This window comes from Paenibacillus sp. JT31N11 (genome assembly GCF_056269285.1).
Window position 1 is genome coordinate 1 of sequence record NZ_JBWDNQ010000020.1, and the last position, 57,671, is coordinate 57,671.

Annotated in this window: 49 protein-coding genes, 1 pseudogene and 1 other annotated feature (1 of these 51 running past the window's edge); of the genes and pseudogenes, 25 read left to right on the plus strand and 25 right to left on the minus strand. The window is 51.5% G+C overall.

Annotated features, from left to right (window positions below; all coding sequences use genetic code 11):
- Positions 1–73: pseudogene (locus AC0YNV_RS35680) on the minus strand (PadR family transcriptional regulator); the annotation flags it as partial.
- Positions 74–322: 249 nt separating this feature from the next.
- Here AC0YNV_RS35680 and AC0YNV_RS35685 point away from each other — a divergent pair.
- The 3 genes from AC0YNV_RS35685 to metG all read left to right on the plus strand — a co-directional run bounded on the left by AC0YNV_RS35685 (position 323) and on the right by metG (position 3,938).
- A complete protein-coding gene (locus tag AC0YNV_RS35685) occupies positions 323–1,018 on the plus strand; it encodes a response regulator transcription factor (protein WP_475772379.1) in 696 nt (231 codons plus the stop codon).
- A 140-nt stretch (positions 1,019–1,158) separates the two neighbouring features.
- Complete coding sequence (locus AC0YNV_RS35690) at positions 1,159–1,869, plus strand: hypothetical protein (RefSeq protein WP_475772297.1); 711 nt, start codon at positions 1,159–1,161, stop codon at positions 1,867–1,869.
- Positions 1,870–1,995: 126 nt separating this feature from the next.
- Positions 1,996–2,256 (plus strand) — a binding site (T-box leader).
- A gap of 41 nt (positions 2,257–2,297) precedes the next feature.
- Entirely contained in the window at positions 2,298–3,938 is a 1,641-nt protein-coding gene (metG, locus tag AC0YNV_RS35695) for a methionine--tRNA ligase (RefSeq protein ID WP_475772298.1), read from the plus strand.
- A 149-nt stretch (positions 3,939–4,087) separates the two neighbouring features.
- On the opposite strand, the gene AC0YNV_RS35700 is transcribed toward metG, so the two are convergent.
- Together AC0YNV_RS35700 and AC0YNV_RS35705 are read right to left on the minus strand one after the other, a co-directional pair.
- On the minus strand, positions 4,088–4,795 hold the full coding sequence (locus tag AC0YNV_RS35700; protein ID WP_475772299.1) for a FadR/GntR family transcriptional regulator: 708 nt from the start codon (positions 4,793–4,795) through the stop codon (positions 4,088–4,090).
- A 13-nt stretch (positions 4,796–4,808) separates the two neighbouring features.
- Entirely contained in the window at positions 4,809–5,582 is a 774-nt protein-coding gene (locus AC0YNV_RS35705) for a DUF1836 domain-containing protein (protein ID WP_210045753.1), read from the minus strand.
- A gap of 235 nt (positions 5,583–5,817) precedes the next feature.
- Between AC0YNV_RS35705 and AC0YNV_RS35710 the strand changes: the two genes are divergently transcribed.
- A complete protein-coding gene (locus AC0YNV_RS35710; protein WP_475772300.1) occupies positions 5,818–7,140 on the plus strand; it encodes a hemolysin family protein in 1,323 nt (440 codons plus the stop codon).
- Between the two features lie 143 nt (positions 7,141–7,283).
- Here the strand turns inward: AC0YNV_RS35710 and AC0YNV_RS35715 are convergent, their stop codons facing one another.
- Both AC0YNV_RS35715 and AC0YNV_RS35720 read right to left on the minus strand, forming a co-directional pair.
- Positions 7,284–7,928: an HAD-IA family hydrolase gene (locus AC0YNV_RS35715; RefSeq protein WP_475772301.1), complete on the minus strand. Its 645-nt coding sequence runs from the start codon at positions 7,926–7,928 to the stop codon at positions 7,284–7,286.
- Positions 7,900–8,808, minus strand: a complete 909-nt coding sequence (locus tag AC0YNV_RS35720; RefSeq protein ID WP_475772302.1) for a LysR family transcriptional regulator — start codon at positions 8,806–8,808, stop codon at positions 7,900–7,902. Before AC0YNV_RS35720 ends, AC0YNV_RS35715 begins: the two co-directional genes overlap by 29 nt.
- Positions 8,809–8,922: 114 nt before the next feature.
- Between AC0YNV_RS35720 and AC0YNV_RS35725 the strand changes: the two genes are divergently transcribed.
- The gene (locus tag AC0YNV_RS35725) at positions 8,923–10,320 is read left to right on the plus strand and encodes an MFS transporter (RefSeq protein ID WP_475772303.1); all 1,398 of its coding nucleotides are present in this window, start codon (positions 8,923–8,925) and stop codon (positions 10,318–10,320) included.
- A 41-nt stretch (positions 10,321–10,361) separates the two neighbouring features.
- On the opposite strand, the gene AC0YNV_RS35730 is transcribed toward AC0YNV_RS35725, so the two are convergent.
- Positions 10,362–10,691, minus strand: coding sequence for an antibiotic biosynthesis monooxygenase family protein (locus AC0YNV_RS35730; protein ID WP_475772304.1), 330 nt, complete (start codon positions 10,689–10,691; stop codon positions 10,362–10,364).
- Between the two features lie 490 nt (positions 10,692–11,181).
- Here AC0YNV_RS35730 and AC0YNV_RS35735 point away from each other — a divergent pair, with 490 nt between their 5' ends.
- Positions 11,182–12,387: an epoxide hydrolase family protein gene (locus AC0YNV_RS35735; protein ID WP_475772305.1), complete on the plus strand. Its 1,206-nt coding sequence runs from the start codon at positions 11,182–11,184 to the stop codon at positions 12,385–12,387.
- 195 nt (positions 12,388–12,582) lie between these two features.
- Here AC0YNV_RS35735 and AC0YNV_RS35740 read toward each other — a convergent pair whose 3' ends face one another.
- The 3 genes from AC0YNV_RS35740 to AC0YNV_RS35750 form a co-directional block, all read right to left on the minus strand.
- Positions 12,583–13,299: a sensor domain-containing protein gene (locus tag AC0YNV_RS35740; RefSeq protein ID WP_475772306.1), complete on the minus strand. Its 717-nt coding sequence runs from the start codon at positions 13,297–13,299 to the stop codon at positions 12,583–12,585.
- A 297-nt stretch (positions 13,300–13,596) separates the two neighbouring features.
- Positions 13,597–13,959 (minus strand): VOC family protein, encoded by a 363-nt coding sequence (locus AC0YNV_RS35745; RefSeq protein ID WP_475772307.1) that lies wholly within the window; start codon positions 13,957–13,959, stop codon positions 13,597–13,599.
- Positions 13,960–14,005: 46 nt separating this feature from the next.
- Entirely contained in the window at positions 14,006–15,982 is a 1,977-nt protein-coding gene (locus AC0YNV_RS35750; protein ID WP_475772308.1) for a stalk domain-containing protein, read from the minus strand.
- Positions 15,983–16,943: 961 nt separating this feature from the next.
- On the opposite strand from AC0YNV_RS35750, the gene AC0YNV_RS35755 reads away from it, so the two are divergent.
- Positions 16,944–17,375 (plus strand): hypothetical protein, encoded by a 432-nt coding sequence (locus AC0YNV_RS35755; RefSeq protein ID WP_475772309.1) that lies wholly within the window; start codon positions 16,944–16,946, stop codon positions 17,373–17,375.
- A gap of 151 nt (positions 17,376–17,526) precedes the next feature.
- On the plus strand, positions 17,527–18,564 hold the full coding sequence (locus tag AC0YNV_RS35760) for a stalk domain-containing protein (RefSeq protein WP_475772310.1): 1,038 nt from the start codon (positions 17,527–17,529) through the stop codon (positions 18,562–18,564).
- Positions 18,565–18,790: 226 nt separating this feature from the next.
- Here the strand turns inward: AC0YNV_RS35760 and AC0YNV_RS35765 are convergent, their stop codons facing one another.
- The 6 genes from AC0YNV_RS35765 to AC0YNV_RS35790 form a co-directional block, all read right to left on the minus strand.
- Positions 18,791–19,213 carry a helix-turn-helix transcriptional regulator gene (locus AC0YNV_RS35765; protein WP_475772311.1) on the minus strand — a complete coding sequence of 141 codons (423 nt, stop codon included), beginning with the start codon at positions 19,211–19,213 and terminating at the stop codon, positions 18,791–18,793.
- Between the two features lie 14 nt (positions 19,214–19,227).
- On the minus strand, positions 19,228–21,072 hold the full coding sequence (locus AC0YNV_RS35770; RefSeq protein ID WP_475772312.1) for a hypothetical protein: 1,845 nt from the start codon (positions 21,070–21,072) through the stop codon (positions 19,228–19,230).
- A gap of 150 nt (positions 21,073–21,222) precedes the next feature.
- Positions 21,223–22,764 carry an extracellular solute-binding protein gene (locus AC0YNV_RS35775; protein ID WP_475772313.1) on the minus strand — a complete coding sequence of 514 codons (1,542 nt, stop codon included), beginning with the start codon at positions 22,762–22,764 and terminating at the stop codon, positions 21,223–21,225.
- 222 nt (positions 22,765–22,986) lie between these two features.
- Positions 22,987–23,865, minus strand: coding sequence for a carbohydrate ABC transporter permease (locus AC0YNV_RS35780; RefSeq protein ID WP_475772380.1), 879 nt, complete (start codon positions 23,863–23,865; stop codon positions 22,987–22,989).
- On the minus strand, positions 23,861–24,847 hold the full coding sequence (locus AC0YNV_RS35785; RefSeq protein WP_475772314.1) for an ABC transporter permease: 987 nt from the start codon (positions 24,845–24,847) through the stop codon (positions 23,861–23,863). The genes AC0YNV_RS35780 and AC0YNV_RS35785 overlap by 5 nt, the downstream gene beginning before the upstream one ends.
- A gap of 158 nt (positions 24,848–25,005) precedes the next feature.
- A complete protein-coding gene (locus AC0YNV_RS35790; RefSeq protein ID WP_475772315.1) occupies positions 25,006–27,132 on the minus strand; it encodes an MGH1-like glycoside hydrolase domain-containing protein in 2,127 nt (708 codons plus the stop codon).
- Between the two features lie 545 nt (positions 27,133–27,677).
- Here AC0YNV_RS35790 and AC0YNV_RS35795 point away from each other — a divergent pair.
- The 10 genes from AC0YNV_RS35795 to AC0YNV_RS35840 all read left to right on the plus strand — a co-directional run bounded on the left by AC0YNV_RS35795 (position 27,678) and on the right by AC0YNV_RS35840 (position 38,000).
- Complete coding sequence (locus tag AC0YNV_RS35795; RefSeq protein WP_475772316.1) at positions 27,678–28,385, plus strand: GntR family transcriptional regulator; 708 nt, start codon at positions 27,678–27,680, stop codon at positions 28,383–28,385.
- 70 nt (positions 28,386–28,455) lie between these two features.
- Complete coding sequence (locus AC0YNV_RS35800) at positions 28,456–29,922, plus strand: ABC transporter substrate-binding protein (protein ID WP_475772317.1); 1,467 nt, start codon at positions 28,456–28,458, stop codon at positions 29,920–29,922.
- A gap of 10 nt (positions 29,923–29,932) precedes the next feature.
- The gene (locus AC0YNV_RS35805; protein ID WP_475772318.1) at positions 29,933–30,883 is read left to right on the plus strand and encodes a carbohydrate ABC transporter permease; all 951 of its coding nucleotides are present in this window, start codon (positions 29,933–29,935) and stop codon (positions 30,881–30,883) included.
- A 28-nt stretch (positions 30,884–30,911) separates the two neighbouring features.
- Positions 30,912–31,817 (plus strand): carbohydrate ABC transporter permease, encoded by a 906-nt coding sequence (locus tag AC0YNV_RS35810; RefSeq protein WP_475772319.1) that lies wholly within the window; start codon positions 30,912–30,914, stop codon positions 31,815–31,817.
- A 13-nt stretch (positions 31,818–31,830) separates the two neighbouring features.
- Positions 31,831–32,997 (plus strand): ABC transporter ATP-binding protein, encoded by a 1,167-nt coding sequence (locus AC0YNV_RS35815; protein WP_475772320.1) that lies wholly within the window; start codon positions 31,831–31,833, stop codon positions 32,995–32,997.
- The gene (locus tag AC0YNV_RS35820; protein ID WP_475772321.1) at positions 32,969–33,853 is read left to right on the plus strand and encodes an HAD family hydrolase; all 885 of its coding nucleotides are present in this window, start codon (positions 32,969–32,971) and stop codon (positions 33,851–33,853) included. The genes AC0YNV_RS35815 and AC0YNV_RS35820 overlap by 29 nt, the downstream gene beginning before the upstream one ends.
- A gap of 29 nt (positions 33,854–33,882) precedes the next feature.
- The gene (locus AC0YNV_RS35825; RefSeq protein WP_475772322.1) at positions 33,883–34,578 is read left to right on the plus strand and encodes a hypothetical protein; all 696 of its coding nucleotides are present in this window, start codon (positions 33,883–33,885) and stop codon (positions 34,576–34,578) included.
- Positions 34,579–34,608: 30 nt separating this feature from the next.
- Positions 34,609–35,766: a Gfo/Idh/MocA family protein gene (locus AC0YNV_RS35830; protein WP_475772323.1), complete on the plus strand. Its 1,158-nt coding sequence runs from the start codon at positions 34,609–34,611 to the stop codon at positions 35,764–35,766.
- Between the two features lie 88 nt (positions 35,767–35,854).
- Complete coding sequence (locus AC0YNV_RS35835; RefSeq protein ID WP_475772324.1) at positions 35,855–36,619, plus strand: sugar phosphate isomerase/epimerase family protein; 765 nt, start codon at positions 35,855–35,857, stop codon at positions 36,617–36,619.
- 139 nt (positions 36,620–36,758) lie between these two features.
- Entirely contained in the window at positions 36,759–38,000 is a 1,242-nt protein-coding gene (locus tag AC0YNV_RS35840; RefSeq protein ID WP_475772325.1) for an MFS transporter, read from the plus strand.
- 21 nt (positions 38,001–38,021) lie between these two features.
- On the opposite strand, the gene AC0YNV_RS35845 is transcribed toward AC0YNV_RS35840, so the two are convergent.
- The 3 genes from AC0YNV_RS35845 to AC0YNV_RS35855 all read right to left on the minus strand — a co-directional run bounded on the left by AC0YNV_RS35845 (position 38,022) and on the right by AC0YNV_RS35855 (position 42,061).
- On the minus strand, positions 38,022–39,479 hold the full coding sequence (locus tag AC0YNV_RS35845) for a sensor histidine kinase (protein ID WP_475772326.1): 1,458 nt from the start codon (positions 39,477–39,479) through the stop codon (positions 38,022–38,024).
- A 124-nt stretch (positions 39,480–39,603) separates the two neighbouring features.
- Complete coding sequence (locus AC0YNV_RS35850; protein WP_475772327.1) at positions 39,604–40,881, minus strand: MFS transporter; 1,278 nt, start codon at positions 40,879–40,881, stop codon at positions 39,604–39,606.
- Between the two features lie 181 nt (positions 40,882–41,062).
- Positions 41,063–42,061: a phosphotransferase enzyme family protein gene (locus AC0YNV_RS35855; protein WP_475772328.1), complete on the minus strand. Its 999-nt coding sequence runs from the start codon at positions 42,059–42,061 to the stop codon at positions 41,063–41,065.
- A 353-nt stretch (positions 42,062–42,414) separates the two neighbouring features.
- On the opposite strand from AC0YNV_RS35855, the gene AC0YNV_RS35860 reads away from it, so the two are divergent.
- Positions 42,415–42,966, plus strand: a complete 552-nt coding sequence (locus tag AC0YNV_RS35860; protein ID WP_475772329.1) for a GNAT family N-acetyltransferase — start codon at positions 42,415–42,417, stop codon at positions 42,964–42,966.
- A 136-nt stretch (positions 42,967–43,102) separates the two neighbouring features.
- On the opposite strand, the gene AC0YNV_RS35865 is transcribed toward AC0YNV_RS35860, so the two are convergent.
- From AC0YNV_RS35865 to AC0YNV_RS35875, 3 genes are all read right to left on the minus strand, one after another.
- On the minus strand, positions 43,103–43,399 hold the full coding sequence (locus AC0YNV_RS35865; RefSeq protein WP_475772330.1) for a hypothetical protein: 297 nt from the start codon (positions 43,397–43,399) through the stop codon (positions 43,103–43,105).
- Positions 43,396–43,629, minus strand: a complete 234-nt coding sequence (locus tag AC0YNV_RS35870; RefSeq protein WP_475772331.1) for a helix-turn-helix transcriptional regulator — start codon at positions 43,627–43,629, stop codon at positions 43,396–43,398. The genes AC0YNV_RS35865 and AC0YNV_RS35870 overlap by 4 nt, the downstream gene beginning before the upstream one ends.
- Before the next feature lie 187 nt (positions 43,630–43,816).
- Positions 43,817–45,967 carry a right-handed parallel beta-helix repeat-containing protein gene (locus AC0YNV_RS35875; protein ID WP_475772332.1) on the minus strand — a complete coding sequence of 717 codons (2,151 nt, stop codon included), beginning with the start codon at positions 45,965–45,967 and terminating at the stop codon, positions 43,817–43,819.
- Between the two features lie 242 nt (positions 45,968–46,209).
- Between AC0YNV_RS35875 and AC0YNV_RS35880 the strand changes: the two genes are divergently transcribed.
- From AC0YNV_RS35880 to AC0YNV_RS35890, 3 genes are all read left to right on the plus strand, one after another.
- Entirely contained in the window at positions 46,210–48,546 is a 2,337-nt protein-coding gene (locus AC0YNV_RS35880; protein ID WP_475772333.1) for a helix-turn-helix domain-containing protein, read from the plus strand.
- A gap of 231 nt (positions 48,547–48,777) precedes the next feature.
- Positions 48,778–49,761, plus strand: a complete 984-nt coding sequence (locus AC0YNV_RS35885; RefSeq protein ID WP_475772334.1) for an ABC transporter permease subunit — start codon at positions 48,778–48,780, stop codon at positions 49,759–49,761.
- 17 nt (positions 49,762–49,778) lie between these two features.
- A complete protein-coding gene (locus AC0YNV_RS35890) occupies positions 49,779–50,669 on the plus strand; it encodes a carbohydrate ABC transporter permease (RefSeq protein WP_475772335.1) in 891 nt (296 codons plus the stop codon).
- On the opposite strand, the gene AC0YNV_RS35895 is transcribed toward AC0YNV_RS35890, so the two are convergent.
- The gene (locus AC0YNV_RS35895) at positions 50,666–50,839 is read right to left on the minus strand and encodes a hypothetical protein (RefSeq protein WP_475772336.1); all 174 of its coding nucleotides are present in this window, start codon (positions 50,837–50,839) and stop codon (positions 50,666–50,668) included. The two genes, AC0YNV_RS35890 and AC0YNV_RS35895, sit on opposite strands and share 4 nt — an antisense overlap.
- A gap of 111 nt (positions 50,840–50,950) precedes the next feature.
- On the opposite strand from AC0YNV_RS35895, the gene AC0YNV_RS35900 reads away from it, so the two are divergent.
- Positions 50,951–52,543: an ABC transporter substrate-binding protein gene (locus AC0YNV_RS35900; RefSeq protein WP_475772337.1), complete on the plus strand. Its 1,593-nt coding sequence runs from the start codon at positions 50,951–50,953 to the stop codon at positions 52,541–52,543.
- A 240-nt stretch (positions 52,544–52,783) separates the two neighbouring features.
- Here the strand turns inward: AC0YNV_RS35900 and AC0YNV_RS35905 are convergent, their stop codons facing one another.
- Complete coding sequence (locus AC0YNV_RS35905; protein WP_475772338.1) at positions 52,784–53,533, minus strand: SDR family NAD(P)-dependent oxidoreductase; 750 nt, start codon at positions 53,531–53,533, stop codon at positions 52,784–52,786.
- 333 nt (positions 53,534–53,866) lie between these two features.
- Here AC0YNV_RS35905 and AC0YNV_RS35910 point away from each other — a divergent pair, with 333 nt between their 5' ends.
- Positions 53,867–54,361, plus strand: coding sequence for a TetR/AcrR family transcriptional regulator (locus AC0YNV_RS35910; protein ID WP_475772339.1), 495 nt, complete (start codon positions 53,867–53,869; stop codon positions 54,359–54,361).
- A 284-nt stretch (positions 54,362–54,645) separates the two neighbouring features.
- Positions 54,646–55,302, plus strand: a complete 657-nt coding sequence (locus AC0YNV_RS35915; RefSeq protein ID WP_475772340.1) for a nitroreductase family protein — start codon at positions 54,646–54,648, stop codon at positions 55,300–55,302.
- Between the two features lie 97 nt (positions 55,303–55,399).
- On the opposite strand, the gene AC0YNV_RS35920 is transcribed toward AC0YNV_RS35915, so the two are convergent.
- Positions 55,400–56,290 carry a glycoside hydrolase family 43 protein gene (locus AC0YNV_RS35920; protein ID WP_475772341.1) on the minus strand — a complete coding sequence of 297 codons (891 nt, stop codon included), beginning with the start codon at positions 56,288–56,290 and terminating at the stop codon, positions 55,400–55,402.
- A 26-nt stretch (positions 56,291–56,316) separates the two neighbouring features.
- On the minus strand, positions 56,317–57,671 hold the 3' portion of the coding sequence (locus AC0YNV_RS35925) for an MGH1-like glycoside hydrolase domain-containing protein (protein ID WP_475772342.1). It continues 301 nt past the right edge of the window; 1,355 of the gene's 1,656 nt are visible here — the last part of the coding sequence; the start codon falls outside the window, past its right edge; the stop codon is at positions 56,317–56,319.

Below are 57,671 nucleotides of genomic sequence, written 5' to 3' on the forward strand. Positions count from 1 at the left end.
CGGATAAGAGCCGTAAAATCATCGTATCGGTATGCCCGCGCAGCAGGTCGGATGTGATTTTGTTCTCGCTCATGCGATCACCTCCATACCTGTATAATACGACATACTACTTTGTCTGTCAAGGTAATATTTTAAATTAGGTACTTTGCTTGAAAAGTAAGGGTTCCACATATTAGTCATGCATAATAGGTAAAACCCTTTATTTTATTTTAGGTCTTGATAATTCTCAGTCTAATGTTTATTACTTTAACAGTAAGGCAAAAAATTAACCGTAATTTAACCAGGCTTGAGCTATCATGATCAAATTGAAATGCGGGAGATGATGGAACTGAAAGTATTGGTTGTCGAGGATGACTTATCGATGCAAAAAGCAATCGGCACGGGGCTGAGAAAATTCGGATACGCGGTGGATGCCGCACCGGACGGAGAAAAAGCCTTACAGCTCGCCCAGGTCAATGAGTACGATGCGATAGTGCTTGATTTGAATCTGCCGAAAATAGATGGTATTGATGTTCTGACGGAAATTCGCAAGAACAACCAGGAAATCAAGGTGCTCATCCTGTCCGCGCGTTCCGAGGTGGAGGACAAGATCGCGGGGCTCGACACCGGCGCCAACGATTATATGGCGAAGCCGTTTCACTTCAAGGAGCTTGAAGCGAGGCTTCGCGCGCTGCTTCGCCGAAAATTCATCCTGACGGATACGCGAATCGCACATGGAGATCTACAAATCGATACCGCGATAAAGCAGGTATACGTTCGAAATCAGTTGATTGACTTAACCAAGAAAGAATACGGCATTCTCGAGTATCTGATGATGCATAAGGATAAAATCGTAGGCGCGGAAGAGATAATCGAGCACGTGTGGGACAGTCAAACCGACTTATTTTCCAACTCCTTTAAGGTACACATCAATTCGCTCAAGAAGAAGCTTGCCCTCCACCTTGGGAAACAGGAAATCGTCAAAAACGCAAGAGGGCTCGGCTATTTCATCGCGGAGGTGCAGTATGGCCCGGTTTAACCATCTTCCGCTGCGGCTGCGGCTGACCCTATTAATGGCGCTAATATTGATCATTGCTTCGATCGTGCTGATGATGACTTCGATCTATGCCGCACGAAAGATCTATAAGACTGACGTCCCAATGCTTAAAACGGCAGCGATTGAAAGGAATAAACAGATTTACATTGCTGACCGGCAATCTCATGGTCATGAGCGACATTGCTGCCTATATCCTGTCGGTATGTGCAGCGTTGGCTTCATTAGCTTGGCTGATTATTCAGATTCGGCGTGGCAAGGTTACGCTTCGCCAAATCGCCGGCGGCTCGGGCTGGCTGCTCGGTACGATGGTCGTGATGGGCTTGCTGAGCTGGGGGATCGTCTCATTATGTACCCAAACGATGGGGCTCGGCGAATCAACAAACAATGATGCGGTTTATCTTTGCATAGCCTTGGCGCATGGCTTGGGCGCTCTCGCAATATGGTTCTTCCGGATGCAAAAACGATCGCTTGCCGAAGGGATAGCAAGTGTGCTGCCGATTCAAGTGCTGCTGATCGTCGGAACCACGGTCTTGTTCTATGAAATCAGTTACCTGTTTACGTTACCGACGCTGGTGATGATGATTGTCGCAGTATTGGATCGCTATCCGATTGGCCGGATGATTGCATCGACTGTGCTCGGCGCAGGAATATTGCTGCTGTATGTACCGGTATGCTGGCTGGTCTATGTGATGTTTATGCTGCCTGCTGCACCGGTGGTTGTCGCTTTGAGTGTCGTTCCGGTTTCTATTGTAGCCGTAATTTTTGCAGCGAAGTACAGATTATCCGCTGTGTTGTTGTCACAAGAGAGAAAGGAAACTGTCCCCCGTTTATGAATATGATGATTTTGGGCATGATAACTCAGTAGTGATGCACTAAAACACCTGCAGCGGCAAGCCGTATAGTAACCTTGACTTTGAAAATTATAAAAAGTATTATTACAAATAACTTGAATATTCTGAAAAAAAGCTAAGATGAGAAAGAGTACCCTGGTGATGTCTTTTGCAGAGAGCCCCGGTTGCTGAAAAGGGGTAAAGAATAACCTTGGGAATATGGTCTCGGAGCTGCGCATCGAAGCCTCATGTGGTTGTAGGTTGCGCCGGAACCCGCACCCGTTACCGTGCTAGGGTATAAACGCAAACGCGTCGTACTTGAAGAGGTTAATGCCGCAAGGCATTGATAAAATTGGGTGGAACCACGTGAGCACAACTCTCGTCCCTTCGGGATGAGGGTTTTTTTGTTTGTCAAAAAAGGAGGAGTCTTAATGACAAATATTTTTATTGGCGGAGCATGGCCGTATGCGAACGGTTCATTGCATCTGGGACGGTTGGCAAGCTTACTCCCAGGAGATGTACTGGCACGTTATTTTCGTTCGAAGGGAGAAAACGTGTTGTACGTTTCGGGCAGCGACTGCCATGGCACACCGGTCGCCGTTCAGGCCCTTCAAGAGGGTGTCTCCCCAGGGGATATTGCGGATCGATATCACCTGGAGTTTGCCGAGTGCTTTAAGCAGCTGGGGTTTACTTATGATTTGTACACGCGTACTGACCAGGTTTTTCACCATCAAGTGGTTCAAGAAATGTTCTTGCAACTATTGAAAAATGGATATTTATACAAAAAGACAATACAGCAGACTTATTGTGAAACCGATCAACGCTTCTTGCCGGATCGATACGTTGAGGGTACTTGCCCTGTTTGCGGGAACCGTGCCAGAGGTGATCAATGTGATTATTGTTCGACTTTGTTAGATCCTGCAGACCTGTCAGACAAGACTTGCAAGATTTGTGGGAACCCCCCTATTGAGCGTCCAACAGAGCATTATTACTTTGCGCTCTCACGATTCCAGGCTGAATTGAGCGAGTATGCAAAACAAGCCCAAGGATGGAAAGAAAATGCTGTACAGTTAACTGGACGATACTTAAAAGAAGGTCTTCAAGATCGTGCTGTAACCCGGGACTTGACTTGGGGTGTTGATGTTCCGGTTGACGGGTTCGAAGAAAAAAAAATCTACGTTTGGATCGAGGCGGTCAGCGGCTACTTATCGGCAAGCAAGCAGTGGGCTGCTGAGACAGGCGGCAGCTGGGAATCATTCTGGAAGGAAGGGAAGGAGAATATAACCGCTTATTATGTACATGGGAAAGATAATATTCCTTTCCATACAGTGGTCTGGCCGGCACTGCTCCTGGGAGTAGGGGGTCTCCATTTGCCGGATCGGATTATTTCATGTGAGTACATGACCCTGGAAGGGAAAAAGTTTTCGACAAGCAGTAATTGGGCGGTATGGGTACCGGATATTATGCGTCGCTATCAACCAGATTCCATTCGTTATTTTTTGATCGCAAACGGTCCTGAGAACCGGGATACTGATTTTTCCTGGAGGGAGTTCATCTACAGCCATAATGGGGAATTGCTTGGCGCATTTGGAAACTTTGTTAATCGTACATTGGCTTTTATCGACAAGTCCTTTGAAGGATGCGTTCCAGAAGGTAATCTTAGTGAAGAATGGAAGAAAGTAATGGAGGAGTTGTATCTTGAGTCCGGGGCCTTAATCGAAGAAGGTCGTCTAAAGGAAGCCATTGATCTGATTTTTACTTGCGTTCGCCAAGCAAACAAATTCTTTGATGAACAAAAGCCATGGGCACAGATTAAGGAAAACCGGGAAGCGTGTGGTTATACACTGAATATATGCGTGCAAATTATAGTGAATCTGTCCAATCTGCTGCACCCGTTCATCCCCTTCTCTTGTGAAGAAATAAGAAAGTTCCTGACACTGAAACAACCGGTTTGGAGATTGACAACAGTTCCAGCCAACCGAAAAATCCAAAACCTGAAGTTATTGTTCCAGCGTATTGACATTAGTCAGATTGAAGAAGAAACAAGTTTATTGGAAAAACAAAAATTGTAGTTGTCATCCACCCGAATAGAAGAGCTTTGCGGCCGCGCTCCAATAAATCGCCCTGTCCTCCCATCAAGGACAAGGCGATTATTTGATACCGAATGGCTATCTTCCATGTCAGCCAAGGAGAATCGGCTTCTCCCTTCCTCTCTTCTTCCCTACGGGAAACGAGCCATAGCCTGCTTGTCCTGTTCGACATCAGTCTCGGGATCCCATTGATCCCGCATATCAACCAGATGCAGCTTCATCAGCTCCCTGGCCTGCTGGGGATTGTGCTGTACAATCGCCTGTGCGATCAGGTAATGGTAGGACGAGGCTTTCTCATGCATGCCGGGAATCCGCATCGTATGGCGCCGGCTGTCCAGCAGCACATCCCCGACCATATGAATCATATTGATCAGAATTTCATTACGCGAAGCTTTGGCAATGAGATCATGGAACTCAATATCCTCCTTGAGAAAAGGCTTGCCGGCCTTCACCTTGCGCTGCATCGCTTCGGCGCTTTTCAAGATGGCATCCCTGTCCTCCGGGGCGGCTTTCTCTGCCGCAAGAGCTGCGAGCTCCGGTTCGATAACCAGACGCGCTTCCGTCAGCTGCATCCACGAAGCCCGTTCCATCGCCGCCAGATAGCGGTTCGGATTGCCGGGAATCTGCTCGCTGATGAAGGTTCCTCTTCCCTGCTCAACGGTCAGAATCTTCTGCTTGCCGAGTATCCGCACCGCTTCGCGGACAGAGGAAATCCCCACCTGAAGCTCCTCCGAAATATCCTCCAATGTGGGAATGCGCTCGCCCGGCTTCCATATTCCCTCTTCAATCCGCCGTTTGATTTCGTCATATACCACTTCATAAATCAGCTTCTTCTTCATCTTTCACGCTCTTTCATGGCTTCATCTCGTTCAATCCGTTCATAAATACCATACCGTTCAAATAGCGCCGAGCAAGCGAATGGAAGCAGGACGTATGCACGGAGATCAGCGCGACATGGAGCGCATTTTGCAAGGCTTCCTTCTGTGCATCGGTGAAAGACTCCTTGCGGGATACGAATTCCCGGGAGAGTTCATGGATCATTTGGTCCCATTTGTACACCATATCGTTCCGGCCGCCTTCATATGTCCGGTAACGCTCGTCCAGCTCCTCGAAGAGTTCGGCATAAGCGGCATAGAAATCCAGCGGAGCAATCAGCTGCGGATGATGTTCATTAGCCCCCTGAACAGGGAACACAATCTCGAACAGCTTGCGGATCGCTTCGTAATCCAGGGCAGATCTCAAATCCTCGATAATGAAAAACAGGGAAGCCTGCTGAAGGGAGTATTTCTTCCCCTCCTCAGCCAAACCAATAAAGTCCTTAAAATCCCGCTTCACCCAGTTCTGTACCGATGTGACGGAAAAATGGGTGTACTCAATTTGCGATCCCAGGGATACGATATCATGAAGAGACAGAGCCGGGTTCATATCCGACTTGATCATCCGCTCGATTACGGGAGGAAGCGTTGTGGAGACGAAAGCCGTCATGGAGATCCCCTGGGCCTTCTCCCTCTGATAATGGGCAATCCATGTCTCCTGTAGAATAGTCAGCGGCGAACGCGCAGATTGTTTATTTATCGAAAGAAGAAGCTCAGCCATCTCCTTGCGGGTAAAAGATAATGTTTCCATACTAACACCTCAACCATTCGAATCGTTCTTCTAAAGCTCATCATAAAACTCGCGTACGGTTGTGTCAAAGTGAATTAATGGAGGAATGACCCTTGTTATATGACAATCCCGGAGGTTATCTGACCCATATCAGCAGATATGAGCCATTCATGACTTTGTAGTTTGTACGGAAACCCTGTAAAATAAGTTCATAAGAACTACTAATATGAATTGTTCAAAACGAAGGAAGGTTGTTATGGCTCTGAATTTCTTATTGATCGCTTTATTGATTATTCTCACCGCATTCTTCGTGGCTACCGAATTCGCGATCATTAAGCTGCGCGGAAGCCGGGTCGATCAGATGGTGCTTGAGGGTAAGAAGAACGCTCTGGCTGTGCAAAAAGTAACAAGCCACCTGGACGCCTACTTGTCCGCCTGCCAGCTCGGTATTACCATTACCGCTCTGGGTCTTGGCTGGCTCGGTGAGCCTACGGTAGAGAAGCTGCTCCATCCCCTATTCGACCGGCTGGCTGTCGGTGACGGCCTCAGCCACGTACTCTCCATGATTATTGCGCTTGCGGTTATGACCTATCTGCATGTCGTCATCGGCGAACTCGCGCCCAAGACACTCGCGATTCAAAAAGCGGAGCAGATCACGGTTGTCGTGGCGCCGCTTATCATTTTTTTCCATAAAGTGATGTATCCTTTCATTTGGCTGCTGAACGGCTCAGCTAACGGATTGGTCCGCTTATTCGGCATGAAGCCGGCCAGTGAGCATGAAGAAGCCCATTCGGAAGAAGAAATCCGCATCATTCTCTCGGACAGCTATCAGAGCGGTAAAATCAACAAAGCGGAATTCGGTTATGTGAACCGGATTTTCGCCTTCGACGAGCTGCTGGCCCGGGAAATTATGATACCGCGCACCGACATGGTCTGCTTATATGCCAACAAGACGCTTTCCGAGAATCTCGCAATTATTAAGAAAGAACAATATACCCGTTTTCCCGTTGCCATGGACAATAAGGATCATATTATCGGAACCATCAATACCAAACAGTTTTTCCTGAAATATGACAATAATCCATCCTTTGATTTCAGCACGCTGCTTCAACCCGTCATGTCGATTCCCGAGGTCATGCCCGTGGATACCCTGCTTAAGAAAATGCAAAAAGAGCGCGTCCATATCGCCATGCTGGTGGATGAATACGGAGGAACCTCGGGATTGATTACAATTGAAGATATCATTGAAGAGATCGTGGGCGAAATCCGCGATGAATTCGACAGCGACGAGAAGAAGGAAATTGAGACTCTGGGCGAGAACCGCTTCCTGGTAGAGGGTGTGGTGCTCATAACCGAGATCAACCAGCTGCTCGGAACCGATCTTGAGCATGACGATGTCGATTCCATTGGCGGCTGGTTGTACAGCAGGCAGCCGGAGCTCAAAGAGAATGTGGAGTGGCGTTTCGGCGAGCTGAGCTTCATCATCCGGGAGAAGGTAAAGAACCGGATTATGAGAATCGAGATTCATCATCACCGGGCTTATCATCATCCGGAGCTTGTGGAAGAGGCCTCGCTTTAGAATCCCCTAGAGGATTGGAATAAACCAGCCCGTCCATCATTGATGGGCGGGCTGGTTAGATTCAACATCAAGATGCTCAAAATGGTTCATGCCTATTCAAAAGCAGAGTGCTCTTGAGGAAGATATAGAAAGAGTTTAACGTGCTAAAGCATGTTCTCAAACTCCTGTGGAGAATGGCACAGGAAGTCAGGACCCGCTCCCCGCAGAAGAGCTTCAGAATCAAATCCCCACGTTACAGCCGCAACCTTGACACCTATTTTCTTGCAGGCTTGAATGTCTCTGAGCTCATCCCCGATATACAGCATGTTTTCCCGATTGATCCGGTACTTGCCGGCCACGCTTGCGATAGCCCTGTCTTTTCCGAATAAATTCGAAGCGGAATGAATGAATTCAAACAGATGCAGGCGGTGAAGGTCCAGAAAGGCCTGGATATTTTCCCGTGTATTGGACGATAGCAGACCAAGCGAGTATCCCTTCTGCTTCAAGCTGTAAAGGACGCCAATCATTCCTTCAACCGGTTGGAGCAGAACCACAGCTTTTCTGTACTCCCTCTTTCCCTCCAGCATCAAAGCCGGCAGCTTATATAAAGGCACATGAAGTGCCCGCATGCGATCAGGAAGCGACAAACCGGACAGCTCCGCAATTTTACTGTCTTCGATTTTATCTCCGCCGTATTTCCCGGAAAGTTCGTTAAAAAGCTCAACCGCCAACATTTTGGATTGGACAATGGTTCCATCAAAGTCAAAAATCAAGCCCTGTTCATTCGATAAGCATCGTGATGTGCCCATTTTTTTGGGATATCGCCTCAAAATATTCCACAACGACCTCGCGGAATTCCAGAGCCGCCCGAGAAATGTACCGGCTCTTGTTCCATAATAAAGCGATCTCCCGTACCAATTCGTGATTCTCTACTTGGAGATAATGGATATGTTCCCGCGAATTCCTTGCCGTGCTTGGTATGAAGGCTATTCCAATTTCGGCTTCTACAAGAGCGCTTAGCCTTGCAGGTTCATCACCCTCGTATACATACTTAGGTTCAAATCCAACCGCTTGGCATAGGGAGTCCACGAAATCGCGAGCGCCATAGCCTTTCTTTACACCGACAAACCATTCATTTCTTAGCTCTGTCAAAGATACGCTGCTTCGGTTTGCCAGTCGATGCCCTTTTGGAACCGCTACGAGGATTGGGTCGATGTACACGATTTGACATTCAATATCATCCTCATGTATAGGAGGTGAAGTTAAGCAAAAATCGACCTCTCCTCTATGTAGAAGCGTAATCATATTCTGCGCGCTAAGCATTTGCACATGAAATTGGACATTAGGCCGCTTTTTCCGAAACTCCCGAAGGATATTTGGCAACGGACTTGCGGTGGTCACCGCCAACTCGAGTGTGCCATGTTCCGGGCTGGACAAATCGCTAATCTCCTGCTTCCCCTGCTCCAATTCAAACAAAGCCCTTTCCGCCCGGCGAAGGAATCTGCTTCCGAACTCATTCAATCGCAGCTTCCTCCCTGTCCGGTCGAATAGAGGAACCCCCAGATCCTCCTCCAGGCGTTGAATCGTTTTGCTTAGCGACGATTGAGTAACGTGCAGACTTCGTGCAGCTTCAGTCACATGCTCCAGTCGAGCTACCGCGAGAAAATATTGCAATTGAAGAAGTTCCATTTTTCACTCCTCCCTTTCATTCCTCTGAGTAAATGAAATCATAACATAAAATGCGTTGGAGTAAATATCCGAATTCAAGTACGATGATATTAATACAGCTTAGGGGGACCAAAAATGAATGTTCGCAGCAGGTGGTTGTTGATTTCCGTTGGACTGGGGGTACTATTGAACCCGTTAAATTCTTCGATGATTTCTGTTGCGATTCCCAGATTGCAAAATGTGTTCCAACTTGATTTTACCGTTGTTTCCTGGGTTATTTTCACTTTCTACATTTCAAGTGCTGTCGCTCAGCCTGTCATGGGAAAGGCTAGCGATTTATTCGGCCACAAGAAGATATTTCTTGCCGGTCTTGTTGTATCCTTCATTTCATCCCTACTCGCTCCTTTATCGCCAAATTTTGGATGGATTATCGTGTCCCGCATTGTGCAAGCGATTGGAACCAGTATGATGGTTGCGGTTGGAATGGCTATTGTACGAATTCATATTAAGGAGAAACAAGCGGCCGCGCTGTCCGTTTTGTCGATTTTCCTGTCCGGAGCGGCAGCAATCGGCCCTTTTGTTGGCGGGGTCTTGATTCAGCGGTGGGACTGGACTGTTATTTTTATTGTCAATATCCCATTCGTGGCGGCGAGCTTTTTGTTAGCCTGGCGGACGATCCCCAAGGATGAGACACCAACACCCGCTGCACGAGGCATGTCCTTGCGTAAATGGTTTGATTTGATTGATGCCTTGGGGATCCTGCTTTTTACAGTGGCTCTGGTCGCCCTGCTCGTCGGATTGCTTTCAGCAAAATCTTCTGGGCATGTTTCGTTAGGGCATATCATTGTCGGGGGGATAGGACTTGCTGCACTGGGGGCTTTCGTGCGACATGAGTTGAAAACGACATCACCCTTTATTCCTTTGCGCACATTCGCTAAATATCCTGCGATGATTTGGGTCAATGTGCAATTCATGCTTGTCAATGTGCTGTTTTACGCTGTCTTTTTTGGGGTTCCGTCTTACTTGCAGATGGTTCGTCATGCCAGCGAGTTCGATACAGGGATTCTCATGCTAACCTTAGGCTTGTGCTCGATCGTTATTTCTCCAATCGCAGGACGATGGATAGATAAATCAGGACCAAGGCCAGCCTTGCTGGTATCTGCACTATTGATGGCATTCGGTTCAGCGTGGATCGTGACCTTGAATCAAACTTCACCGATTATCAGTGTGAGCCTGGCGTTAGCCGCATTTGGCATTAGCAACGGTATGAACGCTGTAGGTATGCAGGAGATTTTGTTTAAAAGCGCTCCAAAAGAAATGATCGGTGTAGCATCCGGACTATTCAATACATCGAGATATCTGGGTACCATTTTATCTTCATTGTTGACAAGCTTCGTTATGGGGGAGCAGTTCAGCGCTGGAGGTTTTCAACTGCTAGGGGTTATCCTCACGGTTATTGCATTGGCCTTGATAGTTATGAGTCTGCGGGGCCGGGAGTCCGGACAATTGAAAGAGTCAAATGTAAACAAGTAAACAAAAAAAAGAAAGGTAATGACAAAATGCTGGCAGGCCCCCTATTCATTGGAGGGTTCAAATGTTTTGACGACTTCATACATCCCCGGATCAAACGCAGCTATAGTCAATGCTTCCTGAAGATAAGGAAGTGGTTTAGGGTCATTTCGCATAGCTTGGTAATCTTCCGCACTTCTCCATTGAGCATACATTGTAACTTTATTCCCATCTGTGCTTCGATGGAGACTGCAAGAAATAAATCCGGCAGCGTGTCGAACGGAGACTTCTGTTGCACGGGTAAGTAACTCGACCAGACGTTCCTGATTTTCGGGATCAACTGTGAACACATTGATCAGGGTAACAACGCGATTATGCATTGATATATGAGTCATAATTAACTCCTTTATTAATATTTTCGTAAACTTATGCTAAGGGATGCTTCTGCTCTGCTAATCTTTAGCTCCATGTCGCCATTTTATACATTCTAGTCCGTCTAAAAGATTCTGTAACAGGATGTCAATAAGATGCCCGTTCGCTGTTCCCGGCAAGTTTTAATTTGAATCCGAACAGCCCAACTTACACTTCATACGAACTGATTATGGAAGAAGCCCATACAATACATGGTCAAATGTCTATTACCATCATAAATGGAGGACAACAAATATGGGTATTCACGGAGGCTTCGGAGATTTTGGGCAAGGAGGTTTAGGAAACCCGTATGGCTTTGGAGGTTTTGGAAGCCCCTTCTTTCATCCATTCTTTTTCCGCCAGCCTTATATGAAAATATCTTACCCCATGTCTCCTGGGCGGCCAATCCTACCTTACGTAGGATTCTCCCGCCACGTGTATCCGGAGCAACCAATGTCACATTGGCGACCGAGTATGCCGACAAAGCTATCCTTGCCTACAGATAAGAACGCCATTCGGGGTCCGTTTTATGTGAATGTTCCGGAAGCGGAACTTACCGAATTGCGCAGGCGCATATACGCGACAAAATGGCCTGATCGGGAAACGGTCGCGGATGCATCTCAAGGTGTGCAGCTCGCGACGATTCAGGAACTCGCGCGCTATTGGGCGTCGGATTACGATTGGCGCAAGTGCGAGGCGAAGCTGAACGCCCTGCCGCAGTTCATCACCGAGATCGACGGGCTGGACATTCACTTCATTCACGTTCGCTCGAAGCATAAAGATGCTTTGCCGCTCATCATCACGCATGGATGGCCAGGCTCGATCATCGAGATGCTGAAGATTGTCGATCCGCTTACCAATCCCACGGCACATGGCGCGAAGGCATCGGACGCTTTCCATCTGGTAATTCCATCGATACCCGGCTACGGGTTTTCAGGCAAGCCGACTACGACCGGCTGGGGTCCCGTCCGCATCGCACAAGCCTGGACAAAGCTGATGAAGCGACTGGGATACACGAAGTATGTGGCACAGGGCGGCGACTGGGGTGCGATTATCACGGATTTGATGGGTGTACAGGCGCCTCCGGGACTGGTAGGCATTCACTCCAATATGCCTGGCGTAGTTCCGCCCGATATTGATAAGGCGCTCCAGTCCGGCAACCCGCTGCCCTCCAGTCTCTCAGATGACGAGAGGCGCGCGTCCCAGCAGCTGGACTTCGTATACAAGCACATCGGCTATGCCCAGATGATGGGTACGCGCCCGCAGACGCTGACTGGACTTGCGGATTCGCCCGTCGGCTTGGCAGCCTTTATGCTTGACCATGATGCGCGTAGTCTGGAGCTGATCTCTCAAGCCTTTGCCGGACACCCCGGAGGTCTTACGCGAGACGATGTCCTCGACAACATCACGCTCTACTGGCTGACGAACACCGCGATTTCTTCGGCTCGTCTCTATTGGGAAAACAAGTTCTCCTTCTTCGCCGTCAAGGGCGTCTCCATCCCGGTTGCCGTGAGCGTCTTTCCTTACGAGCTCTATCAGGCCCCGCGGAGTTGGACGGAGCAGGCGTATCCCAAACTCATGTATTTCAACAAGCTCGACAAGGGCGGACACTTCGCGGCGTGGGAGCAGCCACAGCTTTTTGCTGCAGAACTCCGCGCGGGATTCAAGTCGCTACGCTAATCGGAGTCAGGTGGAATACGCGCGCACGGGTGCTCGTCGTCCCACGCCACACGCGACATCGATTTGAATTCCGATTGGAGAGTTGGCAAAATGCGGTCTCTTTTGCCGCTATGAAGAAACATAGGGGCGGGTTCAACAAAAAAACAGCGGCAGCTTCGGACATAATCGAGTCCAAAACTGGCGCTGTTCTTTAACTTAAGCATGCAAGCGGATTTCCCGTGCCTCATCTGCCATTAGCGTCATCTCATCGCCGGCAAACTCCCCCAGGTTCTGGTGCTGCCAGGCTTCCGGTCCGGCCACATTCTGAACCCATGAGGCATACCAGCGGCCCAACATCCTCAGTATCATGGGCTGCAGCAGCACGAATATCAGGCCAACGCCCCCGGCAATCCATGAGCGCTGAGCCGACGACAAATCAATGTTCAAGCGGTCCATCATCCATGCATCGGGGAATAAATTGAAATCGAACAATCGGATACTCACCTCATAAGCGAGCGGGGACAGCATAACTGCGAATGCCGTTACAGGCAGCACGATTGCGGTCGTGAACGCCGCTATGCCGATAGGGAGCTGAAGGATGCTGTAGACGATGCCCCGATAAGATTGTCCCTCTCTGAATGGAGACAGCAGCGCCAGCCAGCCCTTCTGCCCGGAAACAGGCTCCGTCACTGCGGGAGCGGAATGATGATCGGCCTTGTTGAGCCAGGCTTTCGTGTAGCTGGCTTCCTCTTTCATGAAGCGGCGGCACAGGACCAGTGTCGCCGACAAAAGCGGCAGGCCAATCAAAATGACCAATAGCGGCAGGCCCACTGACAGACCGACAATTGCGACTACAAATGCCGCAATTCCTTTCGGGAGTGCCATGACGAGCATTTTCCAAGCCTTGACGGCGCTTTGCTTTTTCATTGTCATAACCACGCTTTCTCGTTTCGTTGCTTCCATTGTAGCCCCGAGAGCCAGCTGTGAGCATCCGCTTGCGGATGGAAAGTAGACCAGACCTAAGTCCAGTTCCGCATCTGCAAACTGCCTCCTCCATTATTTGTCAGCTAGTTCATTTCCCCCGGTACTGCATTGGCGCAACCCCCTTGATCGATTTAAAGATTTCCTGGAATATTGAATATCTTCATAGCCCACGGGGATGCGGTGCAAAACAACAAGGAGCCCAAGAATTCCTGGACTCCTCGCCTTAACTCACCGCCTGGGTGAATTCTATTTGGTTGCCTCCGAAATATGCCAGCAAACACCGGATAGATCAATTAAGTTGATTTCACGTTTTCCCCATGGATAGATTGTCGGCTCTTTTATTTTAACAGGATAATTGTTCTCGCGGACAACTGCTTGTATATGCGTCCACCAGCCATCAAGATCCTCGACAATCAGCTCTACCATGAAATTCTCCTGAAACTCCTGATTATGGAAATTCTGCAGAAAAAATTCCTGTTCCCCCATCCGGAAGATGCTCAATCCGTCATCGGAGTACACTTTCTCGAAACCAAGATCCTCAAAAAATCGCTGCGCAAGCGTATAATCCTGGCCTGATGGAATGAATGGACGAAGTTTAACGGCTTTCACGGTCATCCCTCCTGAATTTGAATGAATCTCAGCAGCGCTCGTTAACCTACAAGCGTTTGGCTGGCATCGGCAGGAACAGCATGGCGATCGGCGTATTGCTTCCTGCTGCAATCGTAAACACGATTTCAACCGATTCCTCGGAATCGCCCGTCCGGTACAGCGCAACGGCTTGACCGTTGTCCTTCAGCGCGCCGTCGTTAGCCGCCTGGACGACCTGGCCATTGACGATAAAGGCTCCGGTATATATGCCGCCACGTGGATTAAGCGCAATCAGGGTATGGGGGGCCACATGCTGCAGCCGCATCTTGTACAGAACGCCAAAATTGCCGGTATTCAGCTCAAGCTGACCCGTAATTTCGTCAATTCCATCCGTATAGGTGTCCATCTTACGGTCGCCGAGCATAATGACCTCCGGCTCTTCGCCCAATGTATCGGACATCTCGATAGCCCGGTTCGCTTTGTTGAACGTACCGCGAACATGAACATCGTTGCGCTTCAGAATACTCAAGTTTGGTATCTCTTGAATCGGGTCCTTGGAGGATGCCACGACCACCACGCGGTAGGTCAGCTCTTTGTCCGCATACAAATCTGCGTAAGCGGTGAAGACATCGCTTTGCTTCAAGGGAATCCTGGATATTTCCGGAAGCAGGGTGACGGATTGCCCCGGCTTGATCGTTGTTGTTGTCGGCGCCGGCCGGGCAACCAGTGAATTCATATAGCGCAGGACCGCCATCTTGCCGGATTTATCCACATAGGGATCCGGTCCGCCAATACCGACCGATCCTGTGCTTACGGTAACCGACGAGCTGTTATTATTGGTCGCGACAAGATAAATCTTCACCGGATAACCGATTTTGTTAATGTTATGAAACATGAAGCGAACCTGCCCCGTCAACTGCGAAACATAGGCTATTCCTTCTCCCTCAAGAACCTCGGGGCTGTTGCTGCGGACAAACTGGGATCCTTCATCCTGAATTTTGTAGGGCAATGAAGGGTAATCCAGAACGTTTTTGCTCTCCATGGGGAACTTGACGCCTGGCTCCGCAAACAGCTTATAGTATTCATCCTGCGTATAGAGCACTTCATCCGTGACATTGATCGTCTGTGTCACAGAATGGGTCAGTCCCTTGGCATCCTGCACTTCCAATGTGACGGTCTTAAGCCCGGGCTCGAAAAACACGTCATCATCGCCGGTCCAGGTTCTGCGGACGATTTCATTGCTGTCATCTGTGCTTAGATCCGTATAGTTGATTTTCTCGCCAAGCCGATACTCCTGCTTATCCGTCGTGAAGCTTGCGACCGGAGGCATATTCTGCGGCTGAACCTCAACCGTGACCGAGTACGGCTCGCTCCACAAGCCATTCACATCCTGAACCTGCCTTGTAATCGTATAGGAACCGGCAGCAGGGAAAACATCCATTCTTCCGGTGTAAAAGTCCTGCACGTAGGGCTGGCCGCTTGGGTTCGTGGACTTGTCGATATAGTTCACTGTCGTCTCCCCAGCGATGATTTCACCCGGCTCGACGGCAAAATCCGCCGTTGGCTGCTTGAGCACATTCCAGGAAAGCGTAATTTGCTTGCCGCTTAAGACCAATGTGCTCTCAGCCAGATTCGACCATGTCCGAACCGGAACCATCAGGGAACCGTTCAGGATATAGGGAGCAATGGCAATCTTGACAGGCAGGCCGTCTCCGTAGACAATCGTGCTGCCGATTTTGAAGATAAGATCGTGATAATCGTTAGCAGCCGTAATTTCTTTGGTGGCCGCGTTATAGGAGACCTTGTAACCGTAAAGCGCAGAGATCGAGCTCAGTGTGATGAATGTTGTGCCATTTTGTACTGTAACCGGCTGGGCCGAATTCATGGTGACGCCATTATGAACCATAACCTTGCTGTTCATTTGAAGGATAACCGTATCCGACATTTCTCCTGCAGCCGATACGGTTGAATGGGAGACGTTCGCAAACGGCATGATCAGGAAAGATAAAATAAGCAGCCACCTTATTGATTTAAACGTTTTCATTTTTTATCTCCTTCAATTCTCTGAATTACGGATCCACCCGGGCAAAAGACACCAGCAAGCTTCCATGACATGTTTAACGCTTGCTGTCAGGTAAAAGTTGCGTAAGAAATGGAACAGCTTCCATTTTTATGATCATCATGAAGCGATTACTTGTATGAGAAACGCCATAAGAACTTAATCTCATTGAATAAGCTGCTGCCGCGGCGAATCATGATAGTAACTTGTTTGGTTAGTCCGCCCGTCGAATAAATGACTATTTATGATTACTGGTTGAGCGGCTTCTTCTAACTATTACAACACAAGAGCTAATCAATAAGGTTAGCAGCACTCCAATAGTAAATGTGAAGAAGTTAAAAAACAGGACATTTGTATATTGATTTAACCAGCCCCACCTGTAAATCACAGAATCAGGGCTTTCGGGTCCTCCCCCTAAATTCTGAATGAGTGCTTGGGCCAAATGATATTCCCCATAGATGCATATGCAGATCAACAGAAGGAAAGCCACGGGCCAGACAACCATGTTTTTTCGATCACGACAACAGAATTGACTGACTTTATAAATGAAAACCAACATGAATAAGTAAACGGGGACAGCAGGATAAACAAAAATCAATCCCAAATTACCATTGCCTGAAACGCCGTCTCCTTTATATGTAAAGGTAAAAAGATCGACCAAAAAAAATAACAAAATAGCCAGGAACAGCGAAGCAAACAGTATCTTCAACTCGACTTTGAATTGTCTTTGCATATATAAACCACCGCCTTCAGGGATAGTCGATTCTTGAGACGATTTTGATGTAGAAAAGTTGCGGTAATTCCCATAAATTAGGACCACGTCTGTCCCTGTCATGTATATACTTGGATATTTGAGTATATCCGACTTCACTTGGATCCGTTATTATTCAATCTTGTGAGGAAGAGGTCCACACCAAATAAACGAAATCATGGAGGAAAACAAATCGTGAAAAATGTACGTAAAACAATCAAAAAGTCCGGAATTGCTTTGGCCGCTGTCGCAATGTTGAGCATTCCGGCAGCCGCAAGTGCCGCAGCTGATTCGTCGTCTGCCTTAAGAGGAGGAGAAGGAGTTGGCCCGATCCTGACAATTCCGCATGTGCCCATTAACATTCAGTTTCATCTCGGTGATGTCAGGCTCCTTGTTTCCCCGGAAACAAGAAATCTTCCTGTTAACTTCCAGCAAAATATTACTTCGATAACGGTGATCCCAACAATCGGCTCTGCGGGGGATTTTAAAGCGGAGATCATCAATAACGGGACACAAATTCGTTTTACAAAAAATACCTTTGCAAGATACGCAAGCGCAAAAATCGTTCTGACCACTTCCAATAACCTTACCGGCTATTACAACATCACGGAAGAAACGCTTTATTAAGCCATTCTTGCTCATTTATCTCAACCCAGGCCGGCAGCGATTAATTTCGTTGCCCGGCCTTTTTTCTTTATACCAATAATTGGATAGAAACAAACGTCCTGCGGCTGCGTTTATACATTGCAAAAGAAAACTCTGGAAGAGGAGTCTGAACATGAAGATTAGAAATTGCTTCCTTACAGGCGCTGCATCAGCGCTTATGAGTATGATGCTGGTCCATGCAGGACCGGTCCATGCCGAGACGAATCCGCCGCCTTCTGTATTTCTGGATGGGCATCCGCTGTCCTTTCAGACTGCGCCGGTTATTGAAGGGGGCTACAGTTTCGTTCCCATGCGCTCAATTTTCGAGGCTGAGGGCGCAAAAATTTCCTGGGATACGAGTACGCAAACGGTTACTGCGAATAAAGACGGAGCCATCCTTACATACAAAATTGGAGAAAAAACCGCTTATAAAAATCAAGTAAGGCTGGAGCTGCCCGTATCCGGCAAAATTATCGACGGATCTACCATGGTTCCCCTTCGATTTATTAGCGAAACGCTGGGGAATCTCGTTAAATGGCATGAATATTCACGTTCAATTACGATTTCATCCGTACATGATTATGAAACCACGATCGAATACGGCGTCAACCTGCGCGTCTCTCCCGGGAAAGATACGGATTCCCCCCTCATCCGAATGCTTTCGAAAAACGAGAGAATCCACGTCATCCGGGAAATAGACGCCGATTGGCTGGAAGTGCAGGCCCAGGATAATACAGTCGGTTTCATTTCGGCCAAACCGCTGTATACCGATTATACGAGCCCGGCGCTAGCCGATAAGCAAGCGGATGAGCTGCTCGCCTTCGGATCCAAATTTCTGGGGACCCCTTACGAGTTCGGTGCCGTCTCCGGCCAGACCGACACGTTCGATTGCTCCTCTTTCGTCCGGTATGTTTTCAGCGAAGCATTATCCATCGATCTGCCGCGAGTCTCCTACGACCAGGCTCTGGAGGGAACCAAGGTCGGAATTGACGAGCTGCGCAAAGGCGATCTTCTGTTCTTCAGTGCCCGCGGGCTCGATATCGGGCATGTAGGCATCTATGCGGGAGACGGCCGTGTTCTTCATACTTATTCGAAAGACCAGGGCGTTCACTTCGAGGATTTCGATGAAAAGTGGAAGAAACGTTTTGTCACGGCCAGGAGATTATTCTAAACGCTTTCCTGGCAAGAAGAAACGCTTGATTACGCCATCAGAACCTGTAAATTAACTATGGCCGGGAAACGGGTAAAATCGTTTCCCGGCCTTTTTGGTTTCCGTTGCATGCCAGTATTTCTGCCCCACAGGTAAAGCCAAGGGAAGGGCCTGCCGTGCGGCAAGCCCTTGGAAATTCAACGATCATATCCGTTCATATACCATGGGATATCGTCCCTCAGGGGTTTTACAGGTGCCGGAAGCCGCTTGTTGTTTTATTCAAATGCTTTTCCCGGTATTGGCCCGGTGTTATGCCCTCCAGTTTGCGGAAATAGCGAATAAAGTTGGCTGGCGTGTTGTATTTCAGCTTTTCGGCGATTTCCGCTATCTTCATATCCGTTTCGGTCAGCCACTGCTGCGCCATTCTCATGCGGTATTCCGCCAAATAATCGCTGAAATTAACGCCCGTTTCCTTGCGGAATACCTTGCTCAAATAATTCGGGCTGTAGTTCATCCGCTTGGCGCAAACCTCCAGCGTAAGATCGGTGTCGAAGCCGGTTTCGATAATGTGGACGATTCCGCTGGAAATGCTCTGATACTGCTCCTCGCGCCGCTGCTCGAGATGCTGAAGCAGCGGACCCATCACCTCATGCCGGAACCACAGCTCCACCTCCTTGACCGTCCTCAATTGAAACAGATGAATGAACGGGACTGCTCCGTCATGTTCAACCGGCCGGGATGCACCCCGGCTTCCTTGACAGCCTGCAGCATCTGCAGCAGCAGACGAACAAATGACATGAAATATTCCTCATGCGTCCGGTCATCGACGGCGATTGCCTCGATCAATCGGGGCAGCAGCCCGAAAGCCTGTTCCCGGTCCGCAAGCTTGAGCGCGTCAAGCAGCTCTCGTTCGAGGGCATCGGGATAATGCTGCGGCAAGCCCTGCTCCGGCTGCACGTCGCCGATGAACAGAATGGATTCCGCGCCCAGCTTCATCCGGTATTTGAGCGCAGTAAGAGCTTCCCCGTAAGCATGCCGGATTTGCTTGATATCGGCAAAGACCCGGCTAAATCCGATGCTGATCTTCAGCCCCAGGAAGCTGTCGATCGTCTTCATGATTTGCTGCGCCAGCGAGTCGAGCTGATCCTTGAACCGCAGAGGGTCGGATTCCGTGCCGCCCAGCAGCGTGATCTGGGATTCTCCCATCACCACGGGCGGCAGTCTCCGCTCCGCCGCAACCAGCTCTGCTACGATGTTGTTGACGGCAAACAACAGCAGGTCCCGGTCCTGCTCGCGATAACGCGTATCCGACAGCGTATCGATCTGGACCGCCATCACGCACATGCCGCTCCAGTTCAAGGGATCGCCGAACAGCAGCAGCCTGTCGCGGATTTCCGTCTTGGTCATATCGCTCTGAAACAGCTTGAATACAAAATATTCCTTCACATTGCGGGATTGTCCCTGTACCTCCTGCAGCAGACGGGATTCCTGCTGCAGCAGTCCGCGAAACCGTTCATTGATCAGGACGAATTCATCACTTGTCGCAGTTGTCCTGTCTGTATCCGGCGAATTCCGCACAATTTCGTACAGGTTCCGGATCGGCCGGTACATTTTTCTGGAGCCGAGATACGAAATGAGCAGAGCGGCGGCCAATATGCCCAAACACAGGTACAAGGTGAACCAGCCGATATCCCGTGCCTCCTTGTTGAGCTCGTCGATCGAAACGATAGACGTATATACCCAGCCGTTGTAGGACGATTTGCGGTAGCTTACCCCTACCCGCTCCTGTCCGATGCGGGACTTATAGAACCCGTACTCCGCTCCCGGCACATCCGGTTCCCCGCCGAGGGGCGGCTCCTCCAGCTGATTGTCCGGCAGGCCGCCGTCATTGCCGGAGATCAGATGGCGTTCTTCGTCCATCACCAGCACCTTGCCGAGCTTCGTATCGCTGCTGATCAGCTTGTTTACCTCGTAAGCCGGAACGGAGAATATAAGCAGTCCCGTAGGGTTCGCGGAATAAGCGGGAATCTTTTTGATCAGCCTGACGGTCGTCGGACCGGCTATCCAGAAGGAGGTTCTCGGATCGCGGACCCAGCTCCCGTAACCCTTCAGCTCCTCCGCGGACATCCCGGACAGCCCCGTGCCGTCGACCGACCAGCCGCTCGCCAGACTGATCAGCTGCATGCTCATCATGCCGAGCTCATTGCTTTGCTGCTTGCTCATCGACTCAAGCAGTTCCTTCACCGTGCGGACCCCGCTGCTATTACTGTGCAGCTCTCCCCGCAGGGCGGACGTTACGACCGTTTGATTCATAAATTGGATGGCCGAATAATCGACGAGACGGAGCATCTGCTCGATCTGCGATTCTGTCTGCTGCAGCTGCTGCTGATTGCTCTCGTATACTTTCGTCTGCACGGTTTCAGACGCTTTGAAATAGGAAAAAGCCCCCAGTACAATGACCGGGAACGTCCCTAGCAGCAAGCTGAACCATAAGAGCCTGGACAAAAAAGAAGATGCATACAATTTCATAAATGAAGCCTCCGCCGCTCATGTCTGACGGTCTTTCCCGAGCATTCTTGCCTGCAAGGCCGCAATACCGCGGGAATGTCGGCACATGCGGCGCCTCCCGACCGGACGGGTCCGATGCAGGAGGCGCCTTGGCGGAAAGCCGCGACGTTATTATTTTTGCACGCTATTGTAGGCCTGGGTAAATTCGTCGATGATCTTGTCGCCGCCTTGTTTGCGCCATTCTTCCGTCGCTTTGGCGAAGCCGGCTTCATCGATATCGCCCATGATGAATTTGACGCGGGCATCGTTGATCACCTTGACCAGCTCTGCGCCGATCTCCGAATTAGTCGGGGAGATAAACGGCTCGATCACGCTTGGCACTGCATTCGGCACATTGTCCTTATACAGCTGCTTCACTTTCTTCATTACGTCCGATTCGGTCGGAAACGTCAGGTCCGAAGGCGCGATGCGGAGCTGGCTCAGCGTATCGACCTGATCCTTCCACAGCTGTTCGTTCGTAAACACCGGATTTCCGTTCTCCGTTTTATAATGTACGCCTTCCACCCCGAATGCAAACAGCTTCAAGACTTCTGGATCCATGTTTTTGTCGAAATACGTCAGGATCTGCTTCAGATCCTCTTCCGTCTTGACGCTGGATTTCGGGAACATGAATACGCCGGAATAGCCGGAGTTCGCAGGCAGCTTGTCGCCGCTTGGCCCCTCGAGCCCGAGCACGAAATCAATCTTGGCCTCCGGATTCAGCTTGAACAGATCCGAATGCTTGGCGTTCGCGTCGTCGATGCTGGAAATATACAACCCCGCTTTGCCCTGATTGATGTTGTCCTGAAGCTTCGTCCCCTTGACCGCGCCAAAATCCTGGTTGAGCAGCTTCTCCTCGTACATTTTTCTGAGCAGCTTAAGCGCTTCCATATATTCGTCCGTCATAAAGTCCGGCGTAACCTTGCCGTCCTTGACGCCCCACTGGTTGAAGCCGCCCATCGCCGTCTCGATCACGACGGTCGTATCCGTCATCAGGTTGTCGTCCGACAGCGACAGGCCGAACGTGTCATTCTTGCCGTTCTTGTCCGGATCGTCCAGAGTAAAGGCCTTCGCAATCGTATACAAGTCGTCGACCTTCTCCGGCTGCTGGAGCCCCAGATTGTCGAGCCAGTCCTGACGGAAAATAACTCCTTTGCGCGCCAGCGGGCGGTCGCGGTAGATGCCGTAAATTTTGCCGTCGACGGAAATATTGTTGGCGATCTGGTCGTTCCAGTATTTCTGCAAGTTAGGATAATCCTTGATATACGGGCCGATCTCCCAGAAGGCCCCGGAGCGGACCGCATTGATGATGGCCGCATTCTTATTGTCCAGCACAACCATCACCTGCGGGAGATTGCCGGAAGCAAGCATCACATTCAGCTTGTCGTTATACGTCGTGCCGGGAATGAACGTCACATCCAGCTTAACGCCCAGTTTCTCCTGCAGCGCCTTGAAGGCGGCGTTGGAATCGTCCGTCGTCGGCGGCTGAGCGGAATAGAACGGCGACATCATGCTGATCCCGACCGGCTGCGGAGCGGGTTCTCCGGTTGGTGCGGCAGCGTTGTTGCCGCTGTTTCCTGCTTCTCCACCGCAAGCGCTAAGCAAGGACAGAGCCGCAATTGCGGCTACGCCTGCGCTTGCCATTTTCATTTTCAACCTTCTCGTCATTCTCATTGAACACCCTCCGTTATTGTAATTATATAAGAAGAACCGGCTGCCGCCGACCACCGGCGGCGGTGCAGTTCGTTTCTTCCCTGAAACCTTATAGAAATTTATAGACCTGAAACTTGCAGATTCGATAAGGGAAGAAGAACTGGCTGCCGCCGACCACCGACGGCGGTGCAGTTCGTTTCTTCCCGCTGCATATAAGACAGCCCGCATATGCTCAGAGGCCGGTTATCCTTTTACCGAACCGAGCAATACACCCTTGGCAAAATGCTTCTGCAGCAGCGGATAAAGCAGAAGGACCGGCAGCGCCGCCACCACGATAACCGAATATTTGATGCTCTCCGGCGGAACGACGACCTCCGACAACGCCCCGGCGTCGCCGAAGCCGCCCGCCGACAGCATGACGATCTGCCGCAGCCACACCTGAATCGGCCACATATTCGAATCGTTGATATAAATAACAGCGCTGAAGAACGAATTCCAGTGCCCTACGGCATAAAACAGCGCGAAGGTGGCCATCGCCGGCAGCGACAGCGGCAGCACGATAGAGAATAGAATGCGCAGCTCGTTGCAGCCGTCGATTTTGGCCGATTCCTCCAGCCCTTCGGGAAGCTGCTGGAAGAAGTTGCGCAGCAGGATCAGATTGAACGCGCTGATCGCGGACGGAATCCAGAGCGACCAATACGTATCCAGCATGCTGAAGCTTTTGACGACGAGGTACGTCGGAATGATGCCCCCGTTGAAGAGCATCGTAAATACGACAAGCAGCATGATCTTGCTTCGCCCGCGCAGCGTTTTTTTGGAGAGCGGATAGGCCATCAGCGTCGTCATCAGAAGGTTGATGAAGGTTCCGACGACGGTGATGAGCACGGTGTTCAGCAAGCTTTGGTAAATGACTTTTGTGGCAAAAATAAACCGGTACGCATCCCATGAAATATTCGTCGGAATAAACACGATTTTTTTGACGAGCAGCTCCTCCGAGCTGACCAGCGAACCGGATATGACAAACAGAAACGGCAGAACGGTAATAAGGCCGATAACCGCCAGCAGTGTATAATTGGCCGCGTCGAACGCTCTGCCGCCCCATGTGCGATTCCCCAAGCTAATACACCCCTTCCTCGCCGAATTTCTTCACCAGCGTATTGGCTGACAGAACGAGAATGAGGCTGACGACCGATTTGAACAATCCGACTGTGGTGCTGTAGCTGAACTGCGCATTGAGCAGGCCGGACGTATAGGCATACGTATCGAACACTTCCGCCACGTCGCGGTTTCCGGAATTCAGCATAAGGAAAATTTGCTCGAAGCCCGAATCGAGAAAGCTGCCCAGCCGCAGAATAAGGAGAATCACGATCGTCGTCTTGAGCGCAGGCAGCGTGATATGCCATAATTGCTGCCAGCGGTTGGCACCGTCGATGCGTGCAGCTTCGTACTGCTGCAGGTCGACGCCAGCCAGCGCTGCCAGGAAAATAACCGTCCCCCAGCCCATTTCCTTCCAGATGACCTGCGAGGTGATCATTGTGCGGAACCAGTCGGGGCTCAGCAGGAAGTTGATTTTGTCCCCGCCGATGGAAGCGAGCGCTTCGTTGACGATCCCTCCTTCCGTAGTCAGCATCGTGTACGTCAACCCGGCCACGACGACCCATGAAATAAAATGCGGAACGTAAATGACCGTCTGCACAATCCGCTTGTACGCCTGCTTCCGCACCTCGTTCAGCATAAGCGCCAATATAATAGGCAGCGGGAAGAAGAAGAGCAGATTGTACACCGCCAGCACCAGTGTATTGCGGAACAGCATCCAGAAGGCCGGATCGGCGAAGAAGCGCTGGAAATGCTTCAAGCCGACCCATTGGCTGTGAAGAATGCCCGCGAACGGCTGATAGTCCTGAAATGCAATAACGACGCCAAGCATCGGCAGATACTTGAACAACACAAAAAATAAGAGGCCGGGAAGCAGCATGGCATACAGCAGTTTCTCCTTGCCAATATCCAGCAACAGCTGCCTGAAATATCCCCGTTCGGACGGTTGCGGCCAGATTGCGCTGCCGTCCGCCCGGTTCCCCGGCTTTGAAGCCGCCGCCCTTCTCATCTTGAACCCACCTTTCCCTGAAAACGTTGACACCCCCATCGTAATGCCGGGCTTCCGTTTCCGTCGATAATCATTATGTTCCCAGTTGCCCGCATGAAAGGCAAAAGCGGTATATAACGGGCAAAAATATTCATTTTCTGCCACTTGCTTATCATCTTCTATTCAGTCCCGCATGGGATGACGATTAAAGCGGGCATGCCTTCATAGACTGTTATCCCGTCGCAGACGATCTCGCAATGAGCCGGCTTCATATGGATGTCGATGCGGCGTCCCCTGTGCACATATCCCGTGATGGAAACCCGTCCCTCGGAGGGCGGCTGCGGAAATACCTTAAGCGATCCGTCCGGTGCGGGCTGCAGACCCGCCATCCCGAACAAAATGGCTTCGGCGCCGGATAGGCCGGCGATGACGTTCGCCCGTTTATGAGCCGGCACCGCCGGACGGTCGCAATAATGCTCCTGGGGGAAATACGGCAAATGTTGACCCATCCATAGCAATCTCCTTAAGACATCCCAAGCCTTCGCGGATTCGCCGGCTTCCCATAAGATAAGGGCAAGCATGGATGCTTCTCCCGTGTAGCAGCCTCCACCCGACCAATCCGGATCGTTCAACTCATAATGCAGCGGATCTTCCGCCGATATGCTGCTTACTCCATAAGGAGCGAGAAACGCGCCTTCCCGCAGATGCGACAGCAGAGCATCCTTCATCGATTCGGTGCACACGCCCATCCGCAGGGCATCGTATGCCTGGATCGTGTACACCCGTTCCTGATGCCCGTCCGGGTAGACGCAATTGAACCACCCCGCCTCTTCATCCCACAGATGATCCCGTATCGACTGCCGGATCCGCTCCGCCTTGTTCCGCCATAACGCCGCTTGTTCGACCGCGGCTTGTGCGGTCGGCGCGTTCCCTTGAGCTTCTTCCTCCCCGGCTTCCATCTGCCCGGCATTCCGGCCTGGACGGGCATTTTCGCCGCTGCCCCGAACATCCGGATGTTCGGCCAGGTCCGCCAGCAGATCATAGCACCAGGCCCGCTCGGCGTTGGGACTTGCGACGATATGCTCATGCGCGGCGCTTCTCATTTCCAGCAAATTATGCTGGCTGCCGTAATCGAGCAGCTCCCAGCGGGCAGGAAACCTCTCCTCCTCGCTCAGCAGCAGCCTGTGCATCGTCCCGTACAGCTGTCGTCCTTCGCCGTTCTGCTGCATATTGCTCCACACCAGATTAAAGAACGACCACATATTGTAGGAATAGGGCACGTCCTTGCCGGCTCCGCTTGGCGAAAATCTCGAATGGCTCTCGATGCCGCTATTGGCCATAAGCGTCGCCAGCTCAATCATTTTGCCGCTGCCGATCATCATGGCAAGCATTCTTCCCGCGTAGCCGCCCGTATCCCACGGATAGCAGCAAACTCCCGCTCCCTCCATGCCGGATACAACCGGGAAAGGCGTCATGGCGAAATCCGGATGCTCCCACATGCAGACCAATCCGCTGACAAGGGAACGGTTATAATATTCGTCCAGCCCGGGAATATCGCTTTCCAGACGGGGCACGGAGCCGCACATCCGTTCAATACGCTCCCGCCACACATCTTCCGTCCGTTTCTCCCAATCCGCCAAGCTTCCATGCGGACATTCCTCGCCGCAACGCGTCAGCACAACGGACAAGCGGTATACCGCTTCCTCACCCGGAGCCAGCAGGGATGACCGCTCGTCATCCTGAAGCAGCGTCAGCCGCGCTTCCTCATTCTTCCAAATACCAGGGGCAATCATCTGCGCCGATTCTCCCGGCTCAGGGTGCCCATAATCCCAGTCGTCCAGCGGCTGGAAGCGGAGGCGCCCCGGCGTCAGACGAGGCTTAACGCCAACTGGCATGCTCCGGTCCGTGCGGTTGACGATTGTCGCGCTCAGCACAAACCCGGTGCTGTCCGCCAGCGGTACGAGACTGCTCCGGACAAATAAGGAGATGAGCCGGCCTTCGTGCATATAATGATACGTGCCTCGGCGCGTAATCCGGTCCGGCCGCCACTCGCCCCCTGCGTACAGCAGCCCGCAGTCCCCCTTCCCCAAATTCCCGGTATCGCTTACCGCATGCCCGTCGGCCTCGATATCCAGCAGCAGCTGAACGTCGCGCGCCGCGAACGGCGGGAAGAACAAGCCTTTCACGCCTGCCGCAGTATTGGCAAGGGGAGCGACCGTGCCTCGGCCGCTTCCCACCCAGATATGATGGGCTGGTGCGAGGCTCGCCCGCAAATCGAAAGCAAAGTCATCCAATTGAAAATTCATCGTTTCACCGGTCCTTACACTGCAGTTTGCATTGTCCGCTTGAACATGTTCATGGCGCGGACATTGCCCTCCTTAATCGTAAGGACGGTTCCGGTTCAGGTCGATATTCATTTCCGGGGCAGTTTGGGCGTTCCTCGGAGGGATGAGGCTTTTGAAGGCGCATCGTATTCAATTTCTTTTGCGGAGCATTCATTTCCGGCCTGTGAAGCGGGGGTTGAAATCAGGCGTGAACGTTATGCGGGCCTGCACCGCGCTGAACATGTCATGCCGCTGCCCTTTCGGCATCAAACCTCCTTCTCAAAAATTGTTCTAGACAAATTATGATCCAGATTCCCCCATACGCTCACCAAAACCCCTATTTCCCTTGAAAACAGGCACTTCATCCGGAGAAAAGGAAAAATTTATATAGACAAATTAACCGAAGCTTTACATGCAGTTAGCATTCGTCGCACTTTTCTTTATTCCCTACTAACATTCGGCACTTATGCTGAATACAGGTGATCATCCTAAGTTGTGGCCATGGCAAGGAGTGAATGGAGTCCATTATGACAAATCGTTATTCAGATATCTGCGCTACTCTCATCCGGGAAATTGATCAGGGACTCTTCAATGAAGGCGAGAGACTGCCGACGGAGAAGGAGCTGTGCAGCCGGTTCGAGGTAAGCCGGGAAACGATCCGCAGATCACTCAAGCAATTGATCGAGCTTGGGCGGATTCACGGCATCCAGGGTTCGGGTTATTATGTGCGGCGTCAGGGCCAGCATATGAAAAGCACCATCAACCGCTTTTCCAGCATCACCGAGCTGATTCGGAACGCGAATTTGACCGAAGGCGATCTGGAGGTTCAGATTTTCAAACGCAAGCCCGATGCGCAAGAAATTCAACTGCTGGATCTGAACAGCCAGGACGTTGTATTTGTCATCGACCGGATTCGAACGGCCAACCGCGAGCCGGTGGTCTATTCCAAAAACATCCTTCCCCAAAGTATTGTGGGAGCCGATTTTCCGGAGAAGTTCGAGCCCGGCTCATTGACCAAATGCCTCAGTCAGAAGTATGGCATTACGATCTCGGAGGCGCTGATGGAAATATGCGCCGTGACGGACGAGGACATGCTCCCGTATCGTCTGAAGATGAGCAATTCCCCCCTGCTGAAATTCATTCAGGTGCATTACGATGCGAAGGGGGCGCCGGTCTTTCTCTCGTACGACTTTATGCGCAACGATATGATCCGTTTTTTTGTCAGGCGTACCTGAGATTCGGCTTCGCGATTTCATCGCCTGAGCATCCGATTGTCCAAAATTCATTTGTCGAGGAGAATGCTACGTGAAAATCCAGCCCATGCTTCAATGGAAGTACACTGCCGCAATTATTGCCGTACTGACTCTGCTGCTTTCCGGATGCGGACAGGCCGTTCAGGAAACAGCCAACAATACGAAACAGGTGGAAAGCGGCCAGAACCCCAATACGGCCTCGGATATCGATACAGGCGGCACGAAGGAGAACATCGTTCAGACGACCGGGGATGTGGAAATCGTGCCGATCGAAGTCATGACACCCGACTCCTCCGCTCCGGCCCGGGCGAACAATTTCATTAAAGCTGCCGATATGCTCAATGCCCAGCTGGAAAAGGAAAACGCCAAGCAGCGGGTCAAGGTCAACGCCGTCGTTAAGCCGCTGGCAGACGAGGATTTCAAGCAAAATTTCATCTTTGCCTCCAAATCGGGCAATGCCTCCGATATCTATGCGACCACCTTTTCCAATATCGGCTGGATGGCGGACGGGGATTATCTGCTGAATCTCGACGGAATTGAGAAAGAAGACGTCTTCAAAAACCAGATTGCCGGCTACTGGGATGCGGTGACCTGGGATAAGAGCGTCTGGGGCGTCATTCAGGATACGGAAGCCCGCCCGGTCTATTTCTGGAAGCCTGCGCTGAAGAAGCTTGGCTGGACGGACGAGCAGATCGCGGAGCTGCCGGGCAAGGTCGAGAAGGGCGAATTCACGATGGACGACATGGACAAGATCGCCAAGGACGCCGTCGACCAGAAGATTGTCCAGAACGGGTTTGTGCCGACTACCGGCCAGAGCGACCTGGCTCTCCTCTTCTACAGTCACAATGTGGAGATGTATGACCAGGAGAAGGCTGAATATGTGCTGGATAAAGCCCATATGACCGATACGCTGCAGTGGATCAAACAGCTGCTCGATTCCAAGGTGCTGCCTGCAGCTGCGCTCGCAGCTCCCAAGGACGACAACCTGAAGGCGATGATCAACGGAGAATCGATGTTCATGGTCGCCGGCGTCTGGGATGAAGCGAAATGGAGAACGCGCGGCATGGAGAAAACGCAGGGGAATGTTTCGACGGACTTCATTATGCAAAATATCGGCGTTATGCTGATGCCTCCTACGGAGAAAGGCGGCAAGCCCGTCACCGTATCCGGACCATGGACATACGTCGTCAGCAAGCAAACGAAGTACCCCGAGCTGGCCAAACGCCTGCTGACCTATGTCAGCGCGCCGGAGCTGCAGAAGGAGCATGACGAGCAAAGCTCGCATCTTCCGTTCACGAAGGAGGGTCAGGAGCAGATCAAAGACAACGTATGGCTGAATGCCAACAGCTATTTGATCAACTATTCGAAATTCATTCCGAATGATCCCGATCAGCCCAAATTCGCAAAAATTTATACGGATGCCATCAAAAACATCGCTTCAGGCAAAAGCCCCGAAGAAACGGTGAAGTGGATGGAAGAGCAAATGAAGCTGAATCTTGACAAATTTACGGTAAAGTGATGTGGTCGGCATGAAAGCTATGCATAACGATACCAAACCGCAATTCCCCCAGCAGGAAGCTGGGGGATTGCGCGGCAAGCTGCGGGAATACGGCATCTCGGGAATGATGCTGAGTCCGTTTTTGTTTAATCAATTCGTCCTGTTTGCCGCGACGGCTGTCATCGTCATCCTGATCGCCTTCACCTCGATGGACTCGGCGCTTCGCTTTGATTTCAGCGGGCTGACGAATTTCCGCAAAGCGCTGATCGACCCCAAGGTCGGGCTCATTATCGCCAATACGGTCCTGTTCGTCATATCGACGCTGGTCATACAGATCGCCTGGGGATTTGTCATTGCGGTAACGACCACCCATTATGTGCGCAATCAGACGGTCGGTTCCCTGTTCAGAACGATCTGGCTGCTTCCCCGCGTATCGCCGGGCGTGGTCGAGGCGCTGCTCTGGACATGGATTCTAAGCCCCAGCAAGTACGGTGTGCTTAATACGATTATGCATGCCTGGTACGGCTGGGAGCCTGTAGCCTGGCTGGATAAATACCCGATGCTGATCAATATTCTGCTGTCGGGAGTCATGGGTTCTACGCTGTCCATGATCGTATTCTCTTCTGCGCTGCAGGCCGTGGACAAATCCTACTTCTATGTTGCCCGCGTGGATGGAGCCACCGAATGGAGCATTCTATGGAAGCTGATCGTTCCTTTCCTCCGGTGGCCGCTTACCTTTCTTGCGGTATGGCAGGGGCTCGGCCTGCTCACCAGCTACGAATCCATCCTGCTGCTGACCGACGGCGGGCCGGCCAACCGCTCGGAGACCTGGGCGCTCTACGCGTTCCATACGGCATTCTTCACATTGGATTTTGGCTATGGCTCGGCAATCTCGCTGTTCATACTGCCCATCATTGTCATAGCCATGGTGGTGTCGTACCGGTTGTTCGGCTTCCGCAAATTAATGGGAGGCGCCCGCTGACGGGCGACGAAAGGAGGCTTTATACATCATGCCAGGCAAAACGGTTGAAGCCGGTACACTGCCGGTTCGTCCGGTTCGATCGGAGAGCTTTACGCCGCCGGTCCGGATCGGACGCATCAGGGGACTGCCCAATCTATTATCGATCGTCCTGTTGACCATTGTGACGGTACCGCTGCTGTTTATTTATGTATGGCTTATTCTGATTTCATTCGGCGGCGAGATGGTCAACGGCATTATGCCGCATGGCTTTACCTTTCAGAACTGGAGCTTCCTCTGGTCGGAGCTTAAGGTTGACGGCATGGTTTATCCGAGCATCTGGGGCATTTTTGCCAATACGCTGATCATTGCCGTCGGCTCCTCCGTGCTGGAGGTGTCTGCCGGCCTGATGGCGGGCTATGTCATTTCCCGGGCCAATTTCCCGGGGAAGAACGGACTGCTGCACTCCACGATGCTTACTCACGCCTTCCCTGCCGTGACGTCGCTGATCGCTTCCTTCTATATTCTCAACGAGCTGGGGCTGATCAATACGCTCGGCGGCATCATTCTGCTGAAGGGCTTTGCCGGACTCGGCATGTCGACCTGGATTATCAAGGGCTTCTTCGACGATGTGCCCAAGGAGCTCGAATGGGCCTCCAGCGTAGACGGCAGCAGCCGGATCAAGACATTCATGGCAGTCTATCTGCCGCTCGTCTGGCCGGGAATCGTGGCGGTCTCCCTGTTTGCTTTTCTGAGCGGCTGGGGCGAATATATCATGGTTTCGGTTTTCTTGTTTGACGACAATATCAACACGCTTTCGCTGATCGTCCGGAGTCTGTTCTCGGAGACGTCCACGGCAAGCTATGGCGTCGTGATGGCAGTGGGCAGCTTCTATATGCTGCCATGCCTGATTCTGTATTTCTTCTCCCAGCGCGCGCTGATGAGAATGAAAATGTAAAGGAGGCTTCGTCATGCGCATTGAACTGCAGCATGTTTCCAAACGCTACGAAGCGGAAGCGCCGTCCGTCAAGGACCTGAGCCTGTCGGTGCAGGACGGCGAGCTGATGACGATTCTGGGCCCGAGCGGCTGCGGCAAGTCCACCACGCTGCTGATGATTGCGGGCATCTTCCCGCCTACGCAGGGAGATATCCTGTTCGACGGGCACCGGGTGAACAACGTGCTGCCGAAGGATCGGCGAATCGGCATGGTGTTTCAGAATTCCGCGCTGTATCCGAATATGAATGTTCTGAAAAATATCGAATTTCCGCTGAAAAATATGGGTGTTGCCCGCAGAGAAAGAGTGCAGCGGTCCGAAGAGGCGGCGCGGATGGTGCAGATGAGCGATTATCTGCGGCGCAAGCCGGGCCAGCTCTCCGGCGGACAGCGCCAGCGGGTCGCCATTGCCCGGGCGGTTGTGAAACGGCCGGGGCTGCTGCTGCTCGATGAGCCCTTGTCCAGCCTGGACGCCAATCTGCGGGGAAATATGCGCGAAGAAATCAGGCGGCTGCAGAAGGAACTGGGCATTACGACCATTATGGTCACGCATGATCAGGAAGAGGCACTCTCCATGTCCGACAAAATTGCCGTGATGAACGCCGGGGAACTGCAGCAGATCGGCACTCCGCTTCAGCTGTACAACGCTCCTGCAAACTGGTTCGTCGCCAATTTTCTCGGCATGCCCGCAATGAATGAATTGATGTGCAGCTGGCGCGCCGACGGCTGCCTGCAGATAGCAGATACAGGCCAGACTATTCCCGTGAATGGCGGGTCCGGGCTCAGCGCTCTGCATCAGGGTCAACAGATGCGGCTTGCCTTCCGTCCCCATCAGGTCTCGCTGATCACGGCAACCGACCAATTCAGGGAAACCGATTTAAGAGGCAGAGTCGCTTCGGTTGAATTTACCGGAAGAGAGCGCCTCGTTCATATCCGGATTGGCGATACAGTCATAAAGGTGTATGCCGATATGGCCGAATCTCTTGATGAGCATCAGGAAATCGCCATTCGGCTGGACGCCGATTACTACCTGTTCGACCGGGAATCGGGCGAGAACCTTCGGCTGCCCGCCGCGGGCGGACAGCCGAAAATAAGTGAAACGGGAGACATGCCTTTTGTTAAACAAGCAGCCTATTCCCTCTAATCAACAAACCGGGCAGCGCATACCGATCCGCTGGATCGTCTCCGATCTGGATGGTACGCTGCTTGATTCCAAACAGCAGATTCCTCCCGAGCTTGTCCGGCGCATCGCCTGCTTCACCCAATCGGGCGGACGCTTCACGTTCGCTACAGGAAGAACCTTGAGCGCGGCCATGCCGTTTATCTCGTTGCTTCAGGTGACATCACCTGTTATTTTGTTCAACGGCGCCCGCATCTATGATCCGGTCTCGGGCACCTATCTGACGGAGCACTATCTGGAACCTCCCGCAGTCCGCCATGTTATGCGCATGTACGAGGAGGCCGGTACCGCCGGACAACTCGATCTGCTGCTGTTTCACCAGGAGGGCATATTCTGTACAGCTATGTCGGAGCAGGTAAAGCAGCAGATGCGCAAGGATGGCGTCGTCATTGAGACGGCTTCGCCGCTGTGGATGGAGTCCATCTCCGGCAAAGTCACCAAGCTTATGCTGCTTGGGCCAGAAGCCGAAATTATCAGCTTTCAAAAAGCCGCATCCGCAATCCCGCTTAATACCGTCCAGTCCGAGCGGCAGCTGCTTGAGGTGCTGCCTTCCGGGATCAACAAGAGCATCGCCTTGTCGGCGATGATTCGTCTGGTCGGAGCGGAAGCGGACGGCTTCGCTGCTGTCGGAGATAATCTGAACGACCTGGAGATGATCGGCTCGGTCCGCAACGGGTTTGCCGTCGCGAACGCCAATCCCGTCGTCAAGGCCGCCGCCGCGCATGTGCTTGCCCGCAGCAACGAGAAATCGGCGCTGCTTGATGTCATTGATTTTGCGGAGTCCACCTGGCCGTCCGGGCATGGATGGCCGGGTACCTGACGAAACAATTAAAAGGAGATGCGACAACGATGATGACCCCTACCAATCATGCGATTTTATCCGAAAACGAGCTGCCGCCGGGAACGATATTCCCCAGCTCCGCACCGCGCTACCCCAACATCTGGGTTCTGGTGCATGAGTCGCTGGCAGCCAATTACAGGGCTGCGATTACTCTGGTTATGCAGCTGCTTGAAGAATGCACCGACATGTACAATGATTTCGGCTATGCGCATACAGGCGAGGGCTGCGACGCGTTTGCCCGCAGACGGGGCCTTCAGCCCGTTCATTTGGGTCCGGACGGTGCAAGAAGCCACGATCACTGCGTGCATCTGAGGTTTTATTACTCCCCGCTTTACGCGGGAAATCCGGTCGAGACTGCTGAGGGCCGCTATTATCAAGTGGCTGCCAGCGTGCACTATGAGGTTGACCGTCCCAAGAAGTTCCATCCGTATGTCGACGAATGCCCGTATTGCGGATGCACAGGCGAATATGAGGCCTATATGGGCGGCACCATCAAGGATAAGAACGAGAAGGTTCACGATCCGCTTGGCGTGGAGCTCGTTCTATACGGCACTATCCGGGGCGAAGCCATTGTCGCCTACGACGGGTTGAACCGCCTGGACGACAAGTATGACGTCCGCATAAGCGAAATCGTTCCGGGTCCGGACCGGTCGGATATCACGACCGCCAAGGTCGGCGTTGTTTTTCTGGCTCCCCGCAAATAACGGTTCCAAGGAAATGATGGAGGAAATGAGATGAGCAAGCTTCGTTATGGAATTATCGGGATCGGCAACATGGGATCCGGTCATATCAAACTGCTGCAGGCCGGTAAAATTAAAGGCGCCATACTGACAGCCGTATGCGACTTGTTCGAGTCCAAACGCGAATTGGCCCGAAAGCATCTGCCGGATGTGAAGGTTTTTGAAGATTCTACCGCAATGATCGATTCCGGACTCGTGGATGCGGTTATCGTGGCCACTCCGCATTACGATCATCCTTCGGAAGCGATCAAGGCTTTTGGCAAAGGCATGCATGTTCTGATCGAAAAGCCTGCAGGCGTCTATGTCAAACAGGTGCGTGAAATGAACGAAACTGCCGCGAAGAGCGGCACCAAGTTCGGTATCGTCTACAACCAGCGGATGAATCCGCTCTATCAGAAGCTCCGCGAATTGATCTCCTCCGGAGAGCTCGGGGAAATCCGCCGGACCAACTGGATTATTACGAACTGGTACCGCTCGCAGGCTTATTACGATTCCGGAACCTGGCGCGCGACCTGGGGCGGCGAGGGCGGCGGCGTTCTGATCAATCAATGCCCTCATCAGCTTGATCTGTGGCAGTGGACCATCGGCATGATGCCGACGCGGATTCGCGCATTCTGCCAGATGGGCAAGCACCGCGACATCGAGGTGGAGAATGATGTGACCGCCTACGCGGAATATGAGAATGGCGCTACAGGCGTCTTTATTACTTCAACGTCGGAGGCTCCGGGCACCAATCGGCTGGAGGTGTCGGGCGACCGCGGCAAAATCGTCATCGAGGACGGAAAAATGACCTTCTGGCGGCTTCGTGAATCGGAGACCGAATTCAATAAACGCAATACCAGCTCCTTCGGTTCGCCGGAGGTCTGGAAGTTCGAAATTCCTTCTCAAGGTCCGAGCCCGGAGCATGCCGGCATTCTTCAGAATTTCACGGATGCGGTGCTGCATGGAGCGCAGCTGGTTGCCCCCGGCGAGGAAGGAATTGCCGGGCTTACGATTTCCAATGCCATGCATCTGTCCACCTGGCTGGACGGCTGGGTCGATCTGCCATTTGACGAGAATCTGCATGAGGCCGAGCTGAATAAACGTATCGCGGAGTCCAGCTTCCAGAAGCAGGCCAGTGCGGAGACAGCAGACAAGCCTTCCGATCTTTAGCGCAACGCTTTAACCATCTATCGTCGTTTAATTGCGCTGCTCCTTTCCGCCCCGATGGACAAATTGAAACCGAGGAGTGTTTTCCATTATGAAAAAAAGCCAAATAGCCGCCCAATTATATACAGTGCGTAATTTCACGAAAACTGCCGAGGATCTGGATGCTTCCCTCAAAAAGATCAAGGAGATCGGTTATGAGGCGGTGCAGGTATCCGGTATTGGCCCCATTGAGCCGGAGGCTGTCCGGGAAATGTGCCAGCGGCACGGATTGACGATTTGCGCAACGCATGTTCCATTTGACTGGCTGCTTCATGATCTGGAGTCCGTTATGAAGGTTCACCAATCCTGGGGCTGCCGCTACGTCGGAATTGGATCGATGCCTGCCGAATTCAGAACCGGCCTGGCAGGCTATCAGGATATGGCCCGTACTCTGTCCGGTATCGGCGCGAAGCTGTCCGAGGCGGGACTTGAGCTTATTTATCATAATCATAAGTTTGAATTTGAGAAATTTGAAGGCAAGCCTGGTCTGGAGTGGCTGCTGGATGCATCGGATGCTGCGCATGTCGGATTTGAACTGGACACGTACTGGGTTCAAGCAGGAGGCGCCGATCCCGTGAAATGGGTCCGCAAGGTTGAGGGGCGGATGAAGGTCGTACATTTGAAGGATATGGCGATCGTGGACGACACGCAGGTGTTTGCAGAGATTGGCGAAGGAAATATGGACTGGCCAGCCGTTATCGAGGCATGCCGGGAGACTGGCGTAGAGTGGTATGTTGTAGAACAGGATAAATGTCCGGGAGACCCTTTCGAAAGCCTGGCGGTCAGCTATCGCACCCTCAGCAGTTGGGCTGACTAACACCCGATATATTTCATTTTCAAGCCCGAAAATGCTGATTCATAATAAAATTCGATCACCTTGATAACAGAACTTTATCAGCCGCGGGGTATTAACATGATAAGATAACAGTAATGCTACAGATCGGAAGTGTTTACTCATGACGTTCTCCTGGAAGCGCAATCTGTTGGTCTTATGGGTCGGCTCCTTCTTCGTCAGCACCGCTTACTCCGTTTCGATCCCCTTCCTTCCTATTTTCCTGCACGATCAGTTGGGCGTGCAGGATCACCTTGAAACCTGGACCGGCGTTACCTTTGCCATCACCTTTCTCGCCGCCGCGCTAATTGCCCCTTTCTGGGGATCGCTTGCCGACCGCTATGGGCGGAAGCCGATGATGATTCGTGCGGGCATTTGCCTGACCGCCACCTATCTGCTCTATTTTCTCGTGCAGAATCCCTACGAGCTGATCGCCGTGCGTATTCTGGAAGGTCTGTTGGCGGGATATATTCCGGCTACCGTCGCCCTGGTCGCAACCAACACGCCGGAAAATCATGCGGGCTACGCGCTCGGTATTTTGTCCACCTCTACCGCTGCGGGAGGCATCATCGGTCCTCTTGCCGGTGGTCTGGTCAGCCAGTGGGTCGGCAATCGCGAAGCGTTCATAGTCTCGTCTGGGCTTGTCTTCATTGCCTTCTTCATCGCTATCATCTGGGTGAAGGAGGTTAAAATAACGCCGTCCACCACGCGGCGGAAAATATCCGCAGACTTGAAGGAAGGCGCGTCGAACCGCGGACTGATGGTCCTTTTGGGCATAACGCTGGCTGTCTCCACGTCCGTGATGATCATCGAGCCGCTGTTGACGGCGTATGTGCTGAAGCTGGGAGCCTCCGAAGGGTCGGCCACGCTCAGCTCAGGCATTATCTTCTCATCGGTTGGTATCGCGACGTTAATCGCCGCTCCGATATGGGGCAAAATCGGGGGAAGGATCGGCTACGGGAAGGTTCTCCTCATCGGATTGGCGGGCGGAGGCATCGGCAATTTGCTGCAAATCGCGTTTCATGACCTGGTCAGCTTCGGGGTTTTACGCTTCGTCTACGGCTTCTTTTTCGCCGCCGTCTACCCTGCGATCAGCGCATCCATCGTCCGTGCGACGGATTCCGGCTTTCGCGGCCGCGCCTTCAGCCTCAATCAATCGGCTACCCAGATGGGATTGATGCTCGGTCCGGTGACCGGCGGATTATTAGCCAATTTGATCTCCATTCCTGCCGTTTTTCTGATCAATGGCACCTGCATGCTGATCATTGCCGTACTGGTCAGGAACCGAACATTCTCCTTCAAGCCGGCAATCCCCGGCAGTGCCGATGCCGATGCTGCCGTCAACAAAAGCAAGGCCGTGACATAACCGCCGCGGCCTTGCTTTATTTTAATCCGCCTGCCCTTGGAGAATCGGCAGACGGATAACGAAGGAAGTGCCTTTGCCGGGATTGCTCAGCACCTCGACGCTGCCTTCGTGCTCATCGAGAATCCATTTGGCTATGGATAATCCAAGACCCGTACCGGGCGTAACCCCTCTTGAGGTATCGGCACGATAAAACCGTTCAAATACATGGGGGATCTCGTGAGCAGCCATCCCGATGCCGCTATCGCTGATCGTGAAGACAATATGGTCCGCTGTCGCGGAGGTTTGGAGTTCAACCCAGCCTTCCAGGGTGAATTTAAATGCATTGTCAAGAAACAGGAACAGCAATTGTTGAAGATAATCCTTATCGCCTGCAAGATAAAGACCCTCCAGCACCTCCATATTTTCTACCCTGAAATGCACCGATTTGGGGATTAATTGCGCTTTTCTTACGACGGCTTCTACAATTGGCTTGACTTCAAAGCTGTTTTTTTGTATTTGCTGGCCCGCATCCGCTCTTGCAAGGAGCAGAAGATCATTAAACAATCTCCTCATTCGGTTTGCTTCATCTACGATGTCATTAAGCGCCTCCACAGACAGCTCCATCTCATTTTTGTCCGTCAGGCGGTTTGACGTTCCATTGTAAGCCGTCCATATTTTCTGAAGAAACTCGGCATTTCCGCTAATCGTCGTGAGCGGAGTTCTCAATTCATGGGAGGCATTTGCCACAAAGCGGCGCTGATTTACATATAATCTGTCCAATTCGGCGTAATTCGTCTGAATGCGTTCAAGCATTCCGTTAATCGTTTTGCTTAACAGACTGACTTCATCTGCGGCGTTCTGAAATTGTACTCTTTTGCCCAAATCTTCGCTGCTTTGGATTTGCTGCGTCTCTTCTATTAAACTGTAGATGGGTTTCAGGGACCGCCTGGCTGACAGCCACCCGATGTACGAAGCCACGACTACAACCAGGAGCGAGAGGGAAACGAGAAGAAACCGCAAAATCGATAAAAATTTGCTTATAACGCCTATATTATAGGCCGACTGTATGACCCCAACTACGTGATCGTCAAGCATCAATGGATCATTATATATGAGGAAGAGCGAATGCTGGACTTTTGTAGTGACATAATAGCCCTGCTTCTTCTCGTCAAGCATCTTATGGGAAAAGGGCAGCTCGACCGTTCCCAGGTTTATTGACCTTGCTTGAGCGCCATTGATCAGATTGACCGCCTGGATATACATACCCGTCTGTACCGTATCGAATTTATCCAACCGGATGGATAGATCCCAGCCAGAAGGGTCGACCTCCAGTTTATATTGGGCGTTTTCCTGAAAAGCATTGGTTTGAGCCTTAAGCGACGACTTCAGATCGTTAAAGATATAAAGCTGTAAGAAGCTGTATAAGGCAACGCCAAACAGGAGCAAAGTGGAAGCCAGGATGCATGAGTATAATAAAGTCAACCTCAAGCGGATTGTCATAAAGTCCTCCGATTGCTTTTCCTTTATTATCCATCCCCCAACTTAAAGCAGCCTTAACAGAACATAAAAAAAGAGGAGCCGCTCCGAAGCAGCTCCTCCATTCCATACATGCACCATATACTGCTCAACCGGCTCCCATGTCCATTTCGGCTTTGACCGGCAGGCCCGCTTGCGCGTGCTCCGGTGCTTTCTGGTTCATGATCGGCATCATGACCAATGCGCCGAGAAGGAACAGCAAGCCTGAGCCGGTATAGATCGATACCAGCGAGAACGCATCCTTCAACACGCCGGCAAAAGACATGGAGACGACCATCATGCCGACGAACATAGGATTCAGCACCCCATTCACCCGGCCGACAATGGAGGCGTGCGACCATTTCAGGATCATCGTGCTGATCCCGATATGAATGCAGGGGAAAACGAGCCCGTTCAGAAATTGCACAGCAAGCGTGATTGGCACGCTCGTCGAATACCCGACAATGACCGTGCATAAGGCCCCAACCAGCATGCCGATGGCAAGCAGAAGCTGCGGTGCGACACGCTTCGCGAAAACAGCTACGATCCCGCCTCCGATCAGCATGGCGACACCATTGACCATCAGAAGGTATTGCAGAAATTCCTTATCCCTGCCGAGTCGCTCCGTGACGATGAACAGATTGAGCGCCTGGGCAACGCCCACGGCAAGACCGGCCAGTACGAACGCCAGTCCGAGCATCCGAAGCACCTGACTCTGCCAGACATAACGGAAGCCCTCGACGAATTCTTTGCGGAACTGACCTTTTACGGCCACTGCCCGCGGCTCCGACTTATCCTGGGGCAGGCGGAACAGGACGAGAGCGGAAAGCAAAAAGACCACGCCCATAACGGCTATTGATGTTTCCAGTCCAAACGTGCTGTAAGTAAAGGTACCAATCATCGGCCCAAGCACCATGAAGATTGCCATCAGAGACTGGAACAATGCCATCCCTTGCTGCAGCTGCTCTTCCGGCACATGCTGCTTGAACAGCCGCATGCCTGATGGCTGCGAGAACTGCGAGAGAATGGCCGAGATAAATGCGACCAGGTAAACGGATTGCCAGGATCCGAAATGAATGGTCAGCAGCACGACGAACACCGATACCGCAGACAACGTGTCGCACCAGATCATGGTCAACCTCGGCTTCCAGCGGTCGGCGAACGTGCCTCCGATGAACGAAAATACGAAAATAGGCGCGAACTCCGCTATGCTGATCAGCGATATCGCGTACGGATCGTTGTTCGTTCTATCCGCAACGTACAGGAGAATCGCGAAATTACGTACCCAAATGCCGAGCTGCAGCAGCACATTGGATAATAGAATCGTCTGCAGGAAACGATTGCCGAGAAGACTCGGCGCGGCAGCGCCTTTCTGTTGTGTATCCAAACTTATTAACCTCCTCATTCATTCATATCCTAAAATATATTGGAAACTCATCCAGGGATCTTGTGAATTTTTCCACATATGGTTATTTTACAGCTCACTTTTTCCCCATCCCTAATTATACGTTCCTTCTGCCTGTTTTCCTCCTTCCAGGGACTGATTTAATTAAATACTTTGTCATTATTTACACCGTATCCAATTGCTCCGAAAGCGATGTCCAATGATCCTCGATCCAATGTATTTCTTCGATAAACCGGCCAAGCAGCCCGCGCAGCCCGCTTTCCGCGCGAACCTCCGTACGGAGCCACCAGAGGGATTCGATCAGGTAAAGCATGCGCATCCCCCGGGTGAGTGTGCCTTGCGGCACTTCCAATTGTTCACGGTACCCGTCCATAAACGCCCGGGCTGCCTCCAACCGCATCCGGCCGTCCAGCAAAGCCCCCGACAGGACCGCGCGGGCCACATCGATTTCCTGGTACGCCATCGACATGCGGTCAAAATCGACAATACCGGCCAATCCCTGCTCATTCAGCACCATGTTATCCACCCACAAATCCCAATGCAGCCATCCCGTCGTGCTTGATTCAAACATGCGAAAATCCATTGACCATACAATGGCCTGTGACCGCCTGAGCCACTCCATCACAGTCTTATCTTCCGCCGCCTGCGCCTTTTCCCAGTTGTCCTGCCATTCTCTCAGATAGGCGTCCTTGTCCGGCTTCCAGGCAGGCTTGTCCAACGGCGGTACGGACCGCAGCCACTTATGCATTCGCCCGGCCGCCGCGCCTAATTCAAACATTTGAGCGGCATTCAGGCACCCGGCTTGAGCCGTGTACCCGTCCACCCAATCCAGCACCGTATAAAACAAGCCCGAAGGCGTTTCCTGTATGAACTGCCCGTTGAAAAGGTAAACCCCTGGACATGGTATTCCGGCGGCGCTCAGCCCGTTCTGCAGCTGGAGCGTCTTCTCGATTGCGCTTCTTCTCTCGGGACGCGCATGCAGCTTGTAGCGCTCCGGGTGATAATACTTGACAAATACCGGTCCCTGGTCCGTCATCATCTTCCACTTAACGTTGAGCCAGCCCTTATCGATCGGCGCCGCTTCCCTTACCGATAGTCCAAACCGATTCTTAAGATGAACCGCGATTTCCGCTGCCCAGTTCTCTTCCACATCTTGAGTCATAGGGTGCAAACCTGTCCTTTCAACGAAATTCATCCCATGCCAAGCGAATCGCTTGTGGACCTGCGCTCGTATAACGCTCAATCCCGACCAAATGAAATCCGTCCTTGCGCACCCATTCCGGTTTTCTCATTTCCCGTCCCCCTGCCCGAGCTTATCGTCCTAATCGTCATAGCCAGTAAATATACGAATATACATTCGCCTTTATTTTGTTAATTCCTGTTATCATCCGGAGATAAAGGAAATTTTATCCGCTCATCTCCCCATACCGGTCTGTGGACTGGCTCAAATTGACTGGCGGCATTGCATGAAGCTATAATACTCAACAAAACAAATAGAAGGACGGTGTCCCTCCTTTGATTACGGGAACGAAAGTTGAATTGCGGCCTGTGTCGCTGGAAGACTTTAAACGAACATACGAATGGCGCAACGATGAGGAAACCGCGAAATTAGAGTCAGGAACCAGCCTGTTTCGCTTTAGCCATATTCCCTCCGAGCAATTGGAAGGCTCTTATGAGAAAGCAATACTAAATCTGGACAAGCGTGAAGAGGGGAAATTCAGTATCTATACACGAGGGGAGCATCCGAAGCATATCGGCTTGATTGTTTACAGGGAATTGAACATTATCTCCCGGCGCTGTACGGTAGGCATCGGAATAGGCGATAAAGAATATTGGAACAACGGCTACGGATCGGATGCCTTGAAGGCGCTCATCCGCTATTTGTTCCAGACCATGAATCTCAATCGTGTGCAGCTCGATACCTGGAGTGGAAATATGCGTGCAATCCGCTCCTATGAAAAATGCGGTTTTGTTGTCGAAGGGCGTTTGCGTAATGATGCCTTTATTGATGGGAAATACTACGATACCGTTATCATGGGGCTGTTAAAAGAAGATTTTAAATACTGATGTTGCTTGGCGCCTGCAAGCGCTGTTGACAAATCGGGGAGGGCTGCCAAATGGCAGCCCTTCATCTTTTATATTGGAGGATAGCTGCTAAGTCTATATGCTCCCGGCAGCAAAATGGTTGCGTTCTCCTGTCCCGCTAATATTTTCTGCGGAGTATCAGCCAATAAACAAAACCAACAACGACCGTTAAAGACATTAACGTTGTCATACAAACCCGCAGCAACTCATAATCCAACGCTCTCCAGCCTGTATACAAAATGATGAGGGACAGACCGCCAAGCAGGAAAACAAATAAGAAGCTGAAAAGCTTATATCCTAAAAGTGCTGCACGCTCGTCCTTTCCCTCTCTGACAACTAAAATAATAAGCCCTACAAATATAAAAAAAGCGATTCCAGCCAAACCGTTGGTCAGCGTTATTATCGTATCCATCATGAATCTCCTCCATTATAGTTTGCATATTGAAACACTTCGGTTATTTCCGCCCCAAGGGCATTTGCGATTTCAAAAGCCAATGTCAAGGACGGGGTATACTTTTTATTCTCAATCGATATGATGGTCTGCCTGCTTACGCCAGCCTTTTCAGCCAAATCTTTTTGGGTCATTTTGCGTTCGGATCTTAAAACGGCAATCCGGTTGGTTAATTGCCGGCTTTGTTCCCCCATTTCCAGTCCCATCTCCTTTCTTCGAGTTAAGTTTGCTTTACTTATTGTAAAACAAACTTTACCTAATGTAAAGCCTGCTTTACACTAAATTGCATTTTAAAACCACCTGTTTTCAGGTGGTTCAGGTTTTTCATCTTTTTCATTAACTGCCCGCATTCGGAGAAGGCTGTCATCCGCCACAATTGAGCTATTTCTCCTCGAATGGAAATTCATCCGTGAGCCCGATACGGATTATATCTATCGTCTCCCAGCCCAGAGCATAGGCCGGAGAATCCGCAGACAATCGGAATTCCATTCCGTCTTCGCTTTCAAGCAGCTGAGGATCGGCTTCCAACGTATGGGCATCGAATTTGCCTCCCATCACCTTCCGCCATGCCTCCCAGGGCACCGGTGAACGGCCCATCTTGTCGTCGCCGTAGATTCCCGTAACTGTCGGCTCCTGCCCGCCCCTGTAAAAGATATTATAATCCGCCTCCAGCAGGCGGCTGTCGTCCCAATTCACAAAATGATACAGCTGCTCCCCGGAATCACAGGCAATGTTGCGCACTAGGGCAATATCCCGGTTCGCTTCCCCCGCCATCTCCTGCGTGCCGAACGCCGCCCTGGCATCGTTGCGGACAAGCAGGTTATTCTCGATGCGGCTGCCGATGCCTTTGGCGAATATCACAAACCACAGCACGCCGCTGCCCGCGCTGAAGAGATCATGTATGACATTATGAGCGATCAAATAATCATCCGAGGCGTCGTCCAGATAAATGCAAAATCCGAAGGAAAAATAAATCCCGCTGTGGTGGAACCGATTCCCGATTATCCGGTTGCCTCTTCCGGCCCCCCATGACTCGAACATGCCGCCATCCTGGCTGTCCTTCATCACATCGGAGATATCGTTCCAGGCTATGAGATTATTGCGGGCATGGAGGAAATCCCAATGATTGTCCCACGTTACTTCCTCGTTGTAGTAACTGCCCTCCATCAATTGATAACGGAGCCCTTTGACCGATATGCCGTAGCGGGGCATGTCATGGATGCGGTTATGGACAATACAATTGTCTCCGCTCTGGTACAATTGGATGCCCGAGCCGTGTCCGACCAGTTCTCCGCAGCTGCGTATCCAGTTGTTCCGGATGCTGTTAAGCTTGTTCGTGTACGACTCTCCGGTATTCTTGAACGGCCCGCCTCCCGGCTCGGCTCCAATCAGATAAATGCCATTATGTCCGATATGCCCGATCAGATTCCCCTCGATGCGGTTGCTCCGGCAGCTTCCGTTCAGCATAACCCCGCTGAAGCCGGAATGCCGCAGACGGCAACCGAGAACGGCGATATGCTCGGCATTTTCCATATAAACAAGCCCTTCCCTCGCTTCCGGATGCTCGCAATTGTTATGGGGCATACGATACTCATCCGTAAAATCCGACCCTTCAATCGTCAAGCCTTCGAATATCAGGTTCCTTGCAGGGGCTTGACAGGAGCTTCCCTTAATCTCCAGGACCCGCTTCACCGATGGAACAACAATCCGCTGATCTTCGATCGGCAGCTTCCTGGGATAATAATATAGCTCCCCCGCCTGTTCATCGAAGTGGAATTCGCCCGGCTCGGTCAGCAGCTCAAGCGCACCCTGGAGCCGGTAGCGGGAGCCGCGGTCGATCCCCCAGGGCGCCGGCTCCTTCAGCGAAATAACGGCTTCATCCCAGTCAACTGCCGCTACGGACTTCGTCTCCGTGAACCAGTTCCATTCCCCTTCTCCCGGCCAGATATGCACCTGCGCGCTGCTGCAATCGATCCGTTCAGGCAGATCCTCCGGGTGAAACGAGAAATCGCCGCCGCCTTTGCCCCTGCCATTGCCCGCTGCAGCATAATAGCCGGCTTTGGGACTTCGGGCCTTATGCGATCGGACTCCGTTCTCGAACAAGGTATGAAAGGAATGTCCGGTTCCCAGATGGATGCGGTAGATTCCTTCCCTGTAGCGTGACCACCCTTCCGCTAAAATCCGGCCTCCGACCAGAACCGGATGCTCTCCGCTTACATTGCAGTAAGTAATGGTACATCCGCCGCTGCCGGAATCCCGCTCATCGAAATGAAGAGGGCTGATAAGCTCGTAATCGCCTCCGCCGACCCACACGACGGCATTTCCCGTTAAGCTGCCATTCTGTGCTCTTGAACGAAGCTCGTCGCTGGCCCTTTCAATGCTGTGGAATGGCTTATCCTTCGTGCCGGCATTGCCGTCGTCTCCATGAAGTACGGATACATATAACTCGTTAGCTCCGTCAGTCATCGCTGTTCCCCTCTCCCTTAAGCGGACTCCCATAACGGGATTCACCGCAAGCCGCCTGGCTGCCAATCAGACTCCCTCATGCTCCACGTTATCATCAATCGTCCGAATATATGCATGCTGCTGCCATCATGACATGTTTAAGCGGTTCAATCATAGAATACGATCTTCGAAAAGATGTACAATTCCCATGTACAATATTCGAATCCCTGCATATTTTCCGTCTTCCCGCGATATTGTTAATCCTTCCGATGACAGCCGGCTGGAAAGCGGTTACAATATATTTCGTACGGTAAGGGGGCAGATAGTTAATGAAGATATTTGAATTTTACAGATCCAAAAAATACCTGCAGCGGGTCATGTTCTCCATTATGATCTCGATGGTTATCGTACTGACGGCCCTGTCTGTAACCAATACTTATATCCTGGAGCGATCGGTGAAGAACATCCAGGAGGAGTCCAATCTGAAGGTGCTCTCGCAAATTCAATATAATTTATCGTATATGAATGAGATCATTACCCATCTGTCTAATTTTGTTTACCGCGACAATCTGCTGATCTCCCTTATGTTCAATGATGGCCTGCCCAAGATGGACATGATCCGCAGCTACCGGCAGATGACCAATATTCTGGAGAGCTCCTCCTTCCTGCATTCCATGGTCGTCTATAATCACTCGCAATCGGAGCTGTACGGCACGACAAGCACCTTCCTGCTGGATGGCGGAATCATGAAAGCCAAAATCCGCAATTGGCTGCTCGATACCAGCCATACGCTCCCGACCTCCCGGTTGATTCCCATGAGCCTGGAGACGGAGAACGGCCAGATCGATACCTTCGCCTTCATTGTGACCGATTCCCTGAAGCCCTTCGCAAGCTCCCAATCCGCAATTATCCTGTTCATCAAATCCGACTGGGTATTCGATAGTCTGAAGAAAATGAACATCGTGAGCAGCCGCGAGCAGGGCCAGATTTATATCAAGGCTCAGGATGGCCGCTTATATTCGTCGAATCATAATGAAACCTCCTCCCCCGGGGAGAACCAGACGCAAATCGGACAGCTGCTCAGCCGGGACATGGAAACCTCCAGGCAATCGTCCGGTTTCGTTATCGGAGATATCGGCGGGAGCAAGAGCATGGTTACCTATCTGGATGACAGCATCCGCGGCTGGACCATTCTCTATGTGCAGTCCTACGGCAAATTGATGGAGGAAGTCACGAGCACCCGGGTCAAATCGCTGGTCATAGCCGGTATTTTTCTCCTCCTGTCCATTGGCTTGTCGATCTGGCTGTCCTATAAGCTGTATCATCCTATCGAGAATATGCTCCAGCGGATTCATCTTCACACCACGGGCGGGCGGCAGTCCAAGCACCGCTCCCGGGATGAACTTCACTTGATGAGCGACCAATATTTGCGTCTTTCGGAGAAGCTTCAGGAGATCAGCTCCGAGCAGATTGTGAGTAAATATTATATCCGCAAATTTCTGACCGACTCCCAGATGTTCTCCCATAACGATATGCAGCATCTGATCGAGAAGCATGAGCTGAATATCTCGTTGAAGGATGAGCTCCTCGTCTGCGTGCTGAGAATCGACCGGTACGCCGCTTATGACCGGAATACAAAAGGGGAAAACAAGAAGCTTTACAGCTTCGCCATGGTCAACATTGCGCAGGAAATCATGTCCGGGGTTTATCCGTGCGAAGCCGTAGAGGTACGGGGAGATCATGTAGTCCTGATCGTGTCCAGAAGCGAAAGTGATATTGAAGCCATCTTCAAGCGCGTCACGCCGCTGCTCCGCGATATTCAGCAGACGGTCAAGCAGTACTATAATCTCTCCTTATCCTGCGGGATCAGTGAAGTTATCTCGCAGTTCCCATTCATCTCGGCGGCTTACAACCAGGCGCTGCAGCTGAGCTCATACAGTATTGTAAAGGGGAGCGGCTCCATCATCACCTCCGGGGATATCCGCGAGAATCTTGCCGGAACGCAGAGGTCCCTGCCGGATACGATCGAGAAGAAGCTGTCCGAAGCCTTGAAGAAAGGACAGATGACCGCGGTCGGCAACGAGCTGGAGAAGGCCTTCTCTCTGATTGCGGCCTTCCCGTATGACGATATGCTCCGGGCGGTGTCCAATCTGGGCTGGATTATCAAGAACGCGACTACGGATATTATGAATAATCGCGTTGCCGCGATTAATGTGGATATGGACTATATTCAACAAATTCCCCAGGAGAGTGAAACACTGGAGGAAATGTACATCTCCCTCCTGTCCATATGCGCCAAAATATGCGAGGGCCAGAAGCCCTCCAATATGGAACGAAATGAGATGGTGCTTGAGACCATCAAGGAATTAATCGAGCAGAAATACGCCGATATCAATTTGAGCCAGCAGTCCATCGCCTCCACGGTCAAGCTGACCTCGGCCTATATCGGCAAGCTCTTCAAGGACAGCTTCAAAATATCCATCACCGAATACATGAACGACGTGCGGCTGCGGCATGCACAGATACTGCTGCAGAACGACAGCTTTACGATTGCGGAAGTGATGGAGAAATGCGGCTACGCCAACCAGAGTTACTTCTTCCGTTTGTTCAAAGGGAAGTTCGGCAGTACACCCAAAGAATACCGGATGAAAAAATCAATCTCCTGATTCGCCATCAGAGATGTCCCTCAGCCCTCTTGTCCTGCGCTCCCAGCGGACAGAGGGCTTTATTTATTCAGGGAGAACTGCCGGTCGCGGAGCACCCGCAGTTTGGTTAAAGCTTGATTTTCAAGGAAAATCCATGAATTCGAATATTGTACACTCCCGCCGTATAGCTTTTCGAAGATCTTATTATATATCCGACATACCCGGCCATGCCATGATGGGAGCATGAACGGCATGAGCGACAGCTTAAACGACAGATGGAGGAGATTTACGATGGAGAAGACGCCGCCCGCCAGATGGCGATGGTTCACGAACGAATGGAAGCATCTGAAGAAGAACCGGGAGCTGCTGCTGCTGGCGCTGCCTGGCATTTTGTTCAAATTCGTCATTGCTTACATTCCCATGATCGGACTGATTCTGGCCTTCAAATTTTACAGGTATGACCAGGGGATATTCGGCAGCAAATGGGTGGGGCTCAAAAATTTCGAATTTCTCTTCAAAGCCCAGGATGCCTGGAGGATTATCCGCAATACTCTGCTCTACAACATCTCATACATCATATTGGGAACCGTGGTCGCCCTGCTTTTCGCCCTGCTGCTTAATGAATTGTCGGGGCGGATGATCAAGATTTACCAGACGACGATGTTCCTGCCCTTCTTCATCTCCATGGTTCTGGTCGGCTATATCGCCAATGCCTTCCTGGATACGAAGAATGGCTACCTTAATACGGTACTCGAATCCCTGGGACTGTCCACGCATAACTGGTACCTGGAAACCACGCCGTGGATCTTCATCCTGCCGCTGGTCGCCGTCTGGAAGGGTGTCGGCTTCTCGACACTGGTGTATTACGCGGGCATTACCGGCATCAACACCGATTATTATGAAGCCGCCCGGCTCGATGGCGCATCCCGCGTTCAGATGATGCTGCGCATTACGCTGCCGCTGCTGAAGCCGCTCATTATTATTTTGTTTATTTTGGGGCTGGGCAATATTTTCCGGGGCGACTTCGGATTGCATTATTTCGTGCCCAATAACGCCGGACCTAATTTTCCGACCACGGATGTCATCGACACCTACGTCTACCGGGCGCTCACCAAGCTCGGGGATATTAACTCTGGAGCGGCTGTTGGCTTCCTGCAATCGGTGGTGGGGCTGATCACGGTCGTAACCGCCAATTATTTTGTCCGCCGCATCGATAAAGACAATGCGTTGTTTTAGAAGGAGCATCGACCGATATGACAAATTCAAAAACCATTAACCTGTCCAACGTCGTCATCAACAGCTTTTTCATCGTGGTCTGCTTCCTCATTGCGGTGCCCTTCGCTCTGGTCGTCGCCGTATCGATCACCTCCGAGCAAAGCCTTATCCAGCATGGCTATCAATTTATTCCCAGGCAGCTCAGCCTGGAAGCCTTCCGGATTTCCTTCGAGCAGCCGGAGGTTCTGATCAAGGGCTACGGCGTGACCATTCTCGTAACCGTTGTGGGTACGGTATTATCGCTCCTGATGACCGCCATGACCGCCTATCCCATGTCACGACGCGATTTCCGCTACAACCGGCCGATGACCTTCTACATCTTCTTCACCATGCTGTTCAGCGGCGGACTTATTCCGTACTACATCCTGATTACCCAGTATCTCCATCTCAAGAATACACTGGGTTCCCTGATTATTCCCCTGCTGCTGAATCCCTTCAACATTCTCATTATGAAGGGCTTCCTGGATAAGATCTCCAAGGAGATCATCGAATCGGCCAAGGTGGACGGCGCCGGCGAATACCGGATTTTCTTCCGGATCATCCTTCCGCTGTCGACGCCGGCGCTTGCCACCCTGGGCCTGTTCATTGCTTTCGCTTATTGGAACGATTGGTATTATGCCCTGCTGTTCATCGACAACGATACGTATATCCCGCTGCAGCTGCTGCTCGTCCGCATCCTGTCGCAGATCGAGTTTCTGGCAAATTCCCCGCTCGCGGAGGCGGCCAGCAAGCTGCAGTATGCCAACTTCCCGACCTTGTCCGTGAGGATGGCGATGGCGATTCTCGCAGGCGGGCCGATGCTGGTAATCTTCCCGTTCTTCCAGAAGTATTTTGTGAAAGGAATTGCGGTCGGTTCGCTTAAGGGTTAGGGACACAGAATGCCGAATGTGGCTCGGACAGCCGTCAGCAGCGCCACACCGCACGCCGGGAGCTGCAAGCGGTGCGAGATAAGGACAATACAGCTGTCGGCGCGGTGAATCCGGTACTTGAAGGGGGTGATCGGGGCAAGCAATGGCAGGTTATATTTCTGTAGCAGCAAGCGGTTGCTTTCTGCTATGCTCCAAGAAGAAACGCTTCCCCCAGAGCTATAGAGAAAGCGGAAAAAGCAATCTTTCCAATAAGCGAACGATAACAAATGGAGGGTTTACAGATGAAAAATAAAAAAAGATCAATGGCCGCACAGCTCGTCGCATTGCTTCTATGCCTCACCGTTCTGGCCGCATGCGGAAATAACAACAATTCCGGCGGGACAAATGGCGCCAATACGCCGGATACGCCCAAAAATAGCGCCAATACTCCCAATAACGCGGGCACGACAGCGGAGAAGGATGAAGAACCCGCGGCCCCTGCGCTTGATGAAGCCAAGCTGACCTTCTATTATCCGGTATCCAGCGCCCCGGGCAAGGACCAGAAGCTGGTCAACGATGAAATCAACAAATATCTCAAAGAGAAAATCAACGCGACCGTCGAGTTGAAACCGCTCACTTTTGACGAATACGAGCCCAAACTCAACGCCATCATGGCAGCGGGCGAAGAATTCGATATTGCCTGGAGCGCAAGAGGCTGGCTCTTGAATTACCAGCCGAATATTGATAAAGGCGCCTTCCTGGAGCTGACCGATGACATGATCTCCAACTATGCACCGGAAGCCCGCGCCAACATCCCGGATAAATTCTGGCCGGATCTGAAGGCGAATGACGGCAAGGTATATGGATTCCCCGTCTATCAAATTGCCGCCAAGCAAAAAAGTCTCGTCATCCAGAAGCGTTACGCCGATAAATACCTGGACCTAGATGTAAACACCATTCATTCCTACAAGGATTTTGAGCCCTTCTTCAAAGCCGTGAAGGAAAATGAGCCGGATGTGATCCCGATGGGCATGGCCCAAAACTCATGGGGCCTGTACGTGGATCCCAATGTTATATTCAGCGATGGCTTGGGAGTCATGTATGCGAAAGACGACGCGACCTATAAAGCGATTCCGACGCTGCAATCCATTGAGGACAAGAAAGATTTCTATGCGACCATGCACGACTGGTACCAGGCCGGCTACATCAACGAGGATGCTCCGATTCTCGGAAATATCAATGATCTGAAGAAAAAAGGCAATGTTGCGGCTGTTCTCGATTTCGTGACGAAGCCCGGCGGGGAAGTCGATGAGATGAACAATAACGGCGGCAATGAGGTCGTCCGCGTCCCGCTCTCCGAATCCTACTTTACCGGAGTGGCCAGCGCAATGCATATTGTGAGCAAAACCTCCAAAAATCCGGAACGCGCCTTGATGCTGATCAATTTGCTTAATACTGATAAATATCTCTATAATCTGATCTGCAACGGTATCGAAGGCACGCACTATACCAAGAAGGACGATGCTTACATCGAGCCGATTAAGGATTCCGGCTATGCGCCCAATGTCGATTGGGTGTTCGGCAATCAATTCAACGCTTATCTGAAAGTGCCCCAGGCTCCGGATGTGTGGGAGAAAACAATCGCTCTGAACGAAAGCGCGCTGGTGCCTGCCTCCTACGGATTCACCCGCAATGAAGATGCCATCAAATCGGAGGTTGCCAATACGGTCGCGGTCAATAACGAATACCAGGTCGCCATCGAAACCGGAGCGGTCGATCCGGCCAAGGAAGTGCCGGAGTATATCAATAAGCTGAAAGCATCGGGCCAGGAAAAAATTGATCTGGAAACCGATAAACAGTGGGAAGCGTTTCTGACGGATAAAGGTCTTAAGTAAGGTTAATCATTCACGTGCTAAATTGTACGGTGGAAAAAAAACGCGCTGCGCATGCGGAAACGTCTTACAATAGCCGCAAGTGACAACGCGTCTCGATCAGGCACATTGGCAGCCTGAAATGACTTCTGCTTTAAACTTTTCATGAATAGACAATTGAATACTGGATAAACATAACAAAGCCACCCGGGTGTTAACCGGTTGGCTTTGTTATGATTAATAAGACTGGCAATTTCATGCAGATTACGCTCCGTAACCGCCATCGATGTTCAATACAGTACCCGTAACGTAAGAAGCTTCCGGGCTAGCCAGGAAGACAATGCCGGCAGCGATTTCTTCCGGCCGAGCGAAACGGCCGAGAGCTGTAGTCGCATTGAAGTGGGAAGCAAACGGGCCGTCGGCAGGATTCATCTCCGTATCGACAAATCCGGCCTGCAGAACATTGACTGTAATGCCTTTCGCTGCCAAGTCGCGGGCTGCGCCCCGGCTGTAACCGGCGATTGCGGATTTTGTGGCCGTGTAGTCGGCAAGACCGGAGAAACCTGTACGTGTACCGACGCCTGAACCCACGCTGATGATACGGCCGCCTTCACCCATCACTTTAATCGCGGCGCGGATCGCGGCAACTGGACTGTTGAAGTTAATGTTCAATTGACGATCGAAGTCCGCCACATTATTCTCCGGATTATCGATCGGAGCGAATACGGTAACCCCGGCGTTGTTGACAAGGATATCGAGTCTGCCGAACCTTTCGACAACTGCCTTCACAAGCTCTTCAGCAGAAGAAGGATCAGCTTGATCCGCTTTAAACGCGGCCGCCCGAACCCCTTTCGCTTGCAGTTCACGTACAACGGCTTCAGCTTGTCCAGCTGATTTACCGTAGCTGATTGCTACATCTGCGCCTTGATCAGCCAGCGCTCGAGCAGCAGCTGCTCCAATACCGCGAGTACCCCCTGTTACGATAGCAACTTTACCCGTAAGTTTGTCTGACATCCTTAACCACTCCCTCAATCTAATTTTGTAGTGCTCGCTAAATATATAGCATGAGGTCTGGTTTTGTCAAACTGGAAATATATCCACTCACAAGAGGGAAGATTTTAAAGTAGGTTGAGCATAACGGGTACGAATTATACATTCTTGACTCCTGTGGCCTGACCATTCAATATAGAGGATGAACTCATGGAATGACTTTGGTACTATATCGATAAGAAAAAGAAACGGAGGGGAACATCTATGGCAAGAGGACGTCCCCGTTCCTTCGATACCGAAACTGCTCTGGATTGTGCACTTCATTTGTTTTGGCAAAAAGGGTATGAAGGAACGTCTGTGGCAGATTTGACAGAAGCTATGGGGATTAACACTCCAAGCTTATATGCTGCTTTTGGCAATAAAGAGGAATTGTTTCTTAAAATTCTTGACCGGTATGCCGAAGGTCCGGCAGCTTATATGCGTGAAGCTTTCGAACAGCCGACAGCACGCAAGGTTGTGGAAAGTCTGCTGTATGGAGCCGCAGAAGCTACTACGAACCCTGCTACACCTCTGGGCTGCTTAACCGTGCAGGGTGCGCTTTCCTCTGGAGAGACTGGCGACGCTATCCGGCAGGAGTTAAACGCTCGCCGTGCGGGCGGCGAAAATGCGCTTCGCGAGCGCTTTGAACAAGCGAAAAAGAATGGTGAAATTCCAGCCGAAGTTGACGCTGAGGAACTGGCAAGCTTCTATGCAACAGTGTTCCAGGGAATGGCCGTTCAGGCCGGTGCCGGGGCAAGCCATGAAAAATTGCAAAAAATTACAGCAAATGCGCTTCGTCTTTGGCCATCTTAAACAGGACGAATGCCAAGCATTTTAGAACGATTCCATTGATCCTCAATTACAATAAACAAGGTCAGCCAATAAACATGGCTGGCCTTATTTGTTCATTGGCGGATGTATCTTGACTTATTGCCGCTAATGTCCATCATTTCCGTTTAATGATGAACGCAGTGGCGGGATGAAACGAGTTTGGAAAGATCTTGCTTGGAATAATGTTTGACATTTCATTCTGAGTCCTATATATTTAGTGAACGTTACAGAATTACTCACTCGCATAAAAGGAGGCATCAATGTAAATGTCAACAACATCTGCTTCGCAAAGTATTCCTTTGTCTACGGTAATGCGCGAACGACGTGCCGTCCGAACTTATGACCCGACAATCAAAATTTCAAGGGATGAAATCAGGGAACTATTAGGAGAAGCCATTCAAGCTCCATCCGGTACTAATTTGCAATCCTGGCGTTTTCTGGTCATCGACTCACAACCGTTGAAAGAGAAGCTGCTTCCGATTGCCTTAAATCAAAAGCAGGTTGTCGAAGCTGCCGCTGTCATTGCTGTACTGGGTGATCTGGAGAACTTTAAATACACGGATACGATTTATGATCGTACGGTTCAAGCCGGATATATGACGGAGAGCGCAAAAGAAAGGAAAGTCAGAAATACATTAAACATGTATGAGGGGTTTTCTTACGAACTCAAAAGCAAATATGCCTATATTGACGGAGGCCTTGTATCCATGCAATTGATGCTTGCTGCCAAAGCAAGGGGCTACGATACTGTGCCAATGGCTGGTTATGATCTGAATAAATTCAAAGAAGCTTTCGGAATTGGCGAGCGTTACGTTTCTGTCTTGCTGATTGCGATCGGGAAAGCTGCGAAAGAAGGAATTCCATCGATTCGATTGACAGTAGATGAAGTCACAAGCTGGAATGAAATGTCTTTCCCCTCCTAATAAGCGGTCCAAAGAATGAGGCAATCGATGGGATCCCGATACGGGATAGAGCACCTTCAGAACCACTATTGATGTGGTGAGCCGAAGGTGCTTAACGCTAGCTGCCTGTTACCCTGAGCTTGCCATTACTCTCTTCAACCTCGATGAAAATCGGCCTCTCAAGAGGCGTTTTGTTCGGGGTATGGATCGTCAGCATCAGCTTGCCTTCGAAGGTGCGGAAAAGCATGCCGTGTCCGCCGTCATTGCTGTAGATAGGCTCCGGTTCGTTCATCCATGGTCCCGTCACCTTGCCGGAAGCCGAAACGGCGATCCCGAGCGCATAGCTGCGATGGATAAAGCTCGCCCACAGCATAAAGAGCCTGCCGTCTTCGCCTTTGAACAGGTACGGGCCATCTGTCACATAATTATCGCCCACCAGCACCTTGTCGGACGCAAGCGGTGTCGTCCAGTGAGCTTCCGAAGCGCTGAACAGCAGGACATGATCACCCTGCGCCTGCTTCAAATTATCGCTAAGCCGGACCGCGCACACCTGTCCATCGGTGATCTGCTGCCATTCATGGCAGAAGACCATCCATGGCTGCCCCTCTTCATCGATGTGCAGGGAACCATCGAGCGAGCTCCAATCGCTTGGCGTTACCGGTCCGTCGCTATGCGGATGGAAGGGTCCCATCATGCTGTCGGCGGCAAGAACCGCCGTTCCGAGCAGTTGATTATCCCTGCGCCGGAAGGTGGCGAACATATAATAACGGCCCTGATAGCTGTATACCTCAGGCGCCCAGAAATTATTGTCCGCGAAGAAATCGCCCGGCGGGCGGAAGACCGGAAACGGCCCTTCCCACATCTCCAGATCCCGGCTCACATAAACGTCAAAGCCTGTACCCTTGCCCCAAATATTCTTGTCGGTGCTGCCATACATATAATAAGTCCCTGCCGGTTCAACCGGCACAATGAACGGGTCCCGGATTTGAATATCCTCCGTCTTAAGCACGCTCTCCACTCCTTTGTTCTGTCTTCTTATCTGTAGGTCGGCATAACAACGCCGATATCCGACACGCTTGCAAATCCGCTGTCCGTGAACTCAAGCCTCTCGTTGCCTTTTACCGCAATCGAATAATCCCGCCCCTTATAGGTGAGCGTCCCTTCAACCGTTCTTACGCTCATTCCGATGACGGCCTTCAGCCTGCCCTCACGATCCGTCACGAGCCTGATCCCGAATGGAAAACGGATATACGCTTCACCGCTGCGGTAAGCGGTGCAGCCGCTGCGGGCATTGAGAAGTTCAAACTCCGTCCCGTCAATCGTCCGCGAATAGGCCGTTTCGTTTGCGATTTCAGCGCCGTGGTCAAGCGGATAAGGCACCAGTCCGGTGAACCAAATGTCTCCGTCCGGATTTGGCAGAATGCCGCAGAGCCGCTCCACATAATCCAGCATGCACAGAATGGCCGGGGAATAGGTCTGGGTGAAGCCTTCTTCTCCGGTCCACGGGCTGAGCGCCTGGGAGAAGCGCTTCATATTGGACATGGCCGCCAGAATCGGGTAAAGCACCCAGGTCAGCTCCACATAACGCTGATGATGCTCGAAGGCATGCGCCGTGCGGATCAGGCTCAGAAAATTGGACGGGCCGCCCCAGCTGTTATAGCTGGAGAACGGATCAAATCTCGGATCGTCCATCGCAATCGAAGTGAACGGGTATTTAGCGAAGAATTTGCTTGAATTGAGCAGGTACCGCCGCAGAGCAGTATCGAACAGCTCCCTGTCTCCTACCTCGCAGGCCAGAACCCGCAGCAGAACATCCGACTGCACACGGACAAATTGATCATTATTGTCCAGATCATAGAAGAATGCATCCGTCTCGTCATAGCAATACTTAAACAAGCTCGCTTTGCTTTGCTCTGCTTGGCTGATCCAATCCGCAGCGGATGATTCTCCCAGCTCCTGTGCAATCCGCGCGAGATACATGCGCTGGCAGTAGACATTGGCCGTCAGATCCGGCGCCAACAGAGGCAGCGTCGGCGAATCGGGATTATACTGCCTCGGATCGTCCAGATGCGGCGTATCGGGAATATGCCAGAAGCGCGGGGACAGATCATGCCCGGTGTCAAAGGTCGAGAAAGCCTCCACGCAGCCGGTTCCCCGGGTATTCCGGTAAACGGCGAGCCACTTGTCATAGCGCTGCATGGCGCCGAACATTTTGCCCAGAAACTGCTTATTGCGTCCATGAAGCAGGTAATGATTCCAGACGCTTCTGGCCAGCGGCGTCACCAGCTGAATCTGTCTGTAGGCCGGGCCTTGGCCCGTAACCTTATAAGGCATCAAGCCATCCTCCAGCTGATAATCGGCGAACAGCTGATAGGTTGATTCCGATACGG

Bases quoted from the DNA above. Each gene is read 5' to 3' on its own strand.
- AC0YNV_RS35685 (WP_475772379.1), top strand. From the start codon at position 323: ATGGAACTGAAAGTATTGGTTGTCGAGGATGACTTATCGATGCAAAAA.
- metG (WP_475772298.1), top strand. From the start codon at position 2,298: ATGACAAATATTTTTATTGGCGGAGCATGGCCGTATGCGAACGGTTCA.
- AC0YNV_RS35700 (WP_475772299.1), bottom strand. From the start codon at position 4,795: ATGAAGAAGAAGCTGATTTATGAAGTGGTATATGACGAAATCAAACGG.
- AC0YNV_RS35705 (WP_210045753.1), bottom strand. From the start codon at position 5,582: ATGGAAACATTATCTTTTACCCGCAAGGAGATGGCTGAGCTTCTTCTT.
- AC0YNV_RS35710 (WP_475772300.1), top strand. From the start codon at position 5,818: ATGGCTCTGAATTTCTTATTGATCGCTTTATTGATTATTCTCACCGCA.
- AC0YNV_RS35715 (WP_475772301.1), bottom strand. From the start codon at position 7,928: ATGGGCACATCACGATGCTTATCGAATGAACAGGGCTTGATTTTTGAC.
- AC0YNV_RS35720 (WP_475772302.1), bottom strand. From the start codon at position 8,808: ATGGAACTTCTTCAATTGCAATATTTTCTCGCGGTAGCTCGACTGGAG.
- AC0YNV_RS35725 (WP_475772303.1), top strand. From the start codon at position 8,923: ATGAATGTTCGCAGCAGGTGGTTGTTGATTTCCGTTGGACTGGGGGTA.
- AC0YNV_RS35730 (WP_475772304.1), bottom strand. From the start codon at position 10,691: ATGACTCATATATCAATGCATAATCGCGTTGTTACCCTGATCAATGTG.
- AC0YNV_RS35735 (WP_475772305.1), top strand. From the start codon at position 11,182: ATGCCGACAAAGCTATCCTTGCCTACAGATAAGAACGCCATTCGGGGT.
- AC0YNV_RS35740 (WP_475772306.1), bottom strand. From the start codon at position 13,299: ATGACAATGAAAAAGCAAAGCGCCGTCAAGGCTTGGAAAATGCTCGTC.
- AC0YNV_RS35750 (WP_475772308.1), bottom strand. From the start codon at position 15,982: ATGAAAACGTTTAAATCAATAAGGTGGCTGCTTATTTTATCTTTCCTG.
- AC0YNV_RS35760 (WP_475772310.1), top strand. From the start codon at position 17,527: ATGAAGATTAGAAATTGCTTCCTTACAGGCGCTGCATCAGCGCTTATG.
- AC0YNV_RS35770 (WP_475772312.1), bottom strand. From the start codon at position 21,072: ATGAAATTGTATGCATCTTCTTTTTTGTCCAGGCTCTTATGGTTCAGC.
- AC0YNV_RS35775 (WP_475772313.1), bottom strand. From the start codon at position 22,764: ATGAGAATGACGAGAAGGTTGAAAATGAAAATGGCAAGCGCAGGCGTA.
- AC0YNV_RS35785 (WP_475772314.1), bottom strand. From the start codon at position 24,847: ATGAGAAGGGCGGCGGCTTCAAAGCCGGGGAACCGGGCGGACGGCAGC.
- AC0YNV_RS35790 (WP_475772315.1), bottom strand. From the start codon at position 27,132: ATGAATTTTCAATTGGATGACTTTGCTTTCGATTTGCGGGCGAGCCTC.
- AC0YNV_RS35795 (WP_475772316.1), top strand. From the start codon at position 27,678: ATGACAAATCGTTATTCAGATATCTGCGCTACTCTCATCCGGGAAATT.
- AC0YNV_RS35805 (WP_475772318.1), top strand. From the start codon at position 29,933: ATGAAAGCTATGCATAACGATACCAAACCGCAATTCCCCCAGCAGGAA.
- AC0YNV_RS35810 (WP_475772319.1), top strand. From the start codon at position 30,912: ATGCCAGGCAAAACGGTTGAAGCCGGTACACTGCCGGTTCGTCCGGTT.
- AC0YNV_RS35815 (WP_475772320.1), top strand. From the start codon at position 31,831: ATGCGCATTGAACTGCAGCATGTTTCCAAACGCTACGAAGCGGAAGCG.
- AC0YNV_RS35825 (WP_475772322.1), top strand. From the start codon at position 33,883: ATGATGACCCCTACCAATCATGCGATTTTATCCGAAAACGAGCTGCCG.
- AC0YNV_RS35830 (WP_475772323.1), top strand. From the start codon at position 34,609: ATGAGCAAGCTTCGTTATGGAATTATCGGGATCGGCAACATGGGATCC.
- AC0YNV_RS35835 (WP_475772324.1), top strand. From the start codon at position 35,855: ATGAAAAAAAGCCAAATAGCCGCCCAATTATATACAGTGCGTAATTTC.
- AC0YNV_RS35840 (WP_475772325.1), top strand. From the start codon at position 36,759: ATGACGTTCTCCTGGAAGCGCAATCTGTTGGTCTTATGGGTCGGCTCC.
- AC0YNV_RS35845 (WP_475772326.1), bottom strand. From the start codon at position 39,479: ATGACAATCCGCTTGAGGTTGACTTTATTATACTCATGCATCCTGGCT.
- AC0YNV_RS35855 (WP_475772328.1), bottom strand. From the start codon at position 42,061: ATGACTCAAGATGTGGAAGAGAACTGGGCAGCGGAAATCGCGGTTCAT.
- AC0YNV_RS35865 (WP_475772330.1), bottom strand. From the start codon at position 43,399: ATGATGGATACGATAATAACGCTGACCAACGGTTTGGCTGGAATCGCT.
- AC0YNV_RS35870 (WP_475772331.1), bottom strand. From the start codon at position 43,629: ATGGGGGAACAAAGCCGGCAATTAACCAACCGGATTGCCGTTTTAAGA.
- AC0YNV_RS35880 (WP_475772333.1), top strand. From the start codon at position 46,210: ATGAAGATATTTGAATTTTACAGATCCAAAAAATACCTGCAGCGGGTC.
- AC0YNV_RS35885 (WP_475772334.1), top strand. From the start codon at position 48,778: ATGAGCGACAGCTTAAACGACAGATGGAGGAGATTTACGATGGAGAAG.
- AC0YNV_RS35890 (WP_475772335.1), top strand. From the start codon at position 49,779: ATGACAAATTCAAAAACCATTAACCTGTCCAACGTCGTCATCAACAGC.
- AC0YNV_RS35900 (WP_475772337.1), top strand. From the start codon at position 50,951: ATGAAAAATAAAAAAAGATCAATGGCCGCACAGCTCGTCGCATTGCTT.
- AC0YNV_RS35905 (WP_475772338.1), bottom strand. From the start codon at position 53,533: ATGTCAGACAAACTTACGGGTAAAGTTGCTATCGTAACAGGGGGTACT.
- AC0YNV_RS35915 (WP_475772340.1), top strand. From the start codon at position 54,646: ATGTCAACAACATCTGCTTCGCAAAGTATTCCTTTGTCTACGGTAATG.